59 protein-coding genes, 4 tRNA genes, 1 other RNA gene and 1 pseudogene (2 of these 65 running past the window's edge) are annotated in these 56,406 nt (G+C 62.0%); 27 read left to right on the forward strand and 38 right to left on the reverse strand.

Annotation, left to right across the window (positions count from 1 at the left end):
• An RNA gene (gene ffs, locus AC1DWA_RS09930) (signal recognition particle sRNA small type) lies at nt 1-74 on the reverse strand; it reaches 26 nt to the left of the window's first position.
• Nucleotides 75-210: 136 nt separating this feature from the next.
• On the opposite strand from ffs, the gene AC1DWA_RS09935 reads away from it, so the two are divergent.
• The 3 genes from AC1DWA_RS09935 to AC1DWA_RS09945 all read left to right on the forward strand — a co-directional run bounded on the left by AC1DWA_RS09935 (nt 211) and on the right by AC1DWA_RS09945 (nt 1,691).
• Nucleotides 211-298 (forward strand) — tRNA-Ser (locus AC1DWA_RS09935).
• A 77-nt stretch (nt 299-375) separates the two neighbouring features.
• Nucleotides 376-816, forward strand: coding sequence for a hypothetical protein (locus AC1DWA_RS09940; RefSeq protein ID WP_019746523.1), 441 nt, complete (start codon nt 376-378; stop codon nt 814-816).
• Nucleotides 817-872: 56 nt separating this feature from the next.
• On the forward strand, nt 873-1,691 hold the full coding sequence (locus AC1DWA_RS09945; RefSeq protein WP_264613780.1) for a pentapeptide repeat-containing protein: 819 nt from the start codon (nt 873-875) through the stop codon (nt 1,689-1,691).
• 35 nt (nt 1,692-1,726) lie between these two features.
• Here AC1DWA_RS09945 and AC1DWA_RS09950 read toward each other — a convergent pair whose 3' ends face one another.
• The gene (locus AC1DWA_RS09950; RefSeq protein WP_003943895.1) at nt 1,727-2,035 is read right to left on the reverse strand and encodes a DUF6191 domain-containing protein; all 309 of its coding nucleotides are present in this window, start codon (nt 2,033-2,035) and stop codon (nt 1,727-1,729) included.
• 134 nt (nt 2,036-2,169) lie between these two features.
• On the opposite strand from AC1DWA_RS09950, the gene AC1DWA_RS09955 reads away from it, so the two are divergent.
• Together AC1DWA_RS09955 and AC1DWA_RS09960 are read left to right on the forward strand one after the other, a co-directional pair.
• Nucleotides 2,170-2,841, forward strand: a complete 672-nt coding sequence (locus AC1DWA_RS09955; protein ID WP_477846666.1) for a response regulator transcription factor — start codon at nt 2,170-2,172, stop codon at nt 2,839-2,841.
• 39 nt (nt 2,842-2,880) lie between these two features.
• Nucleotides 2,881-3,660, forward strand: coding sequence for a helix-turn-helix domain-containing protein (locus tag AC1DWA_RS09960; RefSeq protein ID WP_003943809.1), 780 nt, complete (start codon nt 2,881-2,883; stop codon nt 3,658-3,660).
• Nucleotides 3,661-3,682: 22 nt separating this feature from the next.
• Here the strand turns inward: AC1DWA_RS09960 and AC1DWA_RS09965 are convergent, their stop codons facing one another.
• Together AC1DWA_RS09965 and argE are read right to left on the reverse strand one after the other, a co-directional pair.
• Nucleotides 3,683-4,972: an MFS transporter gene (locus AC1DWA_RS09965; protein ID WP_003943831.1), complete on the reverse strand. Its 1,290-nt coding sequence runs from the start codon at nt 4,970-4,972 to the stop codon at nt 3,683-3,685.
• 27 nt (nt 4,973-4,999) lie between these two features.
• Nucleotides 5,000-6,187 (reverse strand): acetylornithine deacetylase, encoded by a 1,188-nt coding sequence (gene argE / locus AC1DWA_RS09970; protein WP_477846667.1) that lies wholly within the window; start codon nt 6,185-6,187, stop codon nt 5,000-5,002.
• 111 nt (nt 6,188-6,298) lie between these two features.
• Between argE and AC1DWA_RS09975 the strand changes: the two genes are divergently transcribed.
• From AC1DWA_RS09975 to AC1DWA_RS09995, 5 genes are all read left to right on the forward strand, one after another.
• Complete coding sequence (locus AC1DWA_RS09975) at nt 6,299-7,366, forward strand: Lrp/AsnC family transcriptional regulator (protein ID WP_477846668.1); 1,068 nt, start codon at nt 6,299-6,301, stop codon at nt 7,364-7,366.
• A gap of 51 nt (nt 7,367-7,417) precedes the next feature.
• Nucleotides 7,418-7,978: a TIGR03086 family metal-binding protein gene (locus AC1DWA_RS09980; RefSeq protein ID WP_003943871.1), complete on the forward strand. Its 561-nt coding sequence runs from the start codon at nt 7,418-7,420 to the stop codon at nt 7,976-7,978.
• Nucleotides 7,979-8,029: 51 nt separating this feature from the next.
• The gene (locus tag AC1DWA_RS09985; protein ID WP_477846669.1) at nt 8,030-8,638 is read left to right on the forward strand and encodes a TetR/AcrR family transcriptional regulator; all 609 of its coding nucleotides are present in this window, start codon (nt 8,030-8,032) and stop codon (nt 8,636-8,638) included.
• Nucleotide 8,639: 1 nt separating this feature from the next.
• Nucleotides 8,640-9,536, forward strand: coding sequence for a tRNA glutamyl-Q(34) synthetase GluQRS (gene gluQRS, locus AC1DWA_RS09990; protein WP_477846670.1), 897 nt, complete (start codon nt 8,640-8,642; stop codon nt 9,534-9,536).
• A 255-nt stretch (nt 9,537-9,791) separates the two neighbouring features.
• A complete protein-coding gene (locus tag AC1DWA_RS09995; protein WP_003943863.1) occupies nt 9,792-10,532 on the forward strand; it encodes an EAL domain-containing protein in 741 nt (246 codons plus the stop codon).
• Nucleotides 10,533-10,560: 28 nt separating this feature from the next.
• Here AC1DWA_RS09995 and AC1DWA_RS10000 read toward each other — a convergent pair whose 3' ends face one another.
• The gene (locus AC1DWA_RS10000) at nt 10,561-11,214 is read right to left on the reverse strand and encodes a DUF4190 domain-containing protein (RefSeq protein ID WP_477846671.1); all 654 of its coding nucleotides are present in this window, start codon (nt 11,212-11,214) and stop codon (nt 10,561-10,563) included.
• Between the two features lie 130 nt (nt 11,215-11,344).
• On the opposite strand from AC1DWA_RS10000, the gene AC1DWA_RS10005 reads away from it, so the two are divergent.
• The 3 genes from AC1DWA_RS10005 to AC1DWA_RS10015 all read left to right on the forward strand — a co-directional run bounded on the left by AC1DWA_RS10005 (nt 11,345) and on the right by AC1DWA_RS10015 (nt 13,866).
• Nucleotides 11,345-12,040 carry an RDD family protein gene (locus AC1DWA_RS10005; RefSeq protein ID WP_477846672.1) on the forward strand — a complete coding sequence of 232 codons (696 nt, stop codon included), beginning with the start codon at nt 11,345-11,347 and terminating at the stop codon, nt 12,038-12,040.
• A gap of 8 nt (nt 12,041-12,048) precedes the next feature.
• Entirely contained in the window at nt 12,049-13,014 is a 966-nt protein-coding gene (locus AC1DWA_RS10010) for a DUF2189 domain-containing protein (protein WP_223304518.1), read from the forward strand.
• Between the two features lie 117 nt (nt 13,015-13,131).
• A complete protein-coding gene (locus AC1DWA_RS10015) occupies nt 13,132-13,866 on the forward strand; it encodes a queuosine precursor transporter (protein WP_477846673.1) in 735 nt (244 codons plus the stop codon).
• On the opposite strand, the gene tgt is transcribed toward AC1DWA_RS10015, so the two are convergent.
• The 6 genes and pseudogenes from tgt to AC1DWA_RS10045 all read right to left on the reverse strand — a co-directional run bounded on the left by tgt (nt 13,857) and on the right by AC1DWA_RS10045 (nt 22,534).
• The gene (gene tgt / locus AC1DWA_RS10020) at nt 13,857-15,146 is read right to left on the reverse strand and encodes a tRNA guanosine(34) transglycosylase Tgt (RefSeq protein WP_374761970.1); all 1,290 of its coding nucleotides are present in this window, start codon (nt 15,144-15,146) and stop codon (nt 13,857-13,859) included. The genes AC1DWA_RS10015 and tgt overlap by 10 nt on opposite strands.
• Before the next feature lie 54 nt (nt 15,147-15,200).
• Nucleotides 15,201-15,869, reverse strand: coding sequence for a GOLPH3/VPS74 family protein (locus AC1DWA_RS10025; RefSeq protein ID WP_020905872.1), 669 nt, complete (start codon nt 15,867-15,869; stop codon nt 15,201-15,203).
• Nucleotides 15,870-15,891: 22 nt separating this feature from the next.
• A complete protein-coding gene (locus tag AC1DWA_RS10030; RefSeq protein WP_020968186.1) occupies nt 15,892-17,823 on the reverse strand; it encodes an ABC transporter ATP-binding protein in 1,932 nt (643 codons plus the stop codon).
• Nucleotides 17,820-19,553, reverse strand: a complete 1,734-nt coding sequence (locus tag AC1DWA_RS10035; RefSeq protein ID WP_021332868.1) for an ABC transporter ATP-binding protein — start codon at nt 19,551-19,553, stop codon at nt 17,820-17,822. The genes AC1DWA_RS10030 and AC1DWA_RS10035 overlap by 4 nt, the downstream gene beginning before the upstream one ends.
• 93 nt (nt 19,554-19,646) lie before the next feature.
• Nucleotides 19,647-21,833: pseudogene (locus AC1DWA_RS10040) on the reverse strand (MMPL family transporter); the annotation flags it as partial.
• Between the two features lie 71 nt (nt 21,834-21,904).
• Nucleotides 21,905-22,534: a TetR/AcrR family transcriptional regulator gene (locus AC1DWA_RS10045; protein WP_019746492.1), complete on the reverse strand. Its 630-nt coding sequence runs from the start codon at nt 22,532-22,534 to the stop codon at nt 21,905-21,907.
• Between the two features lie 250 nt (nt 22,535-22,784).
• Here AC1DWA_RS10045 and AC1DWA_RS10050 point away from each other — a divergent pair, with 250 nt between their 5' ends.
• Complete coding sequence (locus AC1DWA_RS10050; protein ID WP_477846674.1) at nt 22,785-23,894, forward strand: GGDEF domain-containing protein; 1,110 nt, start codon at nt 22,785-22,787, stop codon at nt 23,892-23,894.
• A gap of 12 nt (nt 23,895-23,906) precedes the next feature.
• Here AC1DWA_RS10050 and AC1DWA_RS10055 read toward each other — a convergent pair whose 3' ends face one another.
• Nucleotides 23,907-24,362: an RrF2 family transcriptional regulator gene (locus AC1DWA_RS10055; protein ID WP_046377779.1), complete on the reverse strand. Its 456-nt coding sequence runs from the start codon at nt 24,360-24,362 to the stop codon at nt 23,907-23,909.
• A gap of 129 nt (nt 24,363-24,491) precedes the next feature.
• On the opposite strand from AC1DWA_RS10055, the gene AC1DWA_RS10060 reads away from it, so the two are divergent.
• Nucleotides 24,492-25,433: a sterol desaturase family protein gene (locus AC1DWA_RS10060; RefSeq protein ID WP_020905867.1), complete on the forward strand. Its 942-nt coding sequence runs from the start codon at nt 24,492-24,494 to the stop codon at nt 25,431-25,433.
• Here AC1DWA_RS10060 and AC1DWA_RS10065 read toward each other — a convergent pair.
• The 3 genes from AC1DWA_RS10065 to AC1DWA_RS10075 all read right to left on the reverse strand — a co-directional run bounded on the left by AC1DWA_RS10065 (nt 25,399) and on the right by AC1DWA_RS10075 (nt 26,895).
• Nucleotides 25,399-25,737: a DUF202 domain-containing protein gene (locus tag AC1DWA_RS10065; protein WP_041814532.1), complete on the reverse strand. Its 339-nt coding sequence runs from the start codon at nt 25,735-25,737 to the stop codon at nt 25,399-25,401. The genes AC1DWA_RS10060 and AC1DWA_RS10065 overlap by 35 nt on opposite strands.
• Nucleotides 25,738-26,088, reverse strand: a complete 351-nt coding sequence (locus AC1DWA_RS10070; protein ID WP_477846675.1) for a YidH family protein — start codon at nt 26,086-26,088, stop codon at nt 25,738-25,740.
• Nucleotides 26,089-26,211: 123 nt separating this feature from the next.
• Nucleotides 26,212-26,895, reverse strand: a complete 684-nt coding sequence (locus AC1DWA_RS10075; RefSeq protein WP_003943876.1) for a YceI family protein — start codon at nt 26,893-26,895, stop codon at nt 26,212-26,214.
• 245 nt (nt 26,896-27,140) lie between these two features.
• On the opposite strand from AC1DWA_RS10075, the gene AC1DWA_RS10080 reads away from it, so the two are divergent.
• Nucleotides 27,141-27,314 (forward strand): hypothetical protein, encoded by a 174-nt coding sequence (locus AC1DWA_RS10080; protein WP_003943953.1) that lies wholly within the window; start codon nt 27,141-27,143, stop codon nt 27,312-27,314.
• Nucleotides 27,315-27,663: 349 nt separating this feature from the next.
• Here AC1DWA_RS10080 and AC1DWA_RS10085 read toward each other — a convergent pair.
• The 4 genes from AC1DWA_RS10085 to AC1DWA_RS10100 form a co-directional block, all read right to left on the reverse strand.
• Nucleotides 27,664-27,754 (reverse strand) — tRNA-Ser (locus AC1DWA_RS10085).
• A 56-nt stretch (nt 27,755-27,810) separates the two neighbouring features.
• A complete protein-coding gene (locus tag AC1DWA_RS10090) occupies nt 27,811-28,002 on the reverse strand; it encodes a CsbD family protein (protein WP_003943869.1) in 192 nt (63 codons plus the stop codon).
• A 138-nt stretch (nt 28,003-28,140) separates the two neighbouring features.
• Nucleotides 28,141-28,602, reverse strand: a complete 462-nt coding sequence (locus tag AC1DWA_RS10095) for a nucleoside deaminase (RefSeq protein ID WP_003943976.1) — start codon at nt 28,600-28,602, stop codon at nt 28,141-28,143.
• Nucleotides 28,603-29,142, reverse strand: coding sequence for a tRNA adenosine deaminase-associated protein (locus AC1DWA_RS10100; RefSeq protein ID WP_003943823.1), 540 nt, complete (start codon nt 29,140-29,142; stop codon nt 28,603-28,605).
• Nucleotides 29,143-29,190: 48 nt separating this feature from the next.
• Between AC1DWA_RS10100 and AC1DWA_RS10105 the strand changes: the two genes are divergently transcribed.
• Complete coding sequence (locus AC1DWA_RS10105) at nt 29,191-30,165, forward strand: prephenate dehydrogenase (protein ID WP_477846681.1); 975 nt, start codon at nt 29,191-29,193, stop codon at nt 30,163-30,165.
• 11 nt (nt 30,166-30,176) lie between these two features.
• Here AC1DWA_RS10105 and AC1DWA_RS10110 read toward each other — a convergent pair whose 3' ends face one another.
• A complete protein-coding gene (locus AC1DWA_RS10110; protein WP_019746484.1) occupies nt 30,177-30,764 on the reverse strand; it encodes a putative glycolipid-binding domain-containing protein in 588 nt (195 codons plus the stop codon).
• Nucleotides 30,765-31,002: 238 nt separating this feature from the next.
• Between AC1DWA_RS10110 and AC1DWA_RS10115 the strand changes: the two genes are divergently transcribed.
• The 5 genes from AC1DWA_RS10115 (at nt 31,003) to AC1DWA_RS10135 (ending at nt 35,453) form a co-directional block, all read left to right on the forward strand.
• A complete protein-coding gene (locus AC1DWA_RS10115) occupies nt 31,003-32,148 on the forward strand; it encodes a DNA cytosine methyltransferase (protein ID WP_174531793.1) in 1,146 nt (381 codons plus the stop codon).
• Nucleotides 32,145-33,020 (forward strand): hypothetical protein, encoded by an 876-nt coding sequence (locus AC1DWA_RS10120; RefSeq protein WP_019746482.1) that lies wholly within the window; start codon nt 32,145-32,147, stop codon nt 33,018-33,020. Before AC1DWA_RS10115 ends, AC1DWA_RS10120 begins: the two co-directional genes overlap by 4 nt.
• Before the next feature lie 10 nt (nt 33,021-33,030).
• Nucleotides 33,031-33,435: a very short patch repair endonuclease gene (locus AC1DWA_RS10125; protein ID WP_019746481.1), complete on the forward strand. Its 405-nt coding sequence runs from the start codon at nt 33,031-33,033 to the stop codon at nt 33,433-33,435.
• Nucleotides 33,436-33,445: 10 nt separating this feature from the next.
• Nucleotides 33,446-34,135: a DUF998 domain-containing protein gene (locus tag AC1DWA_RS10130; protein ID WP_007731663.1), complete on the forward strand. Its 690-nt coding sequence runs from the start codon at nt 33,446-33,448 to the stop codon at nt 34,133-34,135.
• Nucleotides 34,136-34,214: 79 nt separating this feature from the next.
• Nucleotides 34,215-35,453 (forward strand): alpha/beta hydrolase family protein, encoded by a 1,239-nt coding sequence (locus AC1DWA_RS10135; protein WP_069146644.1) that lies wholly within the window; start codon nt 34,215-34,217, stop codon nt 35,451-35,453.
• A 1-nt stretch (nt 35,454) separates the two neighbouring features.
• Here the strand turns inward: AC1DWA_RS10135 and AC1DWA_RS10140 are convergent, their stop codons facing one another.
• The 10 genes from AC1DWA_RS10140 to AC1DWA_RS10185 form a co-directional block, all read right to left on the reverse strand.
• Complete coding sequence (locus AC1DWA_RS10140) at nt 35,455-36,633, reverse strand: cation:proton antiporter (protein WP_019746478.1); 1,179 nt, start codon at nt 36,631-36,633, stop codon at nt 35,455-35,457.
• A gap of 34 nt (nt 36,634-36,667) precedes the next feature.
• On the reverse strand, nt 36,668-37,297 hold the full coding sequence (locus AC1DWA_RS10145) for a pyridoxamine 5'-phosphate oxidase family protein (protein ID WP_477846676.1): 630 nt from the start codon (nt 37,295-37,297) through the stop codon (nt 36,668-36,670).
• Nucleotides 37,294-38,109, reverse strand: a complete 816-nt coding sequence (locus AC1DWA_RS10150) for an ABC transporter ATP-binding protein (RefSeq protein WP_003943915.1) — start codon at nt 38,107-38,109, stop codon at nt 37,294-37,296. The genes AC1DWA_RS10145 and AC1DWA_RS10150 overlap by 4 nt, the downstream gene beginning before the upstream one ends.
• Complete coding sequence (locus AC1DWA_RS10155) at nt 38,106-39,158, reverse strand: FecCD family ABC transporter permease (RefSeq protein WP_317558910.1); 1,053 nt, start codon at nt 39,156-39,158, stop codon at nt 38,106-38,108. The genes AC1DWA_RS10150 and AC1DWA_RS10155 overlap by 4 nt, the downstream gene beginning before the upstream one ends.
• The gene (locus tag AC1DWA_RS10160) at nt 39,155-40,204 is read right to left on the reverse strand and encodes a FecCD family ABC transporter permease (RefSeq protein WP_477916631.1); all 1,050 of its coding nucleotides are present in this window, start codon (nt 40,202-40,204) and stop codon (nt 39,155-39,157) included. Before AC1DWA_RS10160 ends, AC1DWA_RS10155 begins: the two co-directional genes overlap by 4 nt.
• Nucleotides 40,164-41,198: an iron-siderophore ABC transporter substrate-binding protein gene (locus tag AC1DWA_RS10165; RefSeq protein ID WP_134998571.1), complete on the reverse strand. Its 1,035-nt coding sequence runs from the start codon at nt 41,196-41,198 to the stop codon at nt 40,164-40,166. Before AC1DWA_RS10165 ends, AC1DWA_RS10160 begins: the two co-directional genes overlap by 41 nt.
• A 156-nt stretch (nt 41,199-41,354) precedes the next feature.
• Entirely contained in the window at nt 41,355-42,131 is a 777-nt protein-coding gene (locus tag AC1DWA_RS10170; RefSeq protein WP_029537413.1) for a helix-turn-helix domain-containing protein, read from the reverse strand.
• A gap of 187 nt (nt 42,132-42,318) precedes the next feature.
• Nucleotides 42,319-42,391: transfer RNA gene (locus AC1DWA_RS10175), tRNA-Arg, on the reverse strand.
• A gap of 82 nt (nt 42,392-42,473) precedes the next feature.
• Nucleotides 42,474-42,565, reverse strand: a tRNA-Ser gene (locus AC1DWA_RS10180).
• 96 nt (nt 42,566-42,661) lie between these two features.
• Complete coding sequence (locus tag AC1DWA_RS10185; RefSeq protein ID WP_046377765.1) at nt 42,662-43,381, reverse strand: dienelactone hydrolase family protein; 720 nt, start codon at nt 43,379-43,381, stop codon at nt 42,662-42,664.
• Nucleotides 43,382-43,442: 61 nt separating this feature from the next.
• Here AC1DWA_RS10185 and hisC point away from each other — a divergent pair, with 61 nt between their 5' ends.
• The 3 genes from hisC (at nt 43,443) to AC1DWA_RS10200 (ending at nt 47,221) form a co-directional block, all read left to right on the forward strand.
• Nucleotides 43,443-44,519 carry a histidinol-phosphate transaminase gene (hisC, locus tag AC1DWA_RS10190; protein ID WP_477846678.1) on the forward strand — a complete coding sequence of 359 codons (1,077 nt, stop codon included), beginning with the start codon at nt 43,443-43,445 and terminating at the stop codon, nt 44,517-44,519.
• Between the two features lie 100 nt (nt 44,520-44,619).
• Complete coding sequence (locus tag AC1DWA_RS10195) at nt 44,620-46,314, forward strand: bifunctional metallophosphatase/5'-nucleotidase (RefSeq protein ID WP_459113948.1); 1,695 nt, start codon at nt 44,620-44,622, stop codon at nt 46,312-46,314.
• 37 nt (nt 46,315-46,351) lie between these two features.
• Nucleotides 46,352-47,221, forward strand: a complete 870-nt coding sequence (locus AC1DWA_RS10200; RefSeq protein ID WP_019746470.1) for an MYG1 family protein — start codon at nt 46,352-46,354, stop codon at nt 47,219-47,221.
• 20 nt (nt 47,222-47,241) lie between these two features.
• On the opposite strand, the gene AC1DWA_RS10205 is transcribed toward AC1DWA_RS10200, so the two are convergent.
• Nucleotides 47,242-48,252 carry an alpha/beta hydrolase gene (locus AC1DWA_RS10205; protein WP_435804243.1) on the reverse strand — a complete coding sequence of 337 codons (1,011 nt, stop codon included), beginning with the start codon at nt 48,250-48,252 and terminating at the stop codon, nt 47,242-47,244.
• Between the two features lie 399 nt (nt 48,253-48,651).
• On the opposite strand from AC1DWA_RS10205, the gene AC1DWA_RS10210 reads away from it, so the two are divergent.
• Together AC1DWA_RS10210 and AC1DWA_RS10215 are read left to right on the forward strand one after the other, a co-directional pair.
• A complete protein-coding gene (locus AC1DWA_RS10210; protein ID WP_007731691.1) occupies nt 48,652-49,272 on the forward strand; it encodes a LysE family translocator in 621 nt (206 codons plus the stop codon).
• Nucleotides 49,273-49,297: 25 nt separating this feature from the next.
• Nucleotides 49,298-49,705 (forward strand): DUF4259 domain-containing protein, encoded by a 408-nt coding sequence (locus tag AC1DWA_RS10215; protein ID WP_020968164.1) that lies wholly within the window; start codon nt 49,298-49,300, stop codon nt 49,703-49,705.
• Here AC1DWA_RS10215 and AC1DWA_RS10220 read toward each other — a convergent pair.
• The 7 genes from AC1DWA_RS10220 to AC1DWA_RS10250 all read right to left on the reverse strand — a co-directional run.
• Nucleotides 49,699-50,625, reverse strand: coding sequence for a D-isomer specific 2-hydroxyacid dehydrogenase family protein (locus AC1DWA_RS10220; protein ID WP_283310232.1), 927 nt, complete (start codon nt 50,623-50,625; stop codon nt 49,699-49,701). The genes AC1DWA_RS10215 and AC1DWA_RS10220 overlap by 7 nt on opposite strands.
• 88 nt (nt 50,626-50,713) lie before the next feature.
• Nucleotides 50,714-51,757: an urea transporter gene (gene yut, locus AC1DWA_RS10225; RefSeq protein WP_477846679.1), complete on the reverse strand. Its 1,044-nt coding sequence runs from the start codon at nt 51,755-51,757 to the stop codon at nt 50,714-50,716.
• Nucleotides 51,758-51,791: 34 nt separating this feature from the next.
• Nucleotides 51,792-52,739, reverse strand: a complete 948-nt coding sequence (locus tag AC1DWA_RS10230) for an urease accessory protein UreD (RefSeq protein ID WP_020968162.1) — start codon at nt 52,737-52,739, stop codon at nt 51,792-51,794.
• Nucleotides 52,736-53,377 (reverse strand): urease accessory protein UreG, encoded by a 642-nt coding sequence (ureG, locus tag AC1DWA_RS10235; protein ID WP_019746463.1) that lies wholly within the window; start codon nt 53,375-53,377, stop codon nt 52,736-52,738. The genes AC1DWA_RS10230 and ureG overlap by 4 nt, the downstream gene beginning before the upstream one ends.
• A gap of 10 nt (nt 53,378-53,387) precedes the next feature.
• Complete coding sequence (locus tag AC1DWA_RS10240) at nt 53,388-54,101, reverse strand: urease accessory protein UreF (protein ID WP_019746462.1); 714 nt, start codon at nt 54,099-54,101, stop codon at nt 53,388-53,390.
• Nucleotides 54,085-54,732 carry an urease accessory protein UreE gene (locus AC1DWA_RS10245; RefSeq protein WP_019746461.1) on the reverse strand — a complete coding sequence of 216 codons (648 nt, stop codon included), beginning with the start codon at nt 54,730-54,732 and terminating at the stop codon, nt 54,085-54,087. The genes AC1DWA_RS10240 and AC1DWA_RS10245 overlap by 17 nt, the downstream gene beginning before the upstream one ends.
• A 9-nt stretch (nt 54,733-54,741) precedes the next feature.
• Nucleotides 54,742-56,406, reverse strand: partial view of an urease subunit alpha gene (locus AC1DWA_RS10250; protein WP_003943847.1) — the 3' portion only. 54 nt of this gene lie beyond the right edge of the window; the window shows 1,665 of its 1,719 coding nt (coding positions 55-1,719); its start codon lies beyond the right edge, outside the window; its stop codon occupies nt 54,742-54,744.

Raw genomic sequence — 56,406 nt, forward strand, 5'->3', positions numbered from 1 at the left:
GCAGAGCCCGTTGACCCTTGCTGCCTTCCGGCCCTGGGGGAGTTCACAGGATGCGCGCCGCGCGGGATCCAATGAACAGTGTAGACGGCTTTCGTCGGCCGCTGCACACCACCTACCGGGGTGGAGATGCAAACCCTGAGATCCACCGGTTCTTCGCAGGTCAGGTACCCGTTTAACGCTTCACGCTCGCGATTGGGTATGCTGCTCCACGGAGGATTCGCCTAGTGGCCTATGGCGCTCGCCTGGAACGCGGGTTGGGTTAACGCCCTCAGGGGTTCAAATCCCCTATCCTCCGCCAGGGAAGTCCCCGACCAGTCTTGGTCGGGGACTTTTTCTTTGCCACGAAGCATCGCCGAGCAGCGATACTGTCGACGAATGCGTCCCTCGACAACTGGCCGGGTCATCGCAGCAGGTACCGGCCTGATACTGAGTGCACTTGTCGACGCCCCCGTGAAAAAGTGGATGTCTCACCGCCGAACACCTGCCTACGCCGCCGGCCTCGTGGTCGCCGCGGCCGTTTATCCCGTGGCTCGGCAGGGACAAGCTCGGCAGGGACGCCTGGTCGACGTCTCCATTCCCGTTCGCGAATGGAGTGCAGTGTCCGCAACATTTGTGGTCTTCGTCGGCGCACTGGTTCTGCAGCCGAGTACCGCACGGCGACTGGTTGCAGCGAGCTGGGCCGTCCACCCGATTTTCGACCTACTTCACGAGCGTGGTCCGGAATCACGTCTGCCGGATTGGTACCCCGCAATTTGCGCGGGATACGACCTCGGAGTCGCTGGACTTCTTGCTGCCGAACCACGCAATTTCGTTTGACAGACTCACGAACTCGAAGCCAGACTTTCCGTCCAACCCAACAATCGGGAGTACGCGTGATTGCCGGCCAGACCAATCTGCTCGCGGATTGCAGCAGTTGCTTCGGCCTGTGCTGCGTCGCACTCCCCTTTTCCAAGTCCTCCGACTTCGCGACCAACAAGAATGCCGGCGACCCCTGCAAGAACCTGCAGCAGGATTTCCGCTGCGGCATTCACACCGGATTGCGAAAGAAGGGCTTCACCGGTTGCACCGTGTACGACTGTTTCGGTGCGGGACAGAAGGTTTCACAGCAGACCTACGACGGCATCAGCTGGCATGATGCCCCGGAGACCGCGTCAGACATGTTCGAAACGTTCCCTGTCGTACGCCAGTTGCACGAACTGCTCTGGTATCTCGCCGAAGCCCGCTCGCTGAAGCAAACCCACTCGATACGAAAGGAACTCGACGCTGCACTCGCAGAGACGGAAAGCCTGACCAACGGCACGCCTTCGCAGATTCAAGCCGTCGACGTCTCAGCACACCGAGCGGCAGTCAACACACTGCTCTTGCAGACGAGTGACCTTGTGCGCTCACCTGTCTCGGGCAAGAAGGGTCGCAAACTCGACCACCGCGGCGCAGACCTCATCGGCGCCAAATTTCGTGGTTCCGACCTACGTGGGGCCAACTTTCGCGGGAGTTATCTGATCGGTGCAGACCTCCGCGGCTGCGAACTCGATCGCGCCGATCTGATCGGTGCAGACTTGCGCGGCACCGACATTCGCGGCGCAAAACTCCGCGGCAGTATCTTTCTCACTCAGTTCCAGATCAACGCGGCGGTTGGCGATTCGGCTACCACACTCCCCGATTCACTGACCCGCCCCAGCCACTGGGCCTGAGCCCGACTGTCAACTCCGTCGACTGTTGACGACTGTCAACTCCGTCGACGGAGAACGACCTTGTTGGCGTCCGGATCGACGGACACCCACGGCGGGTCACCGTCCGTTCCGTCCTCACGATGCATCAATGCGCTCTGACGCTGTTCGAATTCATGATGCTTGGACCCCTGAAACAGGGCAGCAACCTCTTCGAAGCCCGCGGCCGAGACCGGACGAGTCGTACGTCCCCGAGTCCACGGCAGTGCCCGGCCGCCGGTGAGCCGGTTCCAGAGAGTCTCGGCGAACGCGAACAGGACCAGCAGCACGAGCAAGCCTGGCAGCGTCAACGCGAACAGAGTGCCCATGAAAGAAGTCTAGCGACGAACGCCCCCCGTTCCCGCAGCTTTTGATCAACCACCATATATCTGGCCCCGAGGCCGATGATCTGCCAGAATGCAAGCTGTTACGACTAGTAACACCTTCGGGGGGAGGATTTCACGTGAGCTTGATACTTGCAGCTACCGACCGTTCGGAGCTTGCCCAGACACTCGGTACCGAATTAGTACATTTCGGTCATCAAACACAGCTCGTCCGCACCGGGCGCCGCCTACTCGACGACCTGGACACCGACAGTTTCGATATCGCCGTGATCGATCTCCTTCTGCCGGACATCGACGGCTACGAGATCGCACGGCAGATCCGCTTGCGCAGTTCGATGCCGATCATGATGCTGGTGGATACCTACGAGGACATCGAAGAAGCACCACATCGCGCTGTCTCGGACTTTGTGCTGAACCCGATCGATTCTCACGCGCTCGATCTTCGGGTCACCGCAATCCTTCGTGAAACCGCACATCCCGCCCCCGGCAAACACCAACGTCACGGTGACCTGCTCCTCGATCGACGTGCGATGACGGCGACGATGGGCGGAAAGCTGCTGGTCCTCAGCCGGACCGAATGGCGGGTGCTCCTGGAGCTGTCGACCGAGCCTGGGCGCGTGTACTCACGTGATCACCTGATCCGAAACGTGTGGGGTTCCGACCACGAAAGGACGCGTGTGGTCGACGCAACCATTCTCAGCCTGAGGTCCAAACTCGAATCCGATCCCGCGAAACCGAAGTACATCAAAACCATCAGGGGATTCGGATACCGCTTCGGCCCGGTCGACTGAAGTCGCCTTCGTGTCGGTGCCGCTCGATAAGCTCTTGTCATGGGTTGGTACACACCACAATCGGTCGCCCCGGATCTCTCCGACATCCTGGTGTGTGGCTGGACGGCGTGCGCAGAAGGAGAACACCTCCTCGTGCCCGATGCTTGCATGGACGTGCTGTGGATACGCGGCGTCGGCATACGCGTCTGTGGCCCCGAAACCGCTGCATGGTCATTCACTCTTCCGCCCGGAACACGCTCCGTGGGTGTTCGATTCCGCCCTGGATCGGCATCGCCGATGTTGCGAACCTCGGCGTCCGAGCTTCGGGATTCTCGCGCTGACCTCAGCGATGTAACCGACGCACGCACGGAACGAATACTGTTGAACCGCTTGGAAAATTCCGAAGACCACGAACAGGTCTCCATCCTCGAAAGCGCTGTTCGGAGTTGGGTAAGTTCGAGTTTCCGTCACGATCCGGTGATCAACCACGTTCGCACCGCACTGTCCGAACATTCGTGGAATGTCAGCTCTCTCGCCGACGCGGCGGCGCTGACTTCGCGCCAACTCCAACGTCGATGCAACGACGCCTTCGGATACGGCCCTGCAACGCTGCGCTCGATCCTGCGCCTCCAGCGCTTCATGGCGCTCGCTCGCAGTCGACCCGCACTGGGACTCGCTGAATCCGCCGCCCACTGCGGATTCAGCGATCAGGCCCACTTGACCCGTGAATGCCGCCGAATCTCGTCGCTGACCCCGGCGGCTCTACTCCGCACCCAAGCCCCCGACTGGCACGGGTCGGATACCGTTGTCGCGCTGGCGGAGGGAGACGCGGTCGCATGATCGCTACCGCGCTCCCCCGCCGTCACTTCTGACTGAAAAGCGTCCTGGCAGACCACAGCCCGCCGAGGGAGAGCACTGCGACCGTCATGTAGTAGTAGCTCGGGGCGTCGAGCGAGCCTGTTGTACTGATCAACCAGGTCAAGACCAACGGCGCGATTCCGCCGAGCAAAGTCACTCCGAGGTTGTACGACAATGACATGCCGGTAGCCCGGATCTCTGCCGGGAACAGCGAACTCATCAAGGCAGGCAAGGGACCGAAGGCAAACGCCATGATGACACCCAGGACCGAAACAACCAGGACGAGGGTCAGAGTCGACGGGTGATCGACCATCAATTTGAAGAGCGGCCAGGCCAAGACGATTGCCGCAACGGCGGCCCAGGTCATAACTCTCGCCGGTCCGACCCGGTCTGCTAGATGACCGATCAACGGCACGGTGATCAAGGTGACCAGTCCGGCGACGATGCCGCCGAGATAGCCGGCCGAGGCGGATACTCCGAGGTTCTTCACGGCAAACGTCGGCATGTACAAGATGAGATAGATCGAGATCGTCGCGACGCCCACTACGGCGGCCCCGGTCAGCACCCGGCCGAGATGCCTGGTCAGCGTCGTCTTCAGCGGAGCCTTTTCCGGGACGCTCGTCTTGAAATCGTCCGTTTCGTCAAGCTTGGCACGGATGTAGAGTCCGACCGGCCCGACGATGATGCCGAAGAAGAACGGAACGCGCCAGCCCCACGAGTAGAGCGCTTCATGCGAAAGGTGGGTGTTGAGCACGTATCCGAACAGCGATGCCAGGAAAACCGAGGCACCCTGGCTGGCAACTTGCCAGGAAGAGTAGAACGCCTTCTTGTGTGGCGCAGTCTCCACGAGGAAGGTTGTAGCAGTACCGAATTCACCGCCGGCGGAGAATCCTTGAATGAGACGCGAAACAAGGATGACGACGCCGGCCCACGGTCCGATCATCGAGGTCGTCGGCGCCACGGCCATGATGAGCGTGCCGATCATCATCAGCATCATCGTCAACGTCAAGGCGTTCTTGCGCCCGCGACGGTCGGCATAGCTTCCGAGAACCATCCCGCCAAGCGGCCGGATGACGTACGAGATCGCGAACGTCGCGAACGTCAGTATCAAACCGAGCGTGTTGTCGCCGCCGGGAAAGAAGTTATGGGCGATGACCACTGCGAATGATGCGTAGACGATGACGTCGAACCATTCGAGCGCAGCGCCGAGTGAGCTGCTGATCACCGCCTTGCGTGCAGCGGCCAGGCGTTCCGGGGTGACTGTTCCGGAGGTTGGCGTAGTTGCCGTGGACATGGTTTTCCTTAGGGGGGTCAGGGTGGGTCAGGCGCGGGCGTGAGCGATGACGTTCCGAACGAACTGCTCGCACTGTGCCAATTGATCAAGTGTCACGTACTCGTCAGGTGCATGCGCCTGAGTGATGCTTCCCGGCCCACACACGACAGTGGGGATACCGATAGTCGCGAACATCCCGGCCTCGGTGGCGTACGCGACCTTTTCGTCCGATGCCCGACCACCCCATTGTTCGACCAGTGCGGCCGCCGAAGCATTCGCATCCGTCTCCAGGGGAGGAACCGAGGCCGACACGTGCATCGTCACGGAGGCTGACGGGTTTTCTTCCTGCATCAGGTTTTCGATCCGATTCGCCTCGGCGGCAAAGCGTTCGAGCAAATCTGCGGCGCCAGCTAAGCTGATGCTCCTGAATTCGAAAGTGATGGAGCAGTCCTCGGGGACAGTGTTCACTGCGATCCCGCCGGATACGAGATTGACCGAACACGTCGTCCAGGCCACGTCGAATGCGTCGTCGTACGGGCCGGACGCACGGAGTTCGTCGGCCGCGCTTCTGACGAATCGAATCAACTCGGCGCCGTATTCGATCGCGTTGACTCCTTGCGGAGTGAGCGACGAGTGCGCCGAAACACCATGCAGATCAACACGTATGACGTTCATCGACTTGTGTGCGCGAATGACCCGCATCTCCGACGGCTCTCCGACGACGCACACATCAGGGCGCAGGTTCCGGGAAACAACCTCCTCGACCAACCCGGCCGCACCGATGCAGCCGACTTCCTCGTCGTAGGAGAATGCAAAGTGAATCGGCTTCGCCAGCGGCCGAGCAACGATGTCGGGGATCGCAGCGACGACGATCCCGATGAACGACTTCATGTCGCACGTGCCACGTCCGTACAGGCTTCCGTCGCGAACGTCGGGCGTGAAAGGGTCGCTACTCCAGTCTTGATCGTCAACCGGCACTACGTCTGTATGGCCGGAGAACATCACACCGCCGGCAGTACTTCCGTCAGGAGGCGTGAACGTTGCCAACAAGTTGAGCTTCGTTCCCTCGTCATCGGCAACAAGTACCGGCTCGACCCCATGGCGACGTAGTTCCGCCGCAATGGGATCGATCAACGGTCGATTGCTCACGGCACTCGTCGTATCGATTCCGATGAGGCGTTGCACCCACTCGAGGCTTCTCTCGGTCGGAACAGCGGGCAACGTGGTCGATGACATCTGGTTTCTCCTTTCACAGCATGAACGCGGTGGGCACTCGCCACCGCGTTCTGCCCTTCGAGCATGAATGAAGTGATCCCAGACACAATGAAGATGCACGATACTTGCACGATGATCGAAGAAACGCAGGATTCCGCCGTACTGGACGACGTCGACCTCGCCCTGATCAATTGCCTGCAACTCGACCCGCGAGCGTCGTGGCGCACGGTTGGCGACGCGCTCAAAGTAGATCCGGTTACCGTGGCTCGCCGCTGGCAGCGGTTACAGGATTCCGGCACCGCCTGGGTCTCTGCCAGGGCAACCGGCCATGGCCGTCCGGAATCGTGTCTGGCTTTTGTCGAAGTCGACTGCACGACTTCGAACGCGTTGACGATTGCAGAACGACTTGCCCGCTGGCCGCAGGTGCTGAGCGTCGAACACACAAGCGGCCCAGGCGACTTGACACTTCTCGTCGAGGTCAGAGACATGGCTTTCCTGTCGCGCTTCCTGCTTCGGTCGCTCGCGTCGGTGCCCGGGATCGTCAGTTCGCGTGCACACCTCGTCACCGAGGTCTTCGCGATCGGAGACGACTGGAAATTGCAGGTACTCGATGCCACGCAGCGGGCGGTGATGACAGACCGGCCTGTGCGCTACAAATATGCTCCGACGGATCAGCGCCATCACGGGAAGACCTTCGACGCGGTCGACCGCCAATTGATATTGAAGCTGGGCGGGGACGGTCGATCCTCGATTGCCGAGCTCACGGTCGGTACCGGCCTCAGCGAAAGTACGGTCAGGCGGCGACTTGCCGAATTGACGTCGCGCAACCAGATCGTGTTCCGCTGCGACGTGTCTCTGCCACTGTCCGGCTGGCCCCTCGTGACCTGGGTGTGGGGGTATGTCGATCCCACAGACCGCTCGACGATTCGTGCGCTGGTGGAACGAGTGCCGGGAACGCGGGTGTGCATGCGGATCTCCGGAGGCCGCGCCAACACCCTGCTCGCGATCGCCGCACACTCCCTTCGCGAAACTCCCATTACCGAAGTACAACTCGCACAAGAGGCACCGGGCCTGGTGGTGCTGAACAGGTCAGTGGTGCTGCGATCGATGAAGAGGGTGGGCCGACTTCTCGACGACGAGGGCAAGAGTGCCGGGGTTGTACCGATGGACATCTGGGCGGAAGCCCCGGAGATCGAGTGAATGTCCGAAATAATCAATCATGACGCGCCGCGGTGGAGAAGGATTGCTGTCATGACTTCAACAGAGATCTCCCCCGCCCAGCGTTATCGGGATCTGGCCGCCGGATTCACGGCCCGGATCGACGCCGTACCCGCCGACCGCTGGGACGACGCTTCCCCCTGCGAGGGCTGGACCGCCCGCGACGTGGTGAGACACGTGCTCGACAGCGAACGAGACATGGTCAAGGTAGTCGGCCTGGAATTGGCACCCGGCCCGTCGGTCGACGACGACCCGTCGGCAGCCTGGGCGGCCGTCCGCGATTCGATGCAGGAAATTCTGGACGATCCGGCAAAGTCCACCCTGGAATACGACGGGCACTTCGGCAGGACCAACCTCGGGGCCACGGTCGAAGGGTTCTTGTGTTTCGATCTGGTCATCCACGGTTGGGACCTCGCGGCCGCAACCGGCACCGATACGACGATGCGAGACGCGGACGTGGAGTGGGTGTCGGAGATCGCCGCGGGCCTGGGCGAGTCGATCCGCATGAGCGGTGTGTGCGGCCCGGAAATACAGGTTCCGGACAACGCTGACAAAGCGACGAAACTCCTTGCCTTCCTCGGCCGGAAGGCGTGAAAAAGCACCCCTGACGTGGGCATTACTTCCATACGCATGTAATGTCGCGGTATGCCGGAACGCCGAAAATCCTCCACGAGTCCAGACCAGCTTGCGGCGGCATTGTTCGATGTCGCCGCGGAATCCGGACTGGAAAATGCCAGCGTTCGCGAGGTCGCAAAACGGGCGGGTGTCTCGATCGGCGCAGTGCAACATCATTTCTCGACCAAGGACGAGATGTTCGCATTCGCACTGCGAACACTCGTCGATCGATTGTTGACGCGACTGGCCGAATCGTCCGCCGACGCGGACCCGCATACCGCCCTGTTCCAGGCGCTCTCGCAACTCCTGCCCCTCGACGAGCAACGCACGCGTGAGGCGCATGTGCTCGCCGCGTTTGCCGTGCGCGCCGCAACCAGTGAGTCACTCTCCGAAATTCGCCGGACAACCCTGTTCACAATCCGCACCGGCATCTCGACAGTTCTGATCGGCATCGGAACTCCGGAAGCGGAAACCAGAGCGGCACTTCTGCTTTCAACCGTCAATGGATTGGCACTCGACGCACTCGGAAGCCCCGCCATGTATCCGCCGCAGTACCTCGATCACGCTTTGGAAACCCAGATCCGCCTCACCCTGCACGACGCCGAGAACCCGCTCACCTCCGTCGGGCTCGCCAGCTGACGTGGAAGGAGCAGGACGCTTCGCGCCGAGCCCGTCCGGCGATCTCCATCTGGGTAACCTCCGGACTGCCCTCCTGGCCTGGCTGTTCGCCCGCACCAGCGGGCGCGACTTCCTCATTCGGGTAGAGGATCTCGACCGTGTCCGCCCCGGCGCGATGGAACGACAACTCGACGATCTGCGCAGGCTCGGCCTCACGTGGGACGGCCCAGTCGTATTGCAGTCACACCGTCTTCCCTTGTACCACAAGGCTATCGACCAATTGCGCGAGCGTGACCTGACCTATCCCTGCTTCTGCACACGCAAGGAGATCCTGCAGGCACCGTCAGCGCCCCATGCTCCAGACGGCGCCTACCCCGGCACGTGTCGGAACCTTTCGGAGGCCGAACGCGCCGAGAAATCGGCAAGTGGCCGATCTCCCGCGCTGAGGCTACGGGCCGGCATCGACTCGTTCACCGTCAATGACGAACTGTTCGGCGAGGTGACGGGACCAGTCGACGACGTCGTCCTGCTCCGCGGAGACGGGGTGCCCGCTTACAACCTTGCCGTTGTCGTCGACGACGGTGCACAGGACATCGACCAGGTGGTTCGCGGCGACGACCTCCTGACCTCGGCTCCACGTCAGGCATACCTTGCCCAGCTGCTCGACATCGAACCACCGTCGTACGCCCACGTTCCTCTTGCCTTGAACAGTGAAGGCAAGCGACTCGCGAAGCGCGACGGCGCAGTGACTCTGGCAGATCAACTCGAGGCCGGACGCAGTACCGAGCAGGTTCTGACGATGATCGCGTCGAGCATCGGTCTCGCCGAACCCGGCGAGGTTGTCACACCACCCCAATTGGCGGATCGATTCGACTCTCGCAAGATCCCCCGGACCCCGTGGATTTTCCCGGCGAAGTAAGTGACGTATCAATCGGTGCCTCGTCGGAACAAAACTACGATTGTCCGATATGACAAAGCCGTCAGCAATAGCTATTCGTTGGCAATTCTCGAATAGTGAAGTACGGTCGAGACTGGCGAAGGAAATTCAGGGCGAGTTGTTCCTGTAAAACCACGCCCGGGATCTGAACCTGGAATCCGACCACAGTACCCACTTGCAGCATCCACGCTGACACGCACGTGCGGCACGGGCGACTCAGGACGAAAAGGAATACGCATGGTCCGCGAGCTTCGCGAGGCACTCGACGACCATCAATTCGAGGTGTTGTATCAACCCCAGGTCAATCTGAACTCGTCAGCAATTATCAGCTATGAAGCTCTTTTGCGTTGGCGCCATCCGCTGCGAGGGTTGATCGAACCTCAAGATTTCATGCGCTCCGCCGAATCCTCTGGGCTCATCATTCCCATCGGGCTACAAGCTCTGGAAATGATTTGTGCCCAAACAGCGTCGTGGCCTGAGCACATGATGGTCGCGGTCAACTTTTCACCTCGCCAACTCGCTACCCCGCACGCCGCTCACGAGATCCTCGGAGCCCTCGACAGTTCACAAACGCCACTGAGCAGAATAATCGTGGAAGTCACCGAGCTCGGCGTCGTAGGCCGGCATGCCGCCGAGACTCTTCACGTCTTGCACAACGAGGGAATTCGAATCGCGCTGGATGATTTCGGGGCGGGCTTCGCGTCTTTCTCCGCATTGTCGGAATTGCCGCTCGACATTCTCAAGATCGACCAATCCTTGACCTGGGCCGTCAGCGCAGCGGGTCGTGCTGGAGACCGCGCCTTCATGGTCATGGAGTCCATCGCCGACATCGCTCGGAAGCTAGGGCTTGATTCGATCGCAGAGGGCGTCGAAACCGCGGAACACGCAGCCAACGTCTTGCGGGCCGGCTGCGACATGGGCCAGGGCTATTACTTCGGCAAGCCACTTCCTGCGTCGTCCGTCGTCACTCCCGTGTGAGCGCTCGCCACTTCAGCACGACGACACTTCAGTACGACGACGATGCACTCGCTATGAGTGCGACCACGAGAATCACGGCAAAAATTGCCAAGAAGGCCGCGCCGACCGCAATTCCGGCTATCGCAAGCCCGCGCCCCTGTTGACCTGTCTGCTTGATCTGATTGAGCGCGACAATTCCCAGAATGATTCCGACGATTCCGCCGAGACTGTAGAAGCAACCACCCGCAAGCGATACAACCAGCGATGCAATTGCGAGACCATTGGTGCCGACCGGCTGCATCGTCGGTGCGTACCCACCCGCGAATTGATTCGGTTGACCGTACGGGTTCGGAGGTTGGCCGTACTGAGGCTGTCCGTATTGAGCTTGTCCGTATTGTCCGGATTGCTGATATTGATTCTGCTGATATTGATTCTGCGGTCCGAAATTCTGCGGCGGCAGGTACGGGTTCGGTTCACCGATTCCGCCCGGCTGGGGGTTATTACCGGGCGGGTTGTACGACGGCGGTGGATAACCCGGGTACTGCTCGTTGGGAGTGGTATATCCGGGAACTTCAGGTGAAGACTGCGTTTCGGACGGGGACACGCCGTACCCCTCAGGAGGCAGGCTCGGAAATTCTCCGTACCCAGGTTTTGCCTGGTAATCGCTCGAAGAATCGTCGTTGTTGCCCCCGGAACTCGTCATACAACGCAGCCTAAACCACAGGTGACCTCCGAATCCAAGTGAGCAGATGTCATCCACATCGCTCTTTGATCCCAGTAGGGTCATATCCACTGTCACACTCGAGCGCGATATTTACGACTGAGGGGAACACATGACAACCGGTGGGTACGACCCCAACCAGAATCCAGAAGGCGGGAAGCAATTCCCACCCCAGGATCCATATGGCCAGCAGGGAACACCTCCTCCCGGAAGTTACCCCCCTCCCGCCGGCCCCCCGCAAGGCGGAAGCTACCCGCCCCCTCAGGGTGGCAACTACCCGCCTCCCGGTGGATACCCGCCGCCGCCCCAGGGCGGAAACTTCCCGCCGCCTCCGCAGTTCAACGACCAAGGTGCGTACGGCGGAGGAAACCGGCTGCCTTCGGGTGCTCAGCCGGGCGATCTGTGGATTCGACTCGGTGCCCGCATCATCGACGGCATCATCGTCGGCGTCATCGCCGCGGTTCTGGCTCTATTGGTCAGTGACTCCGACAGCTTGATTCTGGTCTCGGGACTGTTCTCGGGAATTCTGACCTTCGCTTACTTCATCGCAATGGAAGTAACGCAGGGTCGGACTTTGGGAAAGATGATTCTGGGCCTTTCAGTACACGGTCCGGGTGGCGCACCTCGCCCCTCCGTCCAGCAGTCTGCAATTCGCAACGCCTTCACGTTGCTCTCGATCATTCCGATCATCGGCGGAATCCTCGCGTTGGTCGCCTACATCGTCATCGCGGTCACGATCAACAACAGCCCCACCAAGCAGGGCAAGCATGACGAGCTCGCTGGTGGAACTCAGGTAGTCAAGGGTTAGGTGCGCATATGACAACCGGTGGGCACGACCCCAACCAGAATCCCGAGGACGGAAAGCAATTCCCGCCCCAGGATCCCTACGGCCAGCAGGGAACGCCTCCTCCTGGGAGCTATCCTCCGCCGGCGGGGCCTCCGCAGGGCGGAAGCTACCCGCCGCCTGGTGGATACCCCCCACCTCCTCAAGGTGGCAATTACCCGCCGCCAGGTGGATATCCGCCGCCGCCTCAGGGCGGAAGCTATCCCCCTCCCGGTGGCAACTACCCCCCGCCCGGTGGATACCCGCCACCTCCCGGAGGCGGTAACTTCCCACCGCCGCCCGCCAACGACTACGGCGCAGGATTCGGTGGACCGCAGCTTTCCGTGGGCGCCGCAATTACCTACGGCTGGAACAAGTTCAAAGACAACGCATTGGTTTGGATCGGAATCTCGATCATCGCGTTCTTGATCGCCGGACTGATCCAGGGCGCTTTCAACGGTTTCGACTACACCAATACCGAATTCAGCGCGCTGTCGATCGTGGGTGGATTGGTCACCGCTATCGTCGGCTACATCATCCAAGCCGCATTCCTTCGTGGAGCGTTGAGCGAATTGGATGGAATCAAGCCGGCTTTCGGCACCTTCTTCCAATTCACCAACATCGGCGCAGTTGTTCTCGGCGGTTTCCTGGTAGCAGTGGCAACTTACGTCGGTTTGGCTCTCTGCATCATTCCCGGCATCATCGCGGCATTCCTGCTCTACTACACGCTGACCTTCATCGTGGACAAGAATCAGGATGCGATTTCGGGCATCAAATCGAGTTACGCGTTGACCTCGTCGAACGTCGGAACGTTGGTCCTGCTGGCGCTCGCTCTGATCGGTATCAACATCGTCGGTGCGCTGCTGTGTGGAATCGGTCTTCTGGTGACGGCGCCCGTCGCGTTGATCGCCAGCACCTACGCATACCGCGTGCTGACCGGCGGCCATGTAGCTGCCTGATCCGTTCGTTTGCATCACCGAAGGCCCTGCGGTTCCACGTGAAACCGCAGGGCCTTCGGTGTGTTCTGCGCAACTGGACGGTCGCCAACTCGCATCCGAGCGCCTTGTGGTGCTTGGATGACGGACGTGACAGCTCAGGATCAGCAAGACGAATCGACCCACGAAACCAAATTTGCGCACGTCAGCCGGGGTTATTACCCGACGATCGTCGCGCTCTTCACCGCAACGCTGCTGATCTCGAACGTGGCGGCGACCAAGGGGGTCGCCTTCTTTGCGGATTCCGACTTCTCGCTCGGTCCCTTGCAGATTCTGCCCATAATCACCGATGGTGGATTCTTCTTGTTCCCGCTTGCCTACGTCCTCGGTGACGTACTCAGCGAGGTGTACGGCTTCCAAGCGACCCGACGCGCGATCTACCTGGGCTTCGGCGCACTGATTCTTGCCGCCGCGTGCTTCTGGATCGCTGTACAACTCCCGTCGGCAGAGTTCTACGAGAACCAGGCCGCCCTCGAAACCGTGGTCGGCGTCATTCCCCGGCTGCTGGTCGCAGGATTGGCCGCCTACCTCGTCGGCCAGCTGCTGAACTCCCTGGTCCTGGTCATGATGAAAAAGCGCATGCAGGAGAAGCACCTGTGGGCGCGGCTGATCGGCTCGACCGTCGTCGGCGAATTCGCCGACACCCTCATCTTCTGTTCCATCGCAGCCGGTGTCATCGGCATCAGTACGTGGGAAGACTTCATCAACTACGTGCTGGTTGGCTTCCTGTGGAAGACGCTTGTCGAGGTTCTGGTCATGCCGATCACCTACCGCGTCATCGCCTACGTGAAGAAGCGCGAACCGACCTACGTCTGAGGTGCAGGCGTCTTCGCCGCATAGAACTTTCCGAGCATGTCCGCTTTGAAGTCGTGGAAGTATCCGCCTTCGATGCTGGCTCGGATGTCGTCGACCAACTTCACGGTGAATCGCTCGTTGTGGATGGTGCACAGCGTCGACGCGAGCATTTCCTTCGCCTTGAACAGGTGATGGATGTACGCGCGGGTGTAATTGGCGCAGGTGTAGCAGTCGCACTCGTCGTCGATAGGCGTGAAGTCACGACGGAATCGGCTGGTGTTGATGTTGAACCGGCCGGAGCGGACGTAGATCGCCGCGTTGCGAGCAACACGCGACGGATTGACGCAGTCGAAAGTGTCCGCACCGTTCTCGATTGCGACGAAGAAGTCGTCCGGTTCACTGATGCCGAGCATATGACGCGGCTTGTTCTCGGGTAGTTCCTCGTTACACCAACGCACAATTGTGCCGAGGTTCTGCTTCTCGAGGGCGCCGCCGATGCCGTAGCCGTCGAAACCGTATCCGTTCTCGCCTTCGATCGACTCGAGTCCGCGGCAGGCTTGACGACGCAGATCTTCGTACTGCGCGCCTTGGATCACGCCGAAGAGAGCCTGATAGGGCTTGTCGGCGCGTTCGACAGTGAGTTTCTCGTGCTCGTTGATGCAGCGGATCGCCCAGGCCTGCGTGCGCTCGACCGATCGCTCCTGATAGCCGCGGGTGTTAAGCAACGTGGTGAGCTCGTCGAACGCGAACATGATGTCGGCGCCCAGCTGATGCTGAATCTGCATCGACACCTCGGGGGTGAACCGATGCTTGCTGCCGTCGAGGTGCGATTTGAACGTCACGCCCTCGTCGTCCACCGTCGCGAGACGCTCCTTGCCCTTTGCGATGACGTCGTCGGACTGCACGCCGACGGCCTCCATCGCGAGCACCTTCTTGAACCCGACACCAAGAGACATCACCTGGAAGCCACCGCTGTCGGTGAAGGTAGGCCCGTCCCAGTTCATGAACTTGCCCAACCCGCCGGCCTCGTCGACGATGTCGGGTCCCGGCTGCAGGTACAGGTGGTACGCATTAGCGAGCAACGACTGCGCACCGAGTTCCTTCATGGACTCCGGCAGCACGGCCTTGACCGTGGCCTTGGTTCCGACGGCCACGAACGACGGAGTCGCGATATCGCCGTGCGGTGTGTGGATGGTGCCGGTTCGTCCGAGCCGGTCCTCGAGCCTGGTCCCCATGGTGAAAATCGACTCGGGACGCTTGTCGACGGCGGGCACGGGCGGTGTCGGAACTGCAGAAGTCACGGGCTCAATCCTGTCACAGCTGCAGAAAGGGCCACGTCGTGCAGTATCGCTCCGTCACGATCCCGAGGATGTCGACACGGCAATTGTTGCGGTGAGCGCCGCAGTGGTGGCTGCCTGCGTCGCCGCGATCGACTGCCGCACTGCCTCGCTCGCCCAGTTTCCTTGCGACAGCACTTTCGCTCGCGCTTTCGCCGCCTTGAACTGATCGGCCGGAACGACCACCTTGAGCATGTTCGCGCCTGCCAAGATCGACACCAATGCACCTTCGGTGGGGGTGGGTTGGCGGACCCCCAGCAGAATCTCACGAAGCACGAAGCGCAGTTGATCCTCGTACCGCGGATTGGTCGCCGGCCATCTAACGGTCGGAAAGAACCCGAGCACTTGATGTTCCACGGCCGTCACAATTCCGCGGGCTCCCATACCCGCATAGAGCGCCTTCCTTGCGCCCTTCGCAAGTCGGTTCACCACCGCAGTTGGCCGGGCCGGTGGTTTCTCGGCCAGCCGTGCCAATGCAGCGTTGAGAGTGGGATCCGCGAGTGGCCGATTGTCGATGACGACTGCCCGCGCCCGCCATCCGGCGCCGTCGAGGCGGACGCGGTCGGCAAGCACAAGCTCGACCAACAAGGCGCCTCCGAGCGCAACATCGACGTAGGACGACGAACGCAGCAGCTTTCCGCTGACGTCGTCGGTGGCGAGCAACAGCAGATCCTCGGCAATCAGCATGCTCACCACCGTAGTAGTGCGATTAGATCTCCGCGCCCACGAATTGGCTGTTGTACAGACGGAAGTACGCGCCGCGGGATTCGAGCAGAGCCTCATGGCTCCCCTGCTCCACGATGCGGCCTTCCTCCATCACCACGATCAGGTTCGCATCACGAATTGTCGAAAGACGGTGCGCGATGACAAAACTGGTGCGGTCACTGCGCAGAACCGCGGTGGCGCTCTGTACCAGTAGTTCGGTGCGTGTGTCCACCGAACTGGTCGCCTCGTCGAGGATCAGAATAGACGGCTGCGAGATGAAGGCGCGGGCGATGGTGATGAGCTGCTTCTCGCCGGCACTGACGTTGCTGCCTTCCTCGTCGATGACCGTGTCGTAACCCTCAGGCAGAGAGTGCACGAACTTGTCGACGTAGCTCATCTCGGCCGCGCGACGAATCTCCTCGTCGGTGGCACCGGGCTTGCCGTACGCGATGTTCTCGCGGATGGTTCCACCGAACAGCCACGCGTCCTGCAGAACCATGCCGATGCGTGAACGCAGATCGTCTCGCGTCATGTCGGCGATATCGATGCCGTCCAAAGTGATTCGGCCCGAATTGAGTTCGTAGAACCGCAGGATGAGGTTGACGAGGGTGGTCTTGCCTGCCCCGGTGGGGCCGACGATGGCAACCATCTGGCCGGGCTCGGCGGTCAGGGACAGGTCCTCGATCAGCGGCTGTTCCGGCTTGTAACTGAAGGTGACGTTCTCGAACTTGACGCGGCCCTTGTCAACCGTGGGCGACTTCGCGCCCTTCGGGTCCTCCGACTGCTCGTCTTGGTCGAGCAGCGCAAAAACACGCTCGGCCGAAGCGACACCGGACTGCAGCAGATTTGTCATCGACGCGATCTGCGTGAGCGGCTGGGTGAACTGACGCGAGTACTGGATGAACGCCTGCACGTCGCCGAGCGTCATCGTTCCGGATGCGACGCGCATACCACCCACCACTGCGATGGCAACGTAATTGAGGTTGCCGAGGAACATCACGGCCGGCATGACCAGACCGGAGATGAACTGCGCCTTGAAGCTCGACTCGTACAGATCCTCGTTCTGCTTGCGGAAGCGCTCCTCGACCTCGTGCTGGCGGCCGAACACCTTGACCAACTCGTGACCGCTGAATGCTTCCTCGACCTGTGCATTGATTCCGCCGGTGCTCTTCCACTGCGCGACGAAGTGCTTCTGCGAACGTTTCGCGATGAACGCCGTGACCATGATCGACAGCGGAACAGTTGCCACTGCAATCAGGGCGAGCAACGGTGAGATCCACAGCATCATCACCAGAATGCCCAGGACGGTCATCACCGACATGACCAACTGGCTGAGCGTCTGCTGCAAGCTCTGCGCGACATTGTCGATGTCATTGGTCACGCGCGAGAGTACGTCACCGCGGGCATGGGTATCGAAGTACCGCAAGGGAAGTCGATGAATCTTCTGTTCGACGTCCTCACGCAGACGGCGAACGGTCCGTTGCACAACGATGTTGAGCAGATACGCCTGCAGCCAACTGAACAGCGACGCGCAGACGAACAGCAGCAGCACGATCATCAAGACCTTGCCGACGGCGTCGAAATCGATTCCGGTTCCGGGCACAACGGCCATGCCGGACACCATGTCGGCGAGTTGACCCTGCCCCGAAGCACGCAATCCTTCGACAGCCTGTTCCTTTGTCGTCCCCGGCTGGAGTTGCTTACTGACGATGCCGTCGAAGATCAGATTGGTGGCGTTTCCCAGGATCTTCGGCGCGATCGAGGAAAGTACGACGCTTGCCGTCACCAAAGCGAAGATCAGGATGACGATCGGCTTGTCCGGGCTCAAGCGACCGAGGAGACGCTTGAGCGAAGGGCCGAAGTTCATGGCCTTCTTGGTGGGATCGCCGCCGCCGGGCGGGCCGATGGGAGGCGAGGAAGTCGGTCGATTACTCATGATGCGTCCTGTACGGCTAGCTGAGAGGCGACGATTTCGCCGTAGGTGGGACAACTGACCACGAGTTCGTCGTGCGTGCCGATCCCCACGATGGCGCCGTCGTCGAGCACGATGATCTGATCGGCCTCGACGATAGTGGAGATACGCTGCGCGACAACGACTATGCAGGCGTCTTGCGTGACCGGCCGGAGCGCCGCACGCAGCCGTGCGTCGGTAGTGAGGTCGAGTGCCGAGAAGGAATCGTCGAACAGATAGATCTGCGGCTTACGCACCAACGCTCTCGCGATGGCGAGTCTCTGACGCTGACCGCCCGATACCGTCGTACCGCCTTGTGCCACCGGTGTGTCCAGGCCTTCTGGCATGGCGCGGACGAAGTCGGCAGCTTGGGCGATCTCGAGGCACTCCCACAGCCATTCGTCGGTAGCTTCGGGGTTTCCGTAGCGGAGATTGGTGGCGACAGTGCCGGAGAACAGATACGGCTTCTGCGGGACCAGACCGATCACCGAGCAGAGCAGCTCCGTGTCGATGTCGCGGACGTCGACGCCGCCCACCGATACCGATCCGGAGGTGGAGTCGATCAATCGCGGAATCAGGTTGAGCAGAGTGGTCTTTCCCGACCCGGTGCCGCCGATGATCGCCGTCGTCTTGCCTGGTTCGGCGCGGAAGGTGATGTCGCGCAACACTGGCTCCTCGGCTCCGGGGAACTGGAACTGAGCTCCACGAAGTTCGACGACGCCCGGGTCCTTCAACTCCAGGACAGGATTCTCGGGCGGAATCACCGAGGAATCGGTGTCGAGTACCTCGGAGATACGTTCGGCGCACACCGACGCACGCGGCAGCATCACCGCCATGAAGGTGGCCATCATGACGGCCATCAGGATCTGCATGATGTAGCTGAGCATCGCGGTGAGCGAGCCGATCTGCATCGAACCCTCGTTGATCTGATGGCCACCGAACCAGATGACCGCGACGCTGGTGACATTGCTGATCAGCATCACGAGCGGGAACATCAGTGCCATGAGGCGGCCGACGCCGAGTGCAGTCTCCGTCAGTTCGCGGTTGGCGTCGCCGAAACGCTCTACCTCGTACGGTTCCCGTACAAACGCTCGGACGACGCGGATGCCCGTGATCTGTTCGCGAAGAACACGGTTGACGGCGTCGAGGCGGCCCTGCATGACCCTGAATCCGGGGACCATCCGGGCAATCAGGAAACCCATCGAGACTACGAGGAGCGGGACGCTGATCCCGAGGATCCAGGAAAGATTCAGGTCCTGTCGTAGAGCCATGATGATGCCGCCGATACACATGATCGGAGCCATGACGAGGATGGTGCAACTCATCACGACCATCATCTGTACTTGCTGGACGTCGTTGGTATTGCGGGTGATCAGCGAAGGCGCACCGAAGTGCCCGACTTCCCTGGCCGAGAACGTCCCGACCTGATGCAACACCGACGCTCGGAGATCGCGCCCGACGCCCATGGCGACTCGCGCTCCGAAGAAGACGGCACCCACTGAGCACAGGATCTGCGTCAGCGTGACCATCAGCATCATCCCGCCGGTGGAGAGGATGTAGCCGGTGTCGCCTTTGGTCACGCCGTTGTCGATGATGTCGGCGTTGAGACTCGGAAGGTAAAGGGCCGCCATAGTCGAAATAAACTGCAGGACGACAACGCCCGTGAGTTCACCCCGGTACGGCGTCAGATAAGTGCGCAGCAGCCTGATCAGCATAGTGAGCGAAGGTTACCAATCCTGGCCGACATGTGCCGCTGGATATTTCGATACACAAAAACAGCTGTGCGCCTTTATTAACCGCGGGGGGTTAATAAAGGCGTCGAAGAACACCGCCGCGGCGAGCGCGAATCCGATCGACTTGATGAACGAGTTCGGTTCTGCGATGAAGGCACCGAACACGGAGATCATGATGACCGCGGCCGCACTGACCACGCGGGCACCGTGGTTGAAGCCGATTGTCACGGCCTCCTTCGCGCTCGCACCGTGGACGTACTCCTCACGCATACGCGTCACGAGGAACACCTGGTAGTCCATCGCCAACCCGAACACCACGCCGATCAGGAAGATCGGCATGAAACTCACGAGCGGTTGCGGGTTCGAGATGATGCCCAACCAACCGTGCTGGAAGATCGCCACCGTCGCACCGAATGTCGCGAGCACGCTGAGCAGGAAGCCGAGCGTCGCGGTCAGCGGAACCAGGATCGAGCGGAACACCAAGAGCAACAGGATGAATGCAAGGCCGACCACTACGGCAAGGTAGGGCACCAATGCATCCTTCAGCGTGTCCGAGACGTCGCCTTCGAGTGCGGTCTGACCGGTGATGCCGTAGCTGACGCCGATCGAATCGTTGAGTCCCGCTTCTGCTCCGCGGAGGCTGCCCACCAGATCCATCGTGGCCGGATCGGTCGGTCCGCTCTTCGGAGTGATCAGTACCTGCGCGGTGTTGCCGGCCTCGTTGACTCCGACGACCTGTGCGTTCTGGACGTCACCGAAGCTCGAGATGGTCGAGACGACCTCCGCAAAGGCCTCCCCGGCGGGGACGCTGGCATCCTTGGCGTCGACAACGGCGATCAGTGGTCCGTTGCGGCCGTCACCGAAGCCCTCGTCGATCAGGTCGTACGCCTGACGCGCACTGGTCGCCGGGTCACCGGTGGCCTCCGACGGCAATGCCAGGCTCAATCCCGTTGCGGGCAGAGCCAATGCGCCCAGAAGGACTACTCCACCGATCAGCGGCACGAGCGGACGACGAACGACGGCGGTGATGAAGCGCAGAGCCAGCTTCGGCTTGCCTGAATCATCGTTTTCGGACTCCTCCGCACGCTTGCTGAGGAAGGGAATCTTGCCGGCAAAAGCCTTGCGCCCGAACATACCCAGGATCGCGGGCAGCAAGGTCAATGCGATCAGGACCGCGATCAGCACGGTGAAGGCCGCTGCCGCACCCATGTCCGAGAGGAACGGGATGCCGACGACACGCAAGGCAACGAGCGCGATGATGACTGTCAAACCGGCGAATACCACTGCGGAACCGGCGGTTCCGACGGCGCGACCTGCTGCTTCGGCACGGTTGTCGGTGAGGGTGAGCTCATGCCTGAACCTGGACATGATGAACAGCGAGTAGTCGATCGCCACGGCCAGACCGATCATGATCGCCAGCGTCGGAGTCATCGAACTGAGATCCATGAATCCGGTGGCAACCGTGATTCCAAGGCTGCCGATAGCGATACCGATGATCGCGGTGAGGAGCGGAAGCCCCGCGGCCACAAGCGAACCGAACGTGATGGCCAGAACGACAGCGGCAACGGCGATACCGATCAGCTCGGTGACACCACCGGGCATCTCCGCTTCCTGTGCAGCAGAACCACTGACCTGGACGTTGAGTCCCTCGGCCCGACCGACATCGGCTGCGGAGTTGATCGAATCACGCAACGCCTGGTCGAGATCGGCGAAGTCGCCGCTGAACGGAACCTCGACGTACCCGACCGTGCCGTCGGCACTGAGCGGCGACAACGCGCGCGCGTCGTCCACGGCCTGCGTCTCGGAAGTTCCAGCCGCAGCAGCCTTTTCCTTGAACATCGCAACCATGGAGTCGTTGCCGGTAACCGGATTGACCAACGCCTTCGCGGCCTGTTCCGGAGTGGCAGTCGCCGGGTCCACCTTGGCGGAGTCGGCGACCTTGTCGATGCCACGAATACTCGCGAGCATGTCGTCCATGGCCTTGACGTTCGCCGGATCGGCCAGCGTCGTGCCCGCCGGAGCTTGCACTACGTATCGCGCGCTCAGCGAATCCATCGGGTTGGGCGCGTCGGGAAAACGCTCCGCCATCAGGTCTTGCGCCTGCTGTGCCGGGGTTCCCGGAATGGAGAACGAATCCTTGGTGGGGCCGGACAGAGTGGCTGCCCCGACGCCCATCAGGACCAGGATTATCAGCCAAACGCTGAGGACCGCGCCTTTTCGCCGGTAGGCGAACTTGCCGATCCGATAAAGATAGGTGGCCACGACGGGCTCCTTGCTGTTTCGGTGCGTGTACGTGGACAGGTGTTACGTGTGGGGCTCAGAGACGGGACATCTCAGGGACGCGACATCTCAGGGGCGGGCGGCGGCGCGGGGAATCCGGCACGAATCTGCCGAAAAGCGTCGTGAACCAACTCCTCCGGACTGGAAGCCTCCGACTTTCCGCCAGTCCAGACGTCGATCACCGATTTAGCGGCTCCGCCCACCGCTCCCAGGAGGAGCGTCGGGTACAGGTCCTTCTCGGCGTCGGTACCGGTGCGTTCCGCCAATGCCTGAACGACTGCACGGTTGATCCGCTGATGCATGTCTGCGGCATCCCGGTAGAGCGCGGGACTCGAATCCGACAGCAGCCAGATACTTGCCTTCTCACTCCCACTCGGACCTGAGTCGTTCACGATTTCGACCACAAGTTCTTCGAGGACGTCGAGAATTGGTTCGTCCGCGGGCCGCGACGCAAGCGCCTCGATCCACAGGTTCACCGATTCCTCGAAACTGGCGAGCACTGCCTCCTCCTTGCTGGAGAAGTAGTTGTGGAACGTCCTCGTCGACACTCCGGCCTCGGAGGCGATCGCGTCAGCGGTGACGCATTCGATCCCCAGCGCACGAGCGAGCCGTGCTGCCGCGCCACTGAGTGCGGCACGGGTTGCTGCCTTCTTGCGGTCGCGAAGGCCTTGTTCGATGATCACTCCAACACGGTACCCAACTTGCAGAGCTCTGCAACTTTGCAGAGGTCTGCAATATTGTGCGATCGAACACACAGCGCGGAAACTCGAGGCGTACCTCACACTCACGCACGGCAAATGCCTGAACAGCGCGACAGAGAGAGTTGTGAGCAGCTCCACGGCGTGACGCCCACTGCCAAGTTGACGCGTGAATCAACATGGCCTGACATACTTTGCGGTGAATTAACCGCAATTTGCTCGGCGAAGGAATTTGATGGACCCGCTCCTGCACACCTGGCCGGTTTCGTCCACGGTGATGCTGTGGGGATCGAAGTCCGGACGAGGCTCCGTTCTACGTCTCGTCCGCCTCACCATCGGATTCTGCTCACTCAATTTCTCGATCGTGGCGTTCCTGTTTCTCCTCAGCGGAGAGGGCCCGGACGGACCGTTTGCGCGCAGTTGGCTCGTCGGCATTGCGACCGTCAACCTGATCCCCACGATTCTCTGGTTCGTCGGCCGAATCAGAGGTTCGCGCATGCTCAAGCTCTACGGACTGTGGGCGGATCTCGGAACTGCCTCGATTCTCATCACCTTCACCAGCCATAACGCCGCCCTTTTCGGCGCGGCACTCTTTGTCGCCACCGGCGCCTACTTCACCTATTTTCTCGATTACCGCTGGTTGGCCTTCCATCTCGCCTTTGCCACGACATTTGTCATCGCCCTGACGGTGCTCGGCCTGACGAACGGCGACTACTCGGCAACCAGCGTGATTGCACGCACGGACGTCGTACTGTGTGCCGTGATCTTCATTCCGGCCACGATTCAGTTCACTTGGCGGCAATTACTCGCGCGCGCAACGGGATCCAAGGTGGATGCACTCACCGGACTGCTGAACCGGCGAGGGCTGTGGGACATGTCGGAGCGCATCTGGTCGGTCGCGTCGGCAAATCGTGCCGACATTGCTGTTGCCGTCGTCGACATCGACAAGTTCAAGGCTGTGAACGACACCTTCGGTCACGAAGTCGGTGACGCCGTCATCATCCGGACCGGAACGCGCCTGCAGGAGCATGTGAACGGTTTCGGCTACGCCGCGCGCACCGGCGGCGAGGAGTTCACCGTTGTGATGATCGGCACCCCGTACGGACTTCGCAAAAGAATCGCGACACTGCCCAAAGCCGTCGTGAACGCTTCCGACGACCCATTGGCCACGGTGAGCGTCGGAGCAGCGACGCTACCTTTCATCCCTCATCAGGAAGAGTTCGACTACAACGAGTTCTCCCGAGCAATCGTTGCGGCCGATCATCTGATGTACGACGCAAAATCCGCGGGAGGCAACACCGCGAACACTGCTCCTATGACTGTTCCGCGTCGACGGGCACACTGAAACCGGGCTGTATCAGCGCCGATTCCACGCCTCGGGATCTGCCGTCAGTTCGTGAACGAACTCGGGCAATTCTCCACCTGCAACATCGGTGAGTGTGACATTTTCGAGCACAGCACGGAGGTTGACGCGCACTGCAATCCACACCTCCTTGAGGGGCGTCGCCGGCCCCCCGTAGTCGACGTCTTCCGGTCGCTGACCTCGAATCGAAGCAAGCGGGCCTTCGACGGCTCGTATGACGTCGGCAATCGTGATCTCGTCCGCGGACCGAGCGAGCCAGTATCCCCCGTCCGGGCCTCGACGGCTGTTGACCAAGCCGCCGCGCCGCAGGTCCGAGAGCACCGCTTCCAGGAACTTGTGGGGTATGACCTGGGATTTGGCGAGAAACTCGGCCTTGGCCGGGTCAGGACCTACTGCCGCGAGCTCGACCAGAGTCCGCACGGCGTAGTCCACCTTCGCGGTGATATGCACCGGCAATTCCTACCATCCTTCTATGAATAGTCGCAACAAACCCTGCAAGATCTTCGCAGCAAAGGGTTCCCTGACGTTACATTTTGGTGCATGATGTAACGATCGAAGCTAGAGAACAGGACAAATCGCGTGTGGGAAACCCTTCTCGAATCATGGAAGTCACTTCTCGAACCGCTCCATGATCCAGTCACGCTCGCAATTCCCGCGTTTGTCATCTTCCTGGCAATCGAATGGTTCGCGGCCCGCGCTCTCGAGGATCATCCCGACGACGCCGACGGACGCGCACGGCCCGCGGAAGGCGGCTATCGAAGCGTCGACGCCAGAACCAGCGTTCTGCTCGGACTCGTGTCGATCGCAACCAGCACCTTCTGGAAAGTGCTGGCGCTGATCGGCTATTCCGCAATCTGGGTGTACCTCGCTCCGTGGCACCTCTCGCCGACGGCCTGGTACACCTGGGTGATCCTGCTGCTCGGAATCGACGTCCTCTATTACGCGTATCACCGCATCGCGCACCGAGTGCGAGTCATCTGGGCCACACACCAGGCTCACCATTCGAGTGAGTACTTCAACTTCAGCACCGCACTGAGGCAGAAGTGGAACAACAGCGGTGAGATCATCATGTGGTTGCCGTTGCCGTTCCTCGGGATTCCGCCGTGGATGGTGTTCGTCGGCTTCTCCGTCAGCCTCGTCTACCAGTTCTTCGTCCACACCGAACGTGTCGGAAAACTTTGGCGGCCCATCGAATTCATCTTCAACACGCCGTCGCACCATCGCGTCCACCACGGCTCCGACGCCGAGTACCTCGACCGCAACTACGCCGGAATCCTCATCATCTGGGACCGGATGTTCGGGACCTTCGCAGCCGAAACCCACCGGCCCACCTACGGACTCACGACGCCGGTCGGAACGTACAACATCTGGAAGCTCCAAACACGCGAATACGCTGCCATCGCTCGCGACTGGAAAGCGTCGAAGTCGTGGCGCCAGCGCGCAGGCTACGTGTTCGGCCCACCCGGCTGGGCACCGAAAGCCGAGGTCACGTCAGCAGAATCCACAGCCCCGTCGCACTGAGTAGGAGCAGGGCGACCGCGAGAGCAGCACCCATACCCAAAGCAGGCGTTGCCTTTTCGGCCGAAAACTGGGCCAACCGCCTGGGCCGCGACCGACGTTCGTAGACCGTCACCGCGACGACAAGCACGGCAGCGAGGGACGGGCCGATCAGTGCTACCGAACCGAACGGCGGCAACCATCTCAAACAGGCGGCAGACAAGCCGAGGATCGACAGACTCGTCCGCACGAACGAGAGCGATGTGCGCTCGGACTGCAAGCCCTTGTCCGGAGGCTTGACACCTTCCGACGGTTCCAGCGCGGTCAATCAGTTCACGACCTCGACCACCAGGACGGTCGCGCAGATCACCAGCACGATGCCGACCACCGGCGCCATGAGCGGCACTGGCAACGAGCGCTCAGCACGCAGCGCTCGCTCGGCACTGATCCAGTGGACAAAAGAAGTGATGGCGATCAGAGCGCCGCCGACGAGCAACAACGCGGCCAAGCCGGATCGAACCGTCGGATTGAGAATGTCGCCGCCGAACGCTTCGAGTCCGACGCCCGACGCGACGAAGGCCGTTGCAGTGCGGATCCAAGCCAGATATGTCCGCTCATTGGCGAGCGTGAACCGTGGATCGGGGTCTTCGCCCGTTCGGAACGGTCTCCACCGGGGCATCACCTGTTCATTCCGTCCGGGCAGAGATCGCACACTGCCTTCGGAGCGGACAAGAAGAAAGGAAGGTCATGTCCTTAATCTTCCCTGCCCGCCCCGAAGCAGTGCGAATCGGGTGGACGTAATTCAGCTCGCGGCGAGTGAGACCAGGAAGTCCACCGAGCCGCTGCCGTCGACGGTGACGAAACCGAGGGACGGAGGCTCGACTCCGAAATCGGTCCAGGTGACCGGAATCGAGCCCGATGCGATCAGCGAATCACCCGAATGCAGCACGGTCATGTCGACCGACACCGGCTTGGACTGACCCTTGAGCGTCAGCGTTCCTGACACCGTGACCGTCGCCGTTGTTCCGTCCGTCGGTACAGCAGACAAGTCCACCGGCGAGTCGATCGTGAACGTCGCCGTCGGATACGTGCTGGTATCCATCACATTGCCCGTGAACTGGCCGTCGCGCCGATCCGAGTCGGTCTTGATGCTTGCCACCTGCACCGTTACTTCGCCGGAAGTGAGCTTTTCACCCTCGACAACCGCGTTTCCGCTCACCTCGCCAGTGGTTCCGACGACGGTCACACTCGATCCGTTGAGAATCTCGTGCACGGTGTACCCAGCTGCCGTCTGGTTGTCCCCTTGCCCGGCGACGACGGTCCATTGCCCGTCGATCGATCCGGACGCCGCCTCCGCGCCCTCAGTGGACACCACGGCCGCCGGTGCATCGTCTTCAGCGATGAACTTCCCGTACGCCCACGGCCCCACGAGCAGGGCGAGTACGACCACAACTACTGCTCCGCCGATCCACCAGATCTTTTTCATGGGCTCGACGATAGTTGCAGCTTCAACAGTTGTCAGGACTTACGACCTGGGAGAACCCTGTGAAAGTGCTCCACGACCACCGAAGGCGAGCCACATCTACAGCCATTAGTAATCATTTGGTAAAGTCGACTGTGCATTCCGGCCCCCAGCCTGGAATGCCTGGGCCGTGCGCATCGAATCATGCATCGATCCCGATGCGCACGGTCTGCCCGAAACACGAATCACACCGATCGAGGGAGCTCGCGATGGCGGACCTGACGCTCCTGACCGACGACGAGTTACGCGAGCGTCGGATCGCCCTCAGTCGATCCCTCACTACCGCAGCAGATTTGATCCCCACCCCGCCACCCTCGTTCTTCGAGAAGCTGAAGCAGGACATCGATGCCGCCGCTGCAGAGTGGATCGCCCGCCGCTCCTGAACTTCGTCAACCTGGGAATGTCCACCGGAGGACGGCCCCTCCCCCATAAGACTGAGTGCGGCTTCCGATCTCCTCCGAAGTCCAGCGCTGTCCTCGTCCGAATGACGGATTTCTGCTCAATCCGAACGATTGTTTCTCGATTGCGGAATAGGTTCACGACGACGGATCCGCCCGGCGGCCGATCAGGTCTGTGTGTCGAACCCTCTCAGCCTCGACATGCATGGACGCGGGCTTCGACCTGGCCGGTCGTCCGATGGTCCAGTCGGAGCGTGTCCGTCCCCGACAGTCGGCAGCATCCGGGACCCATCCACAAAAAAGCTCCCCACCTGCGTGAACAGGTGGGGAGCTTTGGCGGTGGCGGAGGGATTTGAACCCTCGGACGGGGGTTACCCGTCACACGCTTTCGAGGCGTGCTCCTTAGGCCGCTCGGACACGCCACCGTTGGTGACTTTACCGGATGGAGTGCCCGTGGCTGAAATCGCCAGGTGGAGCGGTATTACGTAAGCTTGTCCTTGATGCTGGAAGCGGCGTCCTTGACCTTCTCGCCTGCATCCTTGACGGCCGATTTCACCTGGTCGCCCTTGCCTTCGTTTTCGAGGTCCCGGTCACCGGTAGCGCTGCCAGCAGCTTCCTTGGCCTTGCCCCCGAGGTCTTCGGCCTTGTTCTGAGCCTTGTCTGCGATTCCCATGAGTACTCCTCTGTGAACGCGAACGAATCGCCTTCCGACGATCCGCCGATGCCCTGACGGCATCTGCCTCCACCATGCCCTCGATTGATGGATCCGGCTACCCGAGTGTGCGATCACTCTCGATGGGGAATACCGAATTCAGGCCCGCTGCTCGCGGAAGAAATCTTCCAAAAGCCCAGCGCATTCGTCCTCGAGGACCCCGCCGCGCACCTGCGGCCGATAGGTCAATCTTTTATCTCGAACTACGTCCCATAATGATCCGACGGCTCCGGTTTTCGGCTCCCACGCCCCGAAAACGACCCGAGAAACCCGGGCGAGGACCAGAGCGCCCGCACACATCGTGCATGGCTCGAGGGTCACGGCAAGCGTCGCACCTTCCAGGCGCCAGCCGTCACCGTAGGTTTTTGCGGCAGCACGCAACGCGAGGATTTCGGCGTGCGCGGTCGGATCGGACGACGCTTCCCTGGCATTGGAGGCCCGAGCAACTTCGACGCCGTCTGCGTCGAACACCACTGCCCCGACCGGGACGTCGGCGTCGGAGGCGGAACGTGCGGCCACGATGGCCGCACGGATCATGCGCTGGTCGTCAGCGAGAGTCATCTAGCGCGGGAGCTTGTCGAGCGCTGCGCCGAACTCGGATGCGAACCCGAGTCGCTGCGCGATCATCCCCAACTGCTCGTCCGGATAGAGATCGGTCTCGGCCGCGATGACGGCGAGCACGGGTTCCGGCAGGCCCAGATCGGCCAGCACGGACAGATCGCCCTCTTCCCAGGGTTCGACATCGTCGAGGTCGTCCGGGTCGATGTCGGGGATCTCGATGTGCAAGGCGTCGAGGACGTCGGCTGCGATGTCGTAGTCGATGGCRGCGGTCGCGTCGGAAATCAGCAACTGCGTGCCCGACGGCGCCGGACGCAACACGATGAAGAACTCGTCGTCGACGTCGAGAAGACCGAAGACGGCACCCGAACTTCGCAGCTCACGCAGCTGCGTTTCGGCGGCCGAGAGCGAGGTCAACGCGTCGGGCGTCAGTGCCTTGACCGTCCAACGCCCCTCTTCACGGACCACCGCGACACCGAAGCCTTCAAGCTCCTCCGACTGGTTCGAAGAGGCGCTCTTGTTACCCGCGCGCTGTGCACCCATGGCGCAACGGTAGCCCGCCTGGTGCCAGTGAGTGAAGTCCGAGCATCGATGTGCCAACCTGAACTCGTGTCTGCGATCGATTCCGCCCCACCAGTCTGCGTTCTCGGCCTCGGATTGATCGGCGGTTCGCTACTTCGCGCCGCCGTCCGATCCGGCCGCCGGGCGTGGGGTTACAACCGTTCCAGCGAGTCCGCCGACGCGGCCCGAGCCGACGGTTTCGACGCCGACACCGATCTGGTTTCAGTGCTGCAGAGAGCAAACGAAAGCGGCGCGATCATTGTGATCGCCGTGCCGATGCCTGCCGTCGACGCCACCTTGGAGGCAATCGCCGCGCATGCGCCCGACAATCCGATCACGGACGTCGTCAGCGTCAAGGGTGAAGTGAAGGCCGCGGTCGAACGAGCGGGCTTGAGCGCCAAGTTCGTGGGCGGTCATCCGATGGCGGGGACGTCAGCTTCGGGTTGGGCGGTCGGGGATGCCGATCTGTTCGTCGACGCGGTATGGGTTGTTGCCACCGACAACGGCGTCGACGCAGATGTGTGGTCGCAGGTCGCCGACCTCGCGCTCGACTGCGGCTCGGTGGTAGTGCCGGCCGAATCCCTCGAGCACGATCGAGCAGTCGCGCGAATCTCGCATCTGCCTCACCTGCTCGCGGAAACGCTTGCGATCACCGGAGCTGCCGGCGGCGAACTGGCTCTCGGGCTGGCTGCTGGGTCATTTCGCGACGGCACCCGCGTGGCCGGGAGCGCTCCTGGCCTGGTGCGGGCGATGTGCGAGGGCAACCGCGACGCCCTGCTGGTCGCGCTGGACGAGGCGCTCGACCTTTTGCAGGGTGCACATACCGATCTGCTCGACAACCACTCGACGGCACGGCTGGTGGACGCGGGGTTCGCTGCGCGCGGAGCGTACGAGTCGCACGAGCGGTGGGACATCGAAGACGTTCAGGTCGGAGAACCCGACTGGATCGAGCGGATGCGGGACGCCGGTCGACGCGGTGGTGTCATCCGGCGATCCGAAACCTAGAAGTACGAAACCTAGATTCGAGTTGCCAGACCCGGGTAGTCGAGGACGAAGCCTTCGGTATCGACGGCCAGCGTCGAGCTGGACACCGGGGACAGCACACTGATTCCGTCGGTGCCGCTGCTGTAGGTGATGGTCGCACCCTCGACGCGCAGGTCGAGAAGGTTGACGTAGACGACCGGGACCTCGGCGTCTTCGATGTCGTTCTGCAAGCCGACGCGGCGGATGGGCAGCGTGTTGAAGAACGGGCTGAGGATCACGTCGACATCGAGTGCGCCATCGAACGCAGAGCGCTGGTGACTGGCGCCGTTCTCGACCATCCAGGTGCCTTCTTCGTCCCGGCTGATCGACATCTGACGCTCACCGGCGGCCAGGGCGGTCCGCACCGACAGCCTGCGGGTGATGCCGGCCTCGTCGGTGACCAGGTCGTATGACGCGCTGAATGCAGGGTGCTCACTGCAGGCTCCACCGATGATCCGGCCGGAAGCCTTGATGCGATTTCCGTTCAGCTGCACACGAACAGACTCCATACGAGGAGCGTTGTGGGCCTGCCAGGTCAATACCGCGGGCCAGGACGCGTCACCGGAAGGTTGGATGCTCACCCGACCACGGTAATGGACGAACGGGCGCGGAGCACCGCTGGTTCGGGTTATTGCTTCGATCAGGGACCTTTTAGGGACTTCGATCGGCCCCGAAGATCTCGATGTAAGGCGTTTCACAACGGTTCTTCCGTAAGGAGCACCCCGCAGACCGAATAGTTGGCAAACGGTGTCGGAGTTCTCGAGTACCGTGCTTCTAGGTCGGTTCGTGAGGAAGGGTGCTGTGACGTCGTCGCGGAGCATGGTGGGTTTGTTTGCCGGTATCGGCGGGCTCGAGTTGGGGCTCTCGGAACATGGGTGGAACACCGAACTGCTGTGTGAAATCGATCCGGGCGCCCAGGCAGTTCTCCGTTCGCGTTTCGCCGACGTGCCGTTGCACGGCGACGTCACCAAACTGCGCGCGCTGCCCAGCGACATCGAATTGGTGGCCGCCGGTTTCCCCTGCCAGGACCTCTCTCAGGCCGGCAAAACGGCGGGCATCACCGGCGCACGCTCAGGCCTGGTGGACGAGGTGTTCCGTCTGGTCAAGCGCAAGAAAGGCCCGCGCTGGCTGTTGATCGAGAACGTTCCGTTCATGCTGCAACTCGGCAAGGGCGCTGCCATGCGGCACATCACCGACGCTCTCGAAGACCTCGGATACACCTGGGCATACCGGGTGGTCGACGCCCGCGCCTTCGGACTCCCCCAGCGCCGCCAGCGCGTCATCATGCTTGCCTCGCGCACGGACGATCCTCGCGAAATCCTGTTCGGCCAGGACGCCGGCGAGCGCCTGGGAGGTGATCCCGCGGACTACCCCTGCGGCTTTTACTGGACCGAAGGCACCCGCGGACTCGGATGGGCCGTCAATGCCGTGCCGACGCTCAAGGGCGGCTCGTCCGTCGGCATCCCCAGCCAGCCGGCGGTCCGGTTGCCGTCCGGTGAGATCGTCACTCCCGGCCTCGTCGACGCCGAACGCCTGCAGGGTTTCGATCCCGACTGGACGCTTCCGTCCGTCGAGGTTCCCGGCCTACGCCACAGCCACCGATGGAAGCTCGTCGGCAATGCCGTGAGCGTGCGGATGGCGTCGTGGGTCGGTGGCCGGCTGAACGATCCCATCGAATACGACGCCGCGGGCGAGACGCCACTCGAACCGGGCGACGCGTGGCCGAGTGCGGCGTGGGGCCGTAACCGCCAAGCCTTCCGCGTCCATACCTCGACCTGGCCGGTCCAGTACGACTACGAGGATCTGAGTGGCTTCCTCGAGGACACGCGGTTGCTGTCGGCGCGGGCCACGGCCGGCTTCCTCAAGCGCGCACGCATGGGCAATCTTCGGTTCATCCCCGGTTTCATCGAGGACGTCGAAAGCCATCTCGAGCGGATGGGCGGATACCCCGAGGCCGCGGCATGACGGAATCACTGTTCCCCGAACCTGAAACGCTATTCCCCGAACCGCTGTTTTCCGAGCCGGAACACGAACCACTGTGGAGTGCACTGCAACTCGCGGGCGACAAGCCTCCGGCCGACGCCGATCGCGGCGAGAAGAAGAACTACGCCCAGCGACTCTCCAATCAACTGGCACAGACGGTGGCCGACGCTCTGCGTCCGCTGTATCCCAACATCACCCCGACAGCGTCCGGCGAAGGCCAGGAGGCAACCGTTGATGTCGCCAAGGGCCGAAAGCGCTTGGACGTCAAGGCACTCGACCCCACTCTCGGCCTGATCCTCTGCGTCTCCATCAAGACGTACAACTTCCAGGACTACAGTCCCCGCAGCGGAAAACTTGGACGGTGGACCAAGAACATCGTCCGCAACGACCACGAATTGCGTGGCGAGGCAATGGTTCTGCATCAGCGTCAGCCGTACAGCGTGTTGGTCGCCGTCATGTTCGAGCCGTACGCCACATGCGACGACGGCGACCCGACCAAGACCAGCGACACCGGCAAATCCTCTTTTGCACACCACGTCACGACGCTCTCGAAGCGCTCGGGCCGGGGCAAGCGCGCAGTGGTCGGCGTTCCAGGAAAGGCCTGGGTGGATCTCGGCGCCGAGGACACCCGCTACGACCTCTTCGAGAAGGTCTACATCGGACTCTACGAACCCGATGGCGCGGTTCGGTTCTTCGACGTCGACGAGCCGCCGCCGCGCAACGGCCGGCCCACCGAAGCTCAGACGCTCTCGTTCACCGACTTCGTGACCGTCGTGCACGGTGAAGTGGAGCGTCGCAACAGGTTTGCGCCCACCTGGTCCGATCCCGAAGACAGCGACGATTCCGACGGCTGAGGGAACCACGGTGCCTGCGACGGATCCTGCCACCAGCGCTCGGATGAGCGCTCAGCGTCGGCGCGACACCAAACCTGAAATTGCACTTCGACGCGAGCTTCATCGGCGCGGACTCCGGTACTTCGTGGACCGGGCGCCTGTCAAAGGTGTTCGCCGACGCGCTGATCTGGTGTTTCCGCGCCGCAAAGTCGCGGTGTTCGTGGACGGATGCTTCTGGCACAGCTGCCCGCAGCATGCGACGTTTCCCAAGAACAACGCGCAGTGGTGGACGGACAAGTTGGCCGCCAACGTGGTTCGAGACCGCGACACCGATGCACGTCTGGCAGAGCAGGGTTGGACCGTCATCCGCATCTGGGAGCACGAAGATCCGCTGGTAGCAGCCGAACGCGTCCAGAAAGCCCTGCTCGGTCCGTAAGCTCGATTTCGTGAAGGAACGCAACGTTGCGCGGTGGGGTTTGGTGGCTGCGCTGGCTCTGGGCGGAATTGTCTACTCGTCGTGGATTCTCGAATTCTTCCTCGACACCGGCCTCGACCCGGTGACATCGTTCCTCAGCGAACTCGATGCCGAGAACCAGAAATACCGTGACGTCTTCGGCAATGCCGACGTCCTGTCCGCGATCTTGATGTTGATCTCCGGAGCGCTGGGTCTGCTGATCACGCCCAGGCGCAGGCTCTACGTCACGGGCTGGATTGCACTTGCAGTGTTCGGCATCGCCACAATCGCCGACGCGTCGTTCCCTCTCGAATGCTCGGGTGAGGGCTGCCCGTCGAGCGCACCCGACGGCCTACTTCCGCAGCTTCACCACGTTCACGCATTGACGAGCAGCGTGGCGGTGTTCGCGATCTTCACCGCGATGATCGCATTCACCGTGGGAGCGTTCAGGTATCGCGAACACCCTTCTTTGCGGACGACGGGTCTGACCATTTTGATCCTGACTTCCCTTGCGACGGTGTGGATGTTGACGACCAACAGCATCGAAGTCTCCGGCGGCGGTAATCTCGGACTGGGTATCGCTCAACGCGCACAGGTGCTGGGGATGTCGTTGTGGTTGTGCACCCTGGCATTTGCGATGTCGAGGCCGCCATCCACCGGGCTCCCGGCGTCGCCACGCTGACAGGTTTTCCGGCAACCGATTCGGGCGATCCTGGAACTACAACTGAAAATGGCTGCCCCGAACTAGCGAAGGTGTGCCCATGTCTCTCGCGTCGTCGTTCTTCGCCCATCCACACCAGGCGTTCACTGCCGGTTTCTACCGCAACGAGTCCTTCGACTTCGAGCTAAGAGTCGTTCTCGGGCAAGCCACCTACGGCGCGGCAGATACCGGCGAAGTGCTCTCGGCCATCGCTCATGTCGGCGAGAAAGACCTCGAGGGCTGGTACGAGGCCTGGTTCGACCTCGGCACACGAGTATTCGGGCAGGCCGATGAGGCAGCCGCGGCCGGGCATTCGCGAAGCGCGTCCAACGCGTACCTGCGGGCGGCGTCGTACTTCGGTGTGGCGATCAACGCCGTAGACGGTCTCAGCGACGATTCGGTTCTGGTCCCCACTTTCAAACGTCACCGACAAGCGTGGGACCGCTTCGTCGACACCACCGCCCAGCCCGTCGAACGCGTCCGGATCCCTTACGAGGACACCTACTTGCCCGGGTACTTCTTCCGGCCGCCCGGCGACGTGCGACGGCCGACGTTGATCATGGTGAACGGTAGCGACGGCCCGATCAGCGGACTGTGGGGCAGCGGCGGCGCCGGAGCGCTCGAGCGGGGCTACAACGTGTTGATGTTCGACGGACCCGGTCAGCAGTCGATGCTCTTCGAGCGCAACATCCCGTTCCGTCACGACTGGGAAGCCGTCATCACGCCCGTCGTCGACTATCTCGTGGACCGGCCGGACGTCGATGCGTCGAAGCTGGCGATGTACGGGATCAGTCAGGGCGGTTACTGGGTGCCGCAGTCGTTGGCGTTCGAGCATCGGATCGCGGCAGCGATCGCCGATCCGGGGGTCGTGGACGTGGCCGCGTCGTGGCTCGCCCATATCCCCAAGAACATGCAGAAGCTGCTCGACGAGGGGAAGGCGGAGGCCTTCGACCGCGACATGGCGATGGGGATGAAGTTCTCCAAGGACACCGCCCGGATCTGGCGCTTCCGAGCGCGTCCGTACCTCGCCGACGGCTACTACAACACTCTCGCCGAGGTTCGGAAGTACCACCTCGAACACGTCGCCGGCTCGATCTCCACTCCCCTGCTCATCACCGATCCGGAAGGCGAGCAGTTCTGGCCCGGTCAATCCAAGCGGCTTGCCGCCCTATCCGGCGGACCGACGACGGTGGTTCCCTTTACCGCTGCCGAGGGCGCGAACTTCCACTGCCAGCCCATGGCGAGGCGTCTGACGGATCAGCGAATGTTCGACTGGCTCGACGAGCAGTTGGATCTCTGAATCAGGACACTTTCTCCTTTTTCGTCAAGAGAGTGGCGAGCATCGGCAGCAGTAGAACGGTGATCGCACCGGCCGCGACAAGAATCGACGCGTTGTCCGAGGACATCTGATGCGCGTCGACGGCAGCGCCCGTGACCGCCACGATCATGGGCAGACCGGTAGCCCCGTACAACGCGACTTGCGCACTTTCGCGCGTGGTGAAGGGCGGCTCGACCTTCTCGAACTTGGTCACGAAGAACACCGGCACGCCGCGGACGACAACGATCAGGATCAGAAACGCAATCAGTATGCCGGGACTGGCGGCGACCGCCGAGACGTCGATTGCCATGCCTGAAGTGATGAAGAAGATCGGGATGAGGAACCCGAAGGCGATCCCGTCGAGCTTGATCTCGAGGCGCTCGTCGCCCTCTGGCATCAGTCGCCGCAGGATGAAGCCGGCGGCAAACGCGCCGAGAATGACGTCGAGTGAGAACACGGCCGACAGCACTCCGAGGCTGACCAACAACAGAACGGTGAGGCGGACCGTCGTCTGCGCCGTGGTGTCCGCTCCTGCCCGCACCAGCCGATGTGTCCACGAGCCTTCGTGAATCAGCTTGCCGGGCAGCACCGCCACGACGATGGCGATCAAGGCGAAGACGGCAAGAACGATCAGCGACAGGACGGCACCACGGGCACTCAGCAGCACCGCCATCGCGACGACCGGCCCGAGTTCGCCGACGGCCCCGTGATTGAGGACCGTCTTGCCCAAGCGTGTGTCGAGGAGTTTGTTGTCCTTGAGGATCGGCAACAGCGTGCCCAGTGCGGTCGACGTCATTGCGATGGCAACAGCGGCTTCCGCGGAGATCACGTTCCTCATGCCAAGCAGCGCGACCACCGTGAACGCCAACGCGAGGCAGAACAGCCACGTGTAGAGCGCTCGACGTCCGCCGCGCCCACTGAGTTCCTGTCGATCGATCTCGTAGCCGGCGAGCAGGAACAGCATGCCGAGGCCGAGTTCGCGGAGGATTCCGATCGCTTCGCTGTCAGCGGCGATGTTGAGGGCGAACGGCCCGACCACGGCGCCCGCGACCAGTAGCAACACCACTTCGGGAACCAGTCGACGCGGGATCAAGCCCGCGACTATCGGCGCGATGGCCGCGATCAGCGCAATCCAGAACAGCGACGAGGCAATTGAAGGCACGGATCATTATCGGACATAGGTGACGGATCTGCGCTCAGTACAGGTACTTGCGGTACGCCTCCTGCCGAGCCGGCTCCAGATCCTCGACCAGCAGGCTGTGCTGCTCGGCCATCATGTCGCGCAGACTCGGTACGTCATCGGATGCGGGCCACGTCGACGGATCCCACAGCTTCGCCCGCAGAATCGCTCTCGCACAATGGAGATACGCCTCGTCGATCTTCACGATCACAGCAAGCTGTGCCGGCTTGCCGTTCATCGCCATCGAGTCCAGCAGATCAGGATCGGTGGACAGAGTCGCCGTGCCGTTGACGCGCACGATCTCGTCGTGCCCGGGCGCGAGAAAGAGGATCCCCACGTGAGGATTTTCGATCATGTTCCGGTACGAGTCAGCGCGCCGGTTGCCCGGACGATCCGGGAGCACGAGCGTCTTCTCGTTAGGAAACAGAACCTGACTGACCAAGTCTCCGCGCGGCGAGCAGTCGCAATTTCCAGCCGCATCGGATGTCGCAAGCACAAAAAACCGTGCCTGCTCGATGAATTCACGGATCAACGGAGTGGTGTAAGCGGTCTGCTTCTCCATGATCGTCGGATGGGGCTGTCCGAGAATCGCATTGAGTTGTTCCACGGATTCGATCCGCCCGCCCGGGGCGTTCGACGCCGTCACGTCAACACGTCGTCGAGAACGTGGTGGCGCCCGAGCGGCAACACCAACGGCTTACCCGAGATGGGGTCGGGGATGATTCGGCTCTCGAGACCGAAAACGGTGCGGACGTTGTCACTGGTGAGCACCCCGGCAGGATCACCCGCCGCGTAGACCCGGCGATCGGCCATGGCGACGAGGAAGTCGGCGTAGCGGGCGGCGAGATTAAGATCGTGCAGAACCATGACAATCGTTGTACCCCGAGTCCGGTTCAGGTCGGTGAGCAGGTCCAAGACCTCAACCTGGTGGCTCACGTCCAAGAAGGTAGTCGGCTCGTCGAGAAGAAGCAGATCGGTTTGTTGGGCGAGCGCCATCGCAATCCACACACGTTGGCGCTGACCACCGGAAAGCTCGTCCACCGATCGTTCGGCCAATTCGGTTGTGTCCGTTGCCGCAAGCGCCTCGGCGACGGCGGCGTCATCCTCGCGACTCCACCTCGACAGCACCCGCTGATGTGGATGCCGACCACGGCCGACGAGATCGGCGACAACTATCCCTTCCGGTGCGATCGGTGACTGCGGCAGCAGACCGAGCGTGCGAGCGAGCTTCTTCGCGGGTAGGCGATGAACATCCTTGCCGTCCAACAGAACATGACCGCTTCGGGGACTGAGTAGCCGCGACATCGACCGCAGCAGCGTCGATTTGCCGCACGCGTTGGCGCCCACGATGGTCGTGATCTTTCCCGGCGGCACCGCGAGGTCGAGCGATTCGACGACGGTCCGTCCTCCGTAACCGAGTTCGAGGTTTTCGACAGTCAGAGTATGGGATTCGGTCACAGCGAACCTCCCGTTCGGTTGGAGCGAATGATGAGGTAGACGAGATACGGCGCTCCCAGCGCGCCAGTCACCACGCCAACGGGGTAGCGGGTGCCGAAGGCGTACTGTCCGCAGAAATCGGCAACTAGCACCAGCAGCGCTCCGACCAGCGCCGACGGAATCAAAAGTGATGTTCCCGGACCGACGATGCGGGCGGCGATGGGCCCTGACAGAAATGCGACGAAGGCGATGGGCCCCGCAGCGGCAGTGGCAAAGGCGATGAGTCCGACGGCCGCAATGATCGTCAGAATGCGCGTTCGTTCCACTCTGACGCCGAGCGCTTGTGCTGCGTCGTCACCGAGCTGGATGGTCGAAAGGTTGCGCGATTGGCTCAGCAGCACAGGTCCGAGGACAACCAGCGCCAGGAGTACGGGAACCGTCGAACCCCAGTTGGCACCGTTGAGGCTGCCGGTGAGCCAACGCATCGTCTCCTGCAGATCCCACGCGGCGGCGGTACTGAGCAGGTAGGCGGTGACGCTGTCGAGCATCGCGGCGATGCCGATACCGATCAGGATCAGCCGAGTGCCTGCTACACCGTCTCGGAAGGACAGAACGTAGATCAAGACTGCGACGCCCAGACCGACAGCGATGGCGAAGATCGAGACCTGCGAGCCGCCGAGCGAAAGCGAGATGATCGCGAAAGCCGCTGCAGCGCTTGCGCCGGAGCTGATCCCGATGATGTCGGGGCTCGCGAGCGGGTTGCGCAGCATCGTCTGGAACGTGATGCCACCCAAGCCGAAACAGATTCCGGCGACCACAGCGAGGACAGCGCGAGGCAGCCGGAGGCGGCCGACGGTGAACGAGGCACCAGGTACTTTCTCCCCCAGCACGACGCGAAGCACATCTGACGGCGGGTAGAAGGTTTTTCCCACCATCAGAGTGACCGCGAAGGAGGCGACGACGAGGACCGTCAGCACGGCAATCACGATGCGGCGGCGTCTACCTCGTCGGATACGGCTTGCTCCGACTGCGTCGACCTCGACTTCGGGAGTAACGAATGTAGTGGTCACAGCTCACGTATTTTCTGACGGCGGACTATGTAAATGAAGAAGGGCGCTCCGACGAGCGCGGTGATGATGCCGACGTCGATTTCGCTCGGCCGGGCGACAATTCGTCCGAGAATGTCGGCGGCGACGAGAAGGCCGGCACCTGTCAGCGCACAAAACGGTAGTAGCCAACGGTTGTCAATCCCGATCAGCAACCGGCACAGATGCGGGACAACCAAACCGACGAAGCCGATCGGTCCGGCAATGGCAGTGGCTGCACCGCAGAGCAACACTGCACCGAGCGCTGCCACTGCACGAACCACCGCGACGCGTTCGCCGAGACCTGACGCAACCTCGTCGCCGAGCGCAAGAGAGTTGAGACTGCGCGCTGACAGCAGACAGATCACGAAGCCGACAATGAGGAAAGGCAGACCCTGCCGGATCACCTCGAAACTCGCGCCACCGACGCCGCCGATCTGCCACGAACGAATGTTGCCCGCAATATCGTTTCGCGGCAGCATGATCGCAGTGATGAACGAAGCAAACGCAGCCGATGTTGCGGCCCCGGCAAGAGCCAACTTGAGTGGCGTGGCTCCACCTCGCCCGAGTGACCCGACTACGTAGACGAACAATGCCGCCCCGGCTGCACCGAGTACGGCCACCCAGATCATGCTGGTCTGGGTCCACAATCCGAACCACGCCATTCCGATCACCACGGCGAGCGAAGCGCCCATGTTGACGCCCAGGATTCCGGGATCCGCCAAAGGGTTTCGGGTAATCCCCTGCATCACCGCGCCGGCAAGACCGAGCGCAGCACCCACGATGATCGCGAGCACCGTCCGCGGAATGCGCTTGGCAATCGCACCCTGACCGATGTTGTCAGTGGAACCGCCAAGTGCGGCAACGATGTCGGACCAATCGACCTCACGAGAGCCGATGACGATCGAGGCGCACATGAGCACGGCGAGGACCACGAGAAGGGCGATCAGCCACAGCGAATTGCCGAACGTCGGGCGCCGCGTATCGCAGTCACTCCGACTTTCCAGCAGCCCCGGCGAGCAGATCGACATAGTCGCCGAGTACCCACGAAATGGCGAGCGGAGTCGGGTTGGCCGCCGTTCCCATCGGCCCGGTTCCGTTGAGGAAGACGATCGAATTGTTGGCGACGGCAGGCATCTGCGAGAGCAGCGGGTCAGCCTTGAGTGCGTCGACAAGTGCCTGGTCACCGTACGTGACGATCAGTTCGACGTCGTCGAAGACGTCCACACGCTCGGCACTGACCTTCTTCGAGAACTCACCACCCGTCGAGGCGTCGGCAACGCTCTTCGGCGTCGAAAGTCCGAGGTCCTCGAAGAACGCGGCGCGTGTGTCGTTCGCAGTGTAGAAGCTGACCTGACTCAGGTCGGCAGTGTCGACGTGCGTCAGGAACATTGTTGCTTTGCCGGCAAGCTGCGGATGTGAGGCAACCTCGTCGGTGATCTCCTGCTCGATGGTGGAGATCAGTTCCTGCCCTTCGGATTCCATGCCGAGGCCCATGCTGTTGAACTTGATGACGTCACGCCACGACGTCGCCCACGGCCCCTCGGGATACGCCACCACCGGAGCGATCTCACTGAGAGTGTCGTAGTCCTCCTGCGTCAATCCGGAGTACGCGGCAAGAATGACGTCAGGGTTCGTATCGGAGACGGCTTCGAAGTCGATGCCGTCGGTCTCGTCGAAGAGCACCGGCGGCTTCGCGCCGAGGTCGTCGAGCTTTTCCTCGACCCACGGCAGCATTCCGTTGCCGTTGTCGTCGCCGAACGTCGCCGCTGCCATTCCGACGGGAACCACGCCGAGAGCAAGGGGCACTTCGTGATTGGCCCAGGCAACGGTGGCAACTCGCTCCGGCTTGGCGTCGATCGTCGTAGTTCCGAAAGCGTGCTCGATCGTGACGGGAAAGGAGCTGGATCCGCTTCCGGCGCTGCCGCCGTCGGCGGTCTCCGAGGAGTCGGAACTGCAAGCTGTCATGCCGAGGGCGACTGCGACCGCTGCTGCGGCCACCGCCAAGAAGCGTTTTGAACGCATGAAAACAGAACTCTCTCGAGAAGGGGTACGGCCCTCAACCCGGCTCAATCGGGCACTTAGGTGAGGTTTGCCTAAACCGTATACGGGAGGGCAATGTGGCGCAATCGCGTGTTTGGGACAGCCCCTGTAGCGATCGAGACAAGGTGTGATGGCCGATCAGCTAGCCCGGAACATCCCTGGTGTGGCCCCGGTGGTGCGCCGGAATGCCGCACCGAACGCACTGGTCGAGTGGTAGCCCACGCGCTCGGCAACCTCTTGCAGATCCAAGCCGTGTGCAAGAAGCGTCACCGCCCGTTGGGCGCGCACCGCTGACACCCACTGCCCGAAACTCATCCCGGTCTCCGACCGAAATACCCGGGTGATGGTTCGCGGGCTGACGCCGAGGAGCCTTGCCCAGTCGGACAGCGTTCGCATGTCACTCGGATCGTCACCGATCGCGTCGACGATGGGTTGCAGAAGCGCCGAGTCCGGCACCAGAACCAGCAACTCGTTGGGTGACGGCGCCAGTACGTCGATCACCATCTGCTCTGTGAGCGAGCGCGAAGAGGTTCCGAGTGAATCGTCTGCCAGTCGCTCGAGGAGGTTCCGCAGCAGCGGAGTCACCTCGATCGCCACCGGCACGTCGGACAGAGACGGAACCGATGCGATGTCGAGCTGAGCGGCCCGATACCAGGTTCCAGCGGGCGCGATCGCCGAGTGCAGGACGCCGGCGGGCATCCACAGACCGACGGTCGGGGTGATCGTCCACGTGCGCGATCCCACCGTGGCGCTCGACGCTCCTCGCTCGTTCCACAACAATTCGTGGGTCGGGTGCGAGTGCGCCTCCCACCGGGTCTCGCGGGAGACAAGCTCGTCCATGCCCGCGATGACAAAGGGCACCTCGACCGCCCCGGCCGAGTAGACCGGGAGCGTCCGACTGTCGACGGTCTCCAACGGGTTCTCCTCGGTTCGCGCGGCTGCTCCGGAGAAAGCATAGGTCGCGGGGATCGGTTGTTGGTTCCTACGATCGCGAGGGTCACCGACCGAAATTCGCGGAGGTGACGTCACACACACTCAGAAATCGCGAATGCACCACAACAAAAAGAAGGCCACAGACCGGAGTCTGTGACCTTCTTTCTTGTGCGCCCGAAGGGATTCGAACCCCTAACCTCTTGATCCGTAGTCAAGTGCTCTATCCGTTGAGCTACGGGCGCATGTTCTGTTGTCTTGCTGGTCTTGCGTGTCTTACCGTCGTAATTTCTATCATTTCTAACCCGCCGGTCAAAATCACCGGCTTGGCGGAGGCGAGAGGATTTGAACCTCCGGTCCCTCGTAAAAGGGACAACTCATTAGCAGTGAGTCCCATTCGGCCGCTCTGGCACGCCTCCCTGGGGGTTCCGATCCTTTCGGACCGCCGGATCGAAAGATTACACACCCTTCGCCACCAAAGGCAAAACGCGTGGTCAGCGCCCTGATTTGTCGGCTTACCGCAGGTGGCTGTCGAACCAGTCGAAGATCCGGGTCTGAGCTTCGACGATCGAAGCCGAGCCAGGGTCGTCGAGGTCGGCGTCCTCGGACAGCTGTGGCGGCTCGTCCGCCCGGTGAGCCAGTCCGGCGTAGCTGACCACCAGTGTCGCGACGTCGGCCTTCGCGGTCGCTTCCCGGAGCAGAGTCACGTGCTCACGCGGCGTGCTGGGATCGTCCTCGCCRTACAGCGCCAACCACGGCGCCTGCAGGGAAGTGGCCGCGTCGACGAGCGCCTGAGCATCCACCGACAAGGCTTCGACGATTCCCCGGGCGGCGACGCTCACCGCGGCACCGACGGGACGGCTGGTGGCCACGAGCATCGCGGCGGTCCCGGCGTCGTCGAATCCGAGCACCCCGATGGTGTCCGCGAGAACTTCGCGCCCGACGAGCCAATCGAGCGTCGCGTCGAAGTCGGCGAAGAGGTTGTCACCGAACACCTCGCCCTGCATGTGTTCGGGTTCGCGGTGGAACAGGTGCGGTGCGACGCTCACCCACCCTTCGCCGGCGAGCGAACACATCAGATTCAGCAGAGCCGGGCTGAACTGGCGGGCTTCATGCAGGACGACGATCCCGCCCCGCGTCGGGCCGTCCGGCTCCACCACCGTCAGCGGAACAGCCGTGGCGACCTCCCCTTCGGCTCCGCGCAGATACGCGGTGGCCCGGAAGATTTCCGACATCTTCTAACTCTGACACGCAGACGGCCGCTACGCACCAAATCGGTGCGCGCATAATCGACTCGTGACCGCACACATTCGCCCTGACCTCGCCTCCATCCCCGCCTACGTTCCCGGACGCAATTTTCCGGGTGCGATCAAGCTGGCGAGCAACGAAACGACCGTAGGGCCGTTGCCCGGTGTGCGTGACGCCGTCGCCGACGCGGTCGCCAATGCCAACCGCTACCCGGACAATGCCGCGGTCGCACTCATCGAGGCGCTGGCCAGCTTCCTGAAAGTCGAGCCGGCCAACGTCGCCGCTGGTTGTGGCTCCGTGACGCTGTGCCAAGAACTCGTGCAGATCACCTGCGATCAGGCTGACGAGGTCATCTACGCGTGGCGGTCGTTCGAGGCATACCCCGTGGTCACCCAGGTCGGCCATGCCGTCTCGGTCAAGGTTCCGCTGACCGAGGACTTCGGCCACGACCTCGACGCGATGCTGGCCGCGATCACGGATCGCACGCGGTTGATCTTCGTGTGCAACCCCAACAACCCGACCGGCAACGCGCTGTCGAAGGCAGAGCTCGAGAGCTTCCTCGACGCGATCCCGACGCACGTCGTCGTCGCACTCGACGAGGCGTACTTCGAATACTCACGCTCGGACGCCGACGGCATCGAACTGTTCCGCAGCCGCCCCAACGTGGTTGTTCTGCGCACCTTCTCGAAGGCGTACGGCCTCGCGGGAATCCGCGTGGGTTACGCAGTCGCGGATCCGGAGATCATCGTGGCCCTCGGCAAGGTGCACACCCCGTTCACCGTGAGCGCTGTCGCGCAGGCCGCCGCAATCGCTTCCCTGGCTGCAGCAGACGAACTGCTTGCCCGCACCGAAGGCGTCATCGCCGAGCGGACGCGAGTGCGCAGTGCACTGATCGAAGCCGGGTACACCGTCCCCGAGTCGTCGGCGAACTTCGTCTATCTCCCCCTCGGAGAGCTCTCCCCCGGTTTCGCCGAGGCGAGTACCGAGGCGGGCATTCTGATCCGTCAGTACGGCGTCGAGGGCGTCCGGATGACCATCGGCGATCCACACGAGAACGACGCGTTCCTCGCTTTCGCGAACACCGACGTCGCGAAGCAGGCTGCGGGCATCGGCGTCACCGCGTGACACTCGATACATAACTGTTACGCCGAGGACTGGAATTCGTTTCGGCGGACGGGCACACTCAGGGAGGTTCGAGGCCGGTCCGAGTGAGGGAGCACGACGCATGACGCGACGCATGACACGAACGTGTGCCGTGCTCGCAACGACCCTTCTCGCCACCACCGCGACCTCCCTGAGTGCCGTCGCCACCGCCGAGTCCCAGGACACGGTGTCGGTACGTCTGTTGGCCTTCAACGATCTGCACGGCAGCCTCCGCCCGCCGGAAGGCATTCGCAGCGAGATCAGGCAGGCCGACGGCTCGCTCACCCCCGCAGGTGGCGCGGCGTATCTCGCGGCATACGTGACGCAACTTCGCAGCCAAGCCACCAACTCGCTGCTGTATTCGGTCGGTGACAACTGGGGATCGTCGGCATTGGAATCGGCGATGTTCAACGACGAACCGACGGTCGAACTGCTGAATCGGATGAAGATCGACGCTTCCGCGATCGGCAACCACGAACTGGACAAAGGGCTCGCCGAGTTCCGTCGTATGCAGTCCGGCGGTTGCTCCGCCGTCGACGCGTGCACGTTCAGTCCGTCCTTCGGCGGCGCCAACTTCCCTCTGATGGCCGCGAACATGACGTACACCAACGGCACTCCGGCCACGCTGCCCTTCACCGTGAACATGGTCGACGGCATTCCGCTCGGAGTCATCGCGATTTCCCCCGCCAACACGTCGCAGATCGTCACACCGGGCGGGATCGCCGATCTGCAGTTCGGCGACGAGGTCGAAGCGATCAACCGCACCGCCGATGTCCTCGACTTCTTCGGCGTCAAAGCCATCACCGTTCTCCTGCACCGTGGGGACGAACCGGCCGTCGAAGGTGGGCCCAACGACTGCAACGTCGAGTCCGGCCCGGCCCGCGACATCGCTCTTCGTGCCTCACCGAAGGTGGACGTCATCTTCACCGCCGACAGCCACCAGCAGTACAACTGCGAATTCCCTGATCCCGCAGGCAATCCCAGAGTCGTCATGCAGGGCGCTTCGCACGGCCGGATCGTGTCCGTCGCCGACGTCACCATCGACCGCAACACACGCGAGGTGGTTCGCGATCAGACGTCCGCTTTCAATCAGATAGTGACACACGATATTTCGCCGGATCCCGATATTCAGGCTCTCGCCGACCGGGCCTGGTCGGAGGCGTCGGAAAGCGCTCAGCGACCGGTGGGGACCATCACCGCCGATCTGACACGGGATCGCGTCCCCAGCGGTGAATCGACACTCGGCAACCTGGTCGCCGACGCTCAACTCGCGGCCGGATCGACACGAGGCGCTCAACTCGCGTTGACGAACCCGGGCGGTATGCGCGAGGACTTGGACTTCGGCACTTCCGGCCAGGTCACCTACCGCCAGGCCTACGGTGTTCAACCGTTCGGCAACAGCCTCGAAGTGCTCTCCGTCACAGGAGCGGTGTTGAAGGACGCTCTCGAACAGCAATTCCAGATCGACCTCGACGGCACCGCTACCGAGCGCATCCTCTCCCCGTCCGCGGGCTTCACCTACGCCATGGACCGGCGAGCAGCGCCGGGCTCGCGAATCTCGGAAATGCGCTTGAACGGGCAGGACATCGCCCCCGACGGCGTCTACAGCGTCGTGGTGAACAAGTTCCTCGCCGAGGGCGGGGACGGTTTCACCGCACTGAAGAACTCCACCCAGATGACCGGCGCGGGCAACGACCTCGACGCCTTGACTGCCCTGTTCGCAGCCGGGTCCCCGGTCTCGCCGCCTGCCACCGATCGCATCCGCACCGTCGGCTGAATAGGCATCCCCCCGCTCGATTGCCTAGTCTCGACGGGTGATCATCGCGACCCATAACGGCAAGTTCCATGCAGACGACGTCTTCGGCGTATCGCTGCTCAAGCAGCTGTACCCCGACGCCACCGTCGTTCGCAGCCGTGACGAGTCCGTCCTCGACAGTGCGGACATCGTGCTCGACGTCGGCGGTCGCTACAACCCGGCCGAGGGTCGCTTCGACCATCACCAGCGCGATGCCGGCGAGCGCAGCAACGGCATCCTGTACTCCGCTTTCGGTCTGCTCTGGCAGGAATACGGCCTGCAGTTCTGCGAAGGCGACGCCTCCGTTTTCCGCCGAATCGACAGTCGTCTGGTCGAGGGCATCGACGCCGTCGACAACGGCCAGGAGATCTACACCCTCAACGACTACGGCACCAAGCCTTTTGATCTGTCGTCGGTGCTGGACCTGTTCAATCCGATCTCGTCCACCGACGAAGAGTTCGACACCCAGTTCGAGCTGGCCGTGGTTCTCGCAACTCAGGTCTTGATTCGCCTGCGCGCCAAGTACGCCGGCGACGCTGCAGCCGAGCGCGAGTTCACCGAGACCTACGAGAAAGCAACGGATCCGCGCTTCGTCGTGCTGGAACGCTTCGTTCCCCACGGCCGCGCCGCGTCGGCCCAGCCAGAACTTCTGTTCACCATCTTCCCGAACACCAACGGCGGCTGGTCGATTCAGACGGTCAAGCCCGCTGACTCCAAGTTCGGTTCACGAAAGCTGTTGCCGGAGCCGTGGCGCGGCCTGAACGGCTCGGACCTTGCCGCCGAGACGGGCGTCGACAGTTCGGTCTTCTGCCACAAAGCTGGGTTCATCGCGGCTGCGCAGACCCGTGACGGCGCCCTCCAGTTGCTCGAACTGGCACTGGCCGAGTAGTTCTCAGCTCACAGCCCAGTTCACATTCCCAGGGCGGTCTTCACTGTCGGCCAGGAATCTTGAAGCGCGTCTTGCCAGTACGGCCATGAATGGGTGCCGACGTTTCGATACGCGAACACTGCGGGAATCGACAACTCCCCTAACCTCGCCTCGAACAGTTGCGTGCACGTGTTTGCCAGTGCCTCGAGCGGCCCGCCTTCGATGGCCGTCTGCAGGCCGCCCGGGGTGAAAATGTTGTCGTATTCTCCGGGTGCGCCCGTGCCCGAGGAAACGTAGATCGTCTTTCCTCGCAGCGTTTCAGCATTGGTGGACGGGTCGTGCTTTTGCCAGTCGGGGTCCGATGACGGGCCCCACATGTTGGTGGCGTCGCCTGCCTTACTGGCCACGGTGAGCCGCACGGAATCCTGCGAAGACGACTCGGAGTTGTCGAGACAGCCACTGTACGAGGCTAATCCGGTATAGAGCTTCGGGTGATGTGTGATGAGGTTGGCCGCGCCGAGCGCACCCATGGACACCCCGCCGACCACATTCATCCCATTTCCGGAAAACGCAGAATCGATCAACGCCGGAAGCTCTTCAGCGAGAAACGATTCCCACTTGTTCACACCGAGGTTCGGATCGTCGTTCTTCCAGTTGGTGTAGAAACTGCCGGTACCGCCAACAGGGAGAACGACGTTGACGTTCTTGTCGGCGAAAAACGCTTCGATGTCGGTCTTTTGAGTCCAGGTGCTTTCGGAGTATCCGGATTCCGAACCGGCACTGACGCCGTCGAGTAGGTAGAAGGACGGACGCGAACCGGCGCTCGACGCTGGATGCAGAACCTGCACTTGCACCTCGCGCCGCATAGCCGGCGAATCGACGAACACGGCGCTACGAGTGGGCGACAATTGCTCGATGCGATTGATGTGAGCCCCGGTCTGACCTGTCAGATCTCCTGGTGGATTTTCGGGCGCCGGTTCGGCATACGCCACTCCGCCCACAACAAGCGCGAGCACGACCAACACAATCCCGACAAACCCAAATCTCCGCACCCGTCAAGCGCCCCCTGAGCATCGCACGACTATCGCTAACCCTCGATTGGACAGGACGAACGTCCCGAGGTCAACCCACTGGTTGGGATTTATTACTCGCGGGTATCCAATGGAGTTGGACAGTTTTCCACCGATGCACACACAGGTGTGGATAACTTCATTCACATCCACTTCCCAGTTGTGCATAACCTGTGGACAAAAGGATGAATTACAACAGAGTTATTCCTTCTACCTGCAACGACCCGTTTCCCCACAGTGTGCATAACTTTGACGAAAAGGCTGGGCAAGACAGCGGTTTCCGGGCGTGTCCACGCAGTTCACACCGTCGAGCCACTCTTTGTTCACAGGGACGACACCACCGACCGAGAACGCTCCCCACCCCGGCTTCATACTTGGTGCATGCTGACCGCTCTCCTCGCCGCCACAGCTGTGCTCGCCCTACTGACCCTGGTCCCGGGGCCCGACATGGCCGTCGTGACACAGGCTGCTCTCGGCGCCGGAAGATCCGCCGGATTCCGGGTAGCGGCCGGCATCGTCTCGGGCCTTCTGGTGTGGGGGCTGCTGACCGTCCTCGGGTTGTCGGCGATCCTGGCCGCGTCAGCCGAGGCGTACACCGTGGTCAAGCTCGCCGGTGCTGCATATCTGATCTATCTCGGTGTGCGAGCACTGTGGGAGAGCCGGACGTCGCGGATGCAACACAATGCCGACGCTCCACGGTCGCAGAAGGCCGGAACGTGGAAGACGGGCTTCACCACCAACCTGCTCAACCCCAAGATCGCCGTCTTCTACACCGGACTGCTGCCGCAGCTGGTTCCGGCCGGGTGGCCGACGGGACCATCGCTTGCGCTGCTGGTGCTCATCCACGCAGCGATCACCATCGTGTGGCTCAGTGGCTACGTGGTCCTTCTCTCGCGAGCGCGTAGCACCTTCGAGAAGCCCCGAGTGCGACAGGCACTCGAGCGCATAACCGGAACAGTTCTTCTAGGATTCGGAGCGAAGATCGCGCTCGAAGCGCGCTGACACGGCAATCGGAAAAGAGTAGACAGTGGGCGCGTGGGGATCGGGACCGTTCGATAACGACGGTGCAGGGGATTTGATCGCGTCCATCGGACACGGTGACTTCACCTTCGAATCGGTGGAGTGGGCATTCGAGGACGACTACCTCGAGGTGGACGGCGGCCAAATCGCCGTCGCCTTGCTCGAATTGGTGTTGATCGTGCGCGCCGATCGCAAACGCGACCCCGCCGCCCAGGACCTCGATCTCGATTCCTTCACCTCAGCCCTGACCAGCGAACGGCTCACCTGGCTGATCGAGATGGTGGAGCGCACCATCTCCTCGACCGATTCGGAACTGTTCGAACTGTGGGACGAGCAGGGACCGGAAGAGCTTGCCTCGTGGCGCGTTCCCGTCGTGGACGGTCTCGAGGATTTGCGTGTTCTGTCGGTTCAGTAGCCCGCCGACGGATCGATTACCGCAGCAAGGTCCTCACCCGCAGCGAATCGAGCGACGTTGGCGGCCACGTGATCTGCCAGCACACGCGTGAGCGTCATAGCCGGGTTGGCGACGTGCGGAGTGATGATCGCGTTGGGCAGCTTCCACAACCGGTGCCCGTCCGGCAGCGGCTCGGGGTCGGTGACGTCCAGTGCCGCCCCGCCGATCGAACCAGCTTCGAGAGCATCGACCAGCGCGTCCGTGTCGACCAGGTTGCCGCGTGCAATGTTCACGATCCAGCTCGACTCCGACATCTGGTCCAATTCAGCCTTGCCGACCAGATGCCGCGTCGCGGACGTCGACGGTGCTGCGATCACGAAGTGATCCGCCTGGGACCAGATTTCACCGGTTCGATCGGCCGAGAGCGTTTCGGAGGCACCTTCGACGGGGGTTCCCGAGCGGGTGACGGCGATGACTCTGACCTTGGACGCGGCGAGGTACGGGATCAGCGCACGGCCGATTCCGCCGCAACCGATGATCGCCACTGTCGAGCCCTGCAAGGTGCCCACCCGTGGATCGAACTCTTCTTTTCGCCACGACTGCGCCGCCAATTGTTCGGGGAGAGAACGCACTCCGGCGAGGAGAAGCATCATCGTATGTTCGGCCACATTGCCCGCGTAAGCCCCGGCAGCGGACGTCCAGACCCGCTTGTCGTCGATCACATCGGCATCGAACCATGGCTCGATCCCGGCGAAGGGCAACTGCACCCAGCGAACCGAGTCAGGTAGCGACGACGGGAACGTGTCCGGACCATGTACCCAGACCACGCCCTCCGCCTCGGCGAGTGGAACGAGAACCCCACCGACTCCGCGAATTCCGTCGGCAATGTGCGGATCCTCGACGGGGCCGAGATGGATGCGAGGGGCGCTGGAGGCTGTCATGTAGGTGCGTTCCTTCGAGAGTGGCGGGGCGATCGGATCAACTCATCGGTGTGCCCCAGCGTACGGGCGCCTCGCCAATTCGGCCCGTCTAGCCGTTCGCCTTTGCGATCGAATCCTTGCCTTCGGCCGCTCCGCCCTCGATGGTGTCGTGCTGGATGGGAACGAACTTCTTCTTCGGCAGCAGGAACAGCCACGTCGCGAAGACGAACGGGCCCGTTCCGGCCGGCAGGCTGATCGGAGCGAACGCAGACACCAGCGTGCCGTGGATGACAACAGTGACCAACACTCCGAAGACGGTGTAGACGAACACACGCCACGACGGGTTGTAGAACACCGATCCGAGAGCAATTGCCGTCAGCACCGAACTGAGCCCGTAGAGACCATTCCCGATGTCGACGGTGTTGGCGCCCAGCGCCAGTACCGAACCCATCGCTATCGCGGAACCGATGAGCGCGAACAACGCCGCCCAACGCGACGCGACCAGCAGCGCGATCACGAAGATAATGCCGGTGACAGTGTTGTTGATCAGAAAGATCTGGGAGACGTTGCGAAACAGCGTGTCCCACAGGAAGCTGAAAGTGATGTCGGCATGAACCGACGCGTCCCCGATGTGCTGGGGAAACTGGCCGGCGCTGAGGTCCGACGTTTCGATCCGCAGGAACTGGAACGCCGCGAGGAGGAAAAACCAGTTGACGAGGTTGAACGGAAGGGTCAGCGCCGGTACGCCCCAGGTCTTGAAGACATTGGCGACAGCCAGGAACGCGATGGTCGACGCGGCAGCTCCCACCACGAGGTAGATCCACAGCATCACGCCCCCGGCAAGGAACGTCGGAAATGCAGCTCCCACAAGAATTCCGTTGTATCCGTACAGGCCGATACGCATCGAATCGTCGTCGGAGTGCAGCATCATGCCGGTGACGGTGGATACCACCAGACCCACCACGGCACCGATCGCGACGGTGATCGTGTCCGCGGCTATCGCGCCCCAGAAGATACCGACCAGAAACAGCAGGCCCGTCAGCGCATTGCCCTGGAACATCACCTGCCCGGAGCCTTTGAGATTGGTGTCGATGAATCTGAGCACGACGTTCTTGTCCGCGACGTCGTCCCAGGGTTTGGTGATGGTGGTCATCGCACGTCCCTCGATCCATATCCGACGATCCGCGTCATCCCCAGAGCGGGACGGGCGGAATGGTGGTGTCCAGAACTGCCTTTCGCACCAGAGCCCAGAAATCACGAACCTTCGCCTTGACGGGTTCRCTCTCCGGACCGAGGACTTTGAAGATGAGACCGGCGTCGTTCGGTAGCCGACTCGCTCCGGAAACGACCTTGCCGTCACGGCCCGGAACTACCTCTTCGAGAATCGCGTCGGCGTGCTCCTTCGGTGTCAGCAAGATGACATTGCCGAACACGTCGTGGTCACCCATGATTCCGCCGTATCGCACAGGGAAGCGTGCCGGTTCGATCACCAACTTCTCGGTGAAGAGGTTCTTCCCGTCCGGACGCTCCGCCTTGATCATTGTGGAGTACAGGTCGTAGACGAACATCTCTCCGCCGTCGTGGTACTTGCGACCCGACATCACGATCTCCGAGAACAACAGCGTTGCAGTCGGATCCACCGTGATGTCGGTGCGCGCGTAGTACCTCGCGTTGCGGTGTGGGATCGTCACCCCCGGCATCAGTTCGAGATACGAATTCTCCGCGAGCACCACTTTCTGGAGTTGCGACGCGTGATTGGCATCCATCCGGTGAACCTTGGTGGCCGACTGAGTGGTCACGTGCGCGAGAGAACCCGGCTCCATCTCGATGGTCAGGAACAGTCGATCACCTTGCAACACACTGCCGGACGTCGAGATCATGTAGACGCACGGCATGGTCGGCAACGCTTCGTCCCAGTACAGCGCCTGCTGAACGAGCAACGGTGTCTTGCGGTACATGTCCCGCAGAATCGTCTTGTCGCCACGGTCGACAAATCGCATCTCGAGAACGCCGGTCTTCCCGACCTTGCCGGCCGGAGCCTGCTTCGGCTGGTCCTGGTACTGGTCGAGTTCCGGGATGGTCGGGATCGGCCCCGGGAGCGCTCGCGATGCTCCCGGGACGGGCGGTGCGCTCACGGTGCGCTCGCTCCCACTTCCTCTTCGTCGAAGAGGACTCCGTGCACGATGAGGTCCACCACGTCCTTGATGCCTTCCCCTGTCATGCAATTGGTGAAGACGAACGGCTTGTCTCCCCGCATTCCCTTGGAGTCGCGATCCATGACTCCGAGATCTGCGTTGACGTACGGTGCGAGATCGGTCTTGTTGATGACCAGGATGTCGGACTGCGAGATTCCCGGACCGTTCTTGCGCGGAATCTTGTCGCCTGCGGCTACGTCGATGACGTAGATGAAGAAGTCGACCAAAGCAGGGCTGAACGTCAGTGTGAGGTTGTCGCCACCACTTTCGATGAAGACCACGTCGGTGTCCGGGAACGTCTTCTCCATGTCCTCGACGGCCGCGAGATTCATACTCGGGTCTTCGCGAACGGCGGTGTGTGGGCAGGCACCCGTCTCGACGCCGACAATGCGTTCCTCCACGAGAACACCTTTGAGAGCCTTACGCACGTGCTTGGCATCTTCGGTGGTGACCACGTCGTTGGTGATGATCAGAACGCTGGTGCCCCGCTTGATGAACTCCGGCGTGATCGCCTCGATGAGTGCGGTCTTACCCGAACCCACGGGTCCGCCGATTCCGATGCGCGTTGTCTTCTTCATCTTTCTCCTTCTAGTTCATGAACATTCGGACGTGCGCCTTGACGTGAACCGCAGCCAGAATGTCGATCATCGGGGCGAAATTGGACATGTCGTCGAGTCCGTAGTCACGCACTGCCGCGTACTCACGGCCGGCGCTCTGATTGACCTCGAACAGAATCTCCTGTGTCGCAAGGTGATCTACTCGGACGATGCGAAGGGCAGCGCCGAGCAACGTCATCGCGACACCGTACTGATTGACCGTGAAAGCGTCCTCCTCCGGAGAACCCATCTCCGCGAAAGCAATTCCGAGGCCGACGGGGTAGGTACCCGGCGTCTCCCCCGATGCGATCGCGGCCAACCACTTGTTGAACAGGGTCTCACCGGCCAAGCGCCCGCCGAGTTCGGCCAACTTCTTACCCATCCGGGTACTCATCGTGCGTGCTTCTTCGTTGAGCTTGCGTTCGATCACTGCATGATCGGCGGCGAGGATCGCCGAGAAGTCACCGGCTGTCGCGCCCCGGTGCGCTGCGAGTACGGCGATACCGTCGCACGTCGCCCCCTGATGCGCCGCCGAGAGTACGAACTCCCGCAGCGACGGACCGTCGGTGACAATTCCCTGCGCCACGGCCGATTCCAAACCGTTGGAGAACGAGAAGGAACCGACCGGGAACATGGAATCGGAAAACTGCATCATCCGCATCGCGCGGTTGATGCTGAGCCCGGATCCCTCAGACGAGAGGGTCATGGGTATGCCCCTCGCCCTCACGAGCGGCCGCACCGAACAAACGGCGTGCCTCGTGTGGAGCGATGTAGGGAATGACCTCGGCACCCGGGATGAAGGTGTACTCGATGCCCTCGAAAGCATGTGTCCGCATCACCGAGCCCATGACCGCCTTGTCGACCGTCAACGGAACGTAGACCTTCATTCCCTTCACCACGGCAGGCCAGTGCTGGTTGCCCACGGCATGTCCCAACTCCAGGCACGTCTGAATCATCTTCTCGGGCGTGACGTCGACCAGTGCGCTCAGGTCGATCTCCAACACGTCCTTGAGGTTGATCCTGGCCACGACGACGGTGTTCGCCGGCTCGTCCCACAGCAGAATGTCGCCGTCCTGCAACTGAATACCCCGATCGAGCGAGACGGCCAATTCACGGCCACCGATCGTGGTGCGTCGTAGCCGACTCTTCTGCGCTTCCCACTGATCGAGCGACAAGACGTCGACTACCGCATTGTCGAGTCGACCGACCCACTCCTCGTCGGTCTCCTTCCCGAGCAGCGCGTCGATTCGCGTCGGCTTTCCGCTCGGCGCGGTCATCTCGCCGTGCGTGTGTGGCGTCGCATCGGCGCCGTGCGTGTGTGTGATTGTTCCCGACACAGGAGACCCCTAACTGAAGAAGTAAAGTTGGTTCAAGCGAATGGATTCGGCAGGTTCGACGTATGCGTGGACGCCGTCCGCAGTCACCGCGAAGGTCTCCGGGTCCACCTTGATTTCCGGAGTGGCCGAGTTGCGAACCAGATCACGCTTGGTGACTGTTCTGGTTCCCTCGACAGCAACAACCTGACGTTCGAGTCCGAGTCGATCCTTGATGCCGTCGTCGAGCGCCGCTCGCGAGACGAACGAGACCGAACTCTGCGGCAACGCCTTGCCGAATCCACCGAACATCGGCCGGTAGATCACCGGTTGTGGTGTCGGGAGCGACGCATTCGGATCTCCCATGGCGTGCCAGCTGATCAGACCGTTCTTGATGATCGTCTTCGGCTTCGCACCGAAGAATGCGGGCTCCCAGAGAACAAGATCCGCCATCTTCCCGACACCGATCGACCCGACCACATGCGAAAGACCGAACGTCAACGCGGGATTGATCGTGACCTTCGCGACGTAACGCAACACGCGGAAGTTGTCGTGCGTCGGCGAATCCTCGGGCAGCTTCCCGCGGGACCGCTTCATGCAGTCCGCTGTTTGGATCGCGCGTAGCCAGTTTTCTCCGACGCGGCCCATCGCCTGTGAGTCACTCGAGAACATCGAGATGACGCCCATGTCCTGCAGTACGTTCTCGGCACCGATCGTCTCGGCGCGAACGCGGGACTCGGCAAAAGAAACATCCGAGGGCACTTTGGGATTGAGGTTGTGACAGACCATGATCATGTCGAAGAGTTCGGCCTGAGTATTGATGCCGTACGGCAACGTCGGATTGGTCGACGCCGGAAGTACGTTGTCCTCTCCCGTCACCCGCAGAATGTCGGGTGCGTGACCGCCGCCCGCGCCCTCGCTGTGATAGGTGTGAATGGTACGGCCTTCGAAGGCCGCGATGGTGTCCTCGACGTATCCGGCCTCGTTGAGTGTGTCCGTGTGAATGGCGACCTGAACGTCCATTTCGTCTGCCACCCGCAGAGACTCACGAATTGTGGCCGGGGTTGCGCCCCAGTCCTCGTGGACCTTCAGTCCGGCCGCACCGGCCTTGATCTGTTCGACCAACGACTGATGCCCGGACGAGTTGCCCTTGCCCAGCATGCATACGTTGACCGGCAAACCCTCATTGGCCTTGAGCATCATCTCCATGTTCCAGATACCGGAAGTGATGGTGGTGCCGTTGGTTCCGTCGGTCGGGCCGATACCACCACCGATCAGCGTCGTCACTCCCCCACTGAGTGCGTGGTACGCCTGTTGTGGTGACACGAGGTGCACGTGCGGATCGATGCCGGCGGCAGTGAGAATCATCTGCTCACCGGAGATCGCGTCGGTCGCCGGACCGGTCGTCAGCCCCGGAGTGACGCCTTCCATCGTGCTGGAGTTTCCCGCCTTGCCCCAGCCGACGATCTTCCCGTCCTTGATTCCCACGTCTGCCTTGACGACGCCGATGGTTGCATCGACGATGACCACGTTGGTGATCACGAGGTCGAGGGCACCGTCGATGCTGCACGACTCCGGATCCTGGCCCATGCCGTCGCGCAGCGTCTTGCCGCCGCCGTAGATCGACTCGTCTCCGATGGTTCGAAGATCTTCCTCGACCTCGATGTACAGGTCGGTATTGCCCAGTCTGATCTGGTC

It is taken from the genome of Rhodococcus sp. P4_F3_2 (genome assembly GCF_056401335.1).

Bases quoted from the DNA above. Each gene is read 5' to 3' on its own strand.
- AC1DWA_RS09940 (WP_019746523.1), top strand. From the start codon at position 376: ATGCGTCCCTCGACAACTGGCCGGGTCATCGCAGCAGGTACCGGCCTG.
- AC1DWA_RS09950 (WP_003943895.1), bottom strand. From the start codon at position 2,035: ATGGGCACTCTGTTCGCGTTGACGCTGCCAGGCTTGCTCGTGCTGCTG.
- AC1DWA_RS09960 (WP_003943809.1), top strand. From the start codon at position 2,881: ATGGGTTGGTACACACCACAATCGGTCGCCCCGGATCTCTCCGACATC.
- AC1DWA_RS09965 (WP_003943831.1), bottom strand. From the start codon at position 4,972: ATGTCCACGGCAACTACGCCAACCTCCGGAACAGTCACCCCGGAACGC.
- argE (WP_477846667.1), bottom strand. From the start codon at position 6,187: ATGTCATCGACCACGTTGCCCGCTGTTCCGACCGAGAGAAGCCTCGAG.
- AC1DWA_RS09975 (WP_477846668.1), top strand. From the start codon at position 6,299: ATGATCGAAGAAACGCAGGATTCCGCCGTACTGGACGACGTCGACCTC.
- AC1DWA_RS09980 (WP_003943871.1), top strand. From the start codon at position 7,418: ATGACTTCAACAGAGATCTCCCCCGCCCAGCGTTATCGGGATCTGGCC.
- AC1DWA_RS09985 (WP_477846669.1), top strand. From the start codon at position 8,030: ATGCCGGAACGCCGAAAATCCTCCACGAGTCCAGACCAGCTTGCGGCG.
- AC1DWA_RS09995 (WP_003943863.1), top strand. From the start codon at position 9,792: ATGGTCCGCGAGCTTCGCGAGGCACTCGACGACCATCAATTCGAGGTG.
- AC1DWA_RS10000 (WP_477846671.1), bottom strand. From the start codon at position 11,214: ATGACGAGTTCCGGGGGCAACAACGACGATTCTTCGAGCGATTACCAG.
- AC1DWA_RS10005 (WP_477846672.1), top strand. From the start codon at position 11,345: ATGACAACCGGTGGGTACGACCCCAACCAGAATCCAGAAGGCGGGAAG.
- AC1DWA_RS10010 (WP_223304518.1), top strand. From the start codon at position 12,049: ATGACAACCGGTGGGCACGACCCCAACCAGAATCCCGAGGACGGAAAG.
- AC1DWA_RS10015 (WP_477846673.1), top strand. From the start codon at position 13,132: ATGACGGACGTGACAGCTCAGGATCAGCAAGACGAATCGACCCACGAA.
- AC1DWA_RS10025 (WP_020905872.1), bottom strand. From the start codon at position 15,869: ATGCTGATTGCCGAGGATCTGCTGTTGCTCGCCACCGACGACGTCAGC.
- AC1DWA_RS10030 (WP_020968186.1), bottom strand. From the start codon at position 17,823: ATGAGTAATCGACCGACTTCCTCGCCTCCCATCGGCCCGCCCGGCGGC.
- AC1DWA_RS10035 (WP_021332868.1), bottom strand. From the start codon at position 19,553: ATGCTGATCAGGCTGCTGCGCACTTATCTGACGCCGTACCGGGGTGAA.
- AC1DWA_RS10050 (WP_477846674.1), top strand. From the start codon at position 22,785: ATGGACCCGCTCCTGCACACCTGGCCGGTTTCGTCCACGGTGATGCTG.
- AC1DWA_RS10070 (WP_477846675.1), bottom strand. From the start codon at position 26,088: ATGCCCCGGTGGAGACCGTTCCGAACGGGCGAAGACCCCGATCCACGG.
- AC1DWA_RS10075 (WP_003943876.1), bottom strand. From the start codon at position 26,895: ATGAAAAAGATCTGGTGGATCGGCGGAGCAGTAGTTGTGGTCGTACTC.
- AC1DWA_RS10080 (WP_003943953.1), top strand. From the start codon at position 27,141: ATGGCGGACCTGACGCTCCTGACCGACGACGAGTTACGCGAGCGTCGG.
- AC1DWA_RS10090 (WP_003943869.1), bottom strand. From the start codon at position 28,002: ATGGGAATCGCAGACAAGGCTCAGAACAAGGCCGAAGACCTCGGGGGC.
- AC1DWA_RS10095 (WP_003943976.1), bottom strand. From the start codon at position 28,602: ATGACTCTCGCTGACGACCAGCGCATGATCCGTGCGGCCATCGTGGCC.
- AC1DWA_RS10105 (WP_477846681.1), top strand. From the start codon at position 29,191: ATGTGCCAACCTGAACTCGTGTCTGCGATCGATTCCGCCCCACCAGTC.
- AC1DWA_RS10115 (WP_174531793.1), top strand. From the start codon at position 31,003: ATGGTGGGTTTGTTTGCCGGTATCGGCGGGCTCGAGTTGGGGCTCTCG.
- AC1DWA_RS10120 (WP_019746482.1), top strand. From the start codon at position 32,145: ATGACGGAATCACTGTTCCCCGAACCTGAAACGCTATTCCCCGAACCG.
- AC1DWA_RS10135 (WP_069146644.1), top strand. From the start codon at position 34,215: ATGTCTCTCGCGTCGTCGTTCTTCGCCCATCCACACCAGGCGTTCACT.
- AC1DWA_RS10160 (WP_477916631.1), bottom strand. From the start codon at position 40,204: ATGTCGATCTGCTCGCCGGGGCTGCTGGAAAGTCGGAGTGACTGCGAT.
- AC1DWA_RS10165 (WP_134998571.1), bottom strand. From the start codon at position 41,198: ATGCGTTCAAAACGCTTCTTGGCGGTGGCCGCAGCAGCGGTCGCAGTC.
- AC1DWA_RS10195 (WP_459113948.1), top strand. From the start codon at position 44,620: ATGACGCGACGCATGACACGAACGTGTGCCGTGCTCGCAACGACCCTT.
- AC1DWA_RS10210 (WP_007731691.1), top strand. From the start codon at position 48,652: ATGCTGACCGCTCTCCTCGCCGCCACAGCTGTGCTCGCCCTACTGACC.
- AC1DWA_RS10220 (WP_283310232.1), bottom strand. From the start codon at position 50,625: ATGACAGCCTCCAGCGCCCCTCGCATCCATCTCGGCCCCGTCGAGGAT.
- yut (WP_477846679.1), bottom strand. From the start codon at position 51,757: ATGACCACCATCACCAAACCCTGGGACGACGTCGCGGACAAGAACGTC.
- ureG (WP_019746463.1), bottom strand. From the start codon at position 53,377: ATGAAGAAGACAACGCGCATCGGAATCGGCGGACCCGTGGGTTCGGGT.
- AC1DWA_RS10240 (WP_019746462.1), bottom strand. From the start codon at position 54,101: ATGACCCTCTCGTCTGAGGGATCCGGGCTCAGCATCAACCGCGCGATG.